54 protein-coding genes (1 of these 54 cut by a window edge) are annotated in these 55,001 nt (G+C 73.3%); 31 read left to right on the top strand and 23 right to left on the bottom strand.

Features of this window, described 5'->3' with window-relative positions; genetic code table 11:
* Positions 1–19: 19 nt before the first annotated feature.
* The 5 genes from ACH4SE_RS27570 (at position 20) to ACH4SE_RS27550 (ending at position 5,822) form a co-directional block, all read left to right on the top strand.
* A complete protein-coding gene (locus ACH4SE_RS27570; protein ID WP_398546176.1) occupies positions 20–1,669 on the top strand; it encodes an ABC transporter substrate-binding protein in 1,650 nt (549 codons plus the stop codon).
* Between the two features lie 115 nt (positions 1,670–1,784).
* A complete protein-coding gene (locus tag ACH4SE_RS27565; RefSeq protein WP_398546175.1) occupies positions 1,785–2,708 on the top strand; it encodes an ABC transporter permease in 924 nt (307 codons plus the stop codon).
* Positions 2,701–3,693 (top strand): ABC transporter permease, encoded by a 993-nt coding sequence (locus tag ACH4SE_RS27560; RefSeq protein ID WP_398546174.1) that lies wholly within the window; start codon positions 2,701–2,703, stop codon positions 3,691–3,693. Before ACH4SE_RS27565 ends, ACH4SE_RS27560 begins: the two co-directional genes overlap by 8 nt.
* Before the next feature lie 19 nt (positions 3,694–3,712).
* Positions 3,713–4,762, top strand: coding sequence for an ABC transporter ATP-binding protein (locus tag ACH4SE_RS27555; protein WP_398546173.1), 1,050 nt, complete (start codon positions 3,713–3,715; stop codon positions 4,760–4,762).
* Complete coding sequence (locus ACH4SE_RS27550) at positions 4,731–5,822, top strand: ABC transporter ATP-binding protein (protein WP_398546172.1); 1,092 nt, start codon at positions 4,731–4,733, stop codon at positions 5,820–5,822. The genes ACH4SE_RS27555 and ACH4SE_RS27550 overlap by 32 nt, the downstream gene beginning before the upstream one ends.
* A gap of 134 nt (positions 5,823–5,956) precedes the next feature.
* Here the strand turns inward: ACH4SE_RS27550 and ACH4SE_RS27545 are convergent, their stop codons facing one another.
* From ACH4SE_RS27545 to ACH4SE_RS27520, 6 genes are all read right to left on the bottom strand, one after another.
* Positions 5,957–7,123 (bottom strand): ABC transporter ATP-binding protein, encoded by a 1,167-nt coding sequence (locus ACH4SE_RS27545; protein ID WP_398546171.1) that lies wholly within the window; start codon positions 7,121–7,123, stop codon positions 5,957–5,959.
* 20 nt (positions 7,124–7,143) lie between these two features.
* Entirely contained in the window at positions 7,144–8,205 is a 1,062-nt protein-coding gene (locus ACH4SE_RS27540) for an ABC transporter ATP-binding protein (protein WP_398546170.1), read from the bottom strand.
* A 10-nt stretch (positions 8,206–8,215) separates the two neighbouring features.
* Positions 8,216–9,193 carry an ABC transporter permease gene (locus ACH4SE_RS27535; protein WP_398546169.1) on the bottom strand — a complete coding sequence of 326 codons (978 nt, stop codon included), beginning with the start codon at positions 9,191–9,193 and terminating at the stop codon, positions 8,216–8,218.
* A 114-nt stretch (positions 9,194–9,307) separates the two neighbouring features.
* A complete protein-coding gene (locus ACH4SE_RS27530) occupies positions 9,308–11,110 on the bottom strand; it encodes an ABC transporter substrate-binding protein (RefSeq protein WP_398546168.1) in 1,803 nt (600 codons plus the stop codon).
* Between the two features lie 95 nt (positions 11,111–11,205).
* Positions 11,206–12,231 carry an ABC transporter permease gene (locus ACH4SE_RS27525; protein WP_398546204.1) on the bottom strand — a complete coding sequence of 342 codons (1,026 nt, stop codon included), beginning with the start codon at positions 12,229–12,231 and terminating at the stop codon, positions 11,206–11,208.
* A gap of 438 nt (positions 12,232–12,669) precedes the next feature.
* Positions 12,670–14,820 (bottom strand): prolyl oligopeptidase family serine peptidase, encoded by a 2,151-nt coding sequence (locus ACH4SE_RS27520; RefSeq protein WP_398546167.1) that lies wholly within the window; start codon positions 14,818–14,820, stop codon positions 12,670–12,672.
* Between the two features lie 263 nt (positions 14,821–15,083).
* Here ACH4SE_RS27520 and ACH4SE_RS27515 point away from each other — a divergent pair, with 263 nt between their 5' ends.
* The 4 genes from ACH4SE_RS27515 to ACH4SE_RS27500 all read left to right on the top strand — a co-directional run bounded on the left by ACH4SE_RS27515 (position 15,084) and on the right by ACH4SE_RS27500 (position 19,115).
* The gene (locus ACH4SE_RS27515; protein ID WP_031521375.1) at positions 15,084–15,278 is read left to right on the top strand and encodes a hypothetical protein; all 195 of its coding nucleotides are present in this window, start codon (positions 15,084–15,086) and stop codon (positions 15,276–15,278) included.
* A gap of 31 nt (positions 15,279–15,309) precedes the next feature.
* Positions 15,310–16,260: an N-acetyl-1-D-myo-inositol-2-amino-2-deoxy-alpha-D-glucopyranoside deacetylase gene (gene mshB / locus ACH4SE_RS27510; RefSeq protein ID WP_398546166.1), complete on the top strand. Its 951-nt coding sequence runs from the start codon at positions 15,310–15,312 to the stop codon at positions 16,258–16,260.
* Entirely contained in the window at positions 16,257–16,625 is a 369-nt protein-coding gene (locus ACH4SE_RS27505; protein ID WP_398546165.1) for a DUF6113 family protein, read from the top strand. Before mshB ends, ACH4SE_RS27505 begins: the two co-directional genes overlap by 4 nt.
* 153 nt (positions 16,626–16,778) lie before the next feature.
* The gene (locus ACH4SE_RS27500; RefSeq protein ID WP_398546164.1) at positions 16,779–19,115 is read left to right on the top strand and encodes a hypothetical protein; all 2,337 of its coding nucleotides are present in this window, start codon (positions 16,779–16,781) and stop codon (positions 19,113–19,115) included.
* Between the two features lie 15 nt (positions 19,116–19,130).
* Here ACH4SE_RS27500 and ACH4SE_RS27495 read toward each other — a convergent pair whose 3' ends face one another.
* The 3 genes from ACH4SE_RS27495 to ACH4SE_RS27485 are packed head-to-tail and all read right to left on the bottom strand — an operon-like array spanning position 19,131 to position 21,194.
* Positions 19,131–19,454, bottom strand: a complete 324-nt coding sequence (locus tag ACH4SE_RS27495; RefSeq protein WP_398546163.1) for a histidine kinase dimerization/phosphoacceptor domain-containing protein — start codon at positions 19,452–19,454, stop codon at positions 19,131–19,133.
* A 7-nt stretch (positions 19,455–19,461) separates the two neighbouring features.
* Positions 19,462–20,202 carry an ABC transporter permease gene (locus ACH4SE_RS27490; protein ID WP_398546162.1) on the bottom strand — a complete coding sequence of 247 codons (741 nt, stop codon included), beginning with the start codon at positions 20,200–20,202 and terminating at the stop codon, positions 19,462–19,464.
* The gene (locus ACH4SE_RS27485) at positions 20,199–21,194 is read right to left on the bottom strand and encodes an ABC transporter ATP-binding protein (RefSeq protein WP_398546161.1); all 996 of its coding nucleotides are present in this window, start codon (positions 21,192–21,194) and stop codon (positions 20,199–20,201) included. The genes ACH4SE_RS27490 and ACH4SE_RS27485 overlap by 4 nt, the downstream gene beginning before the upstream one ends.
* A gap of 502 nt (positions 21,195–21,696) precedes the next feature.
* Between ACH4SE_RS27485 and ACH4SE_RS27480 the strand changes: the two genes are divergently transcribed.
* The 4 genes from ACH4SE_RS27480 (at position 21,697) to ACH4SE_RS27465 (ending at position 26,822) form a co-directional block, all read left to right on the top strand.
* On the top strand, positions 21,697–22,407 hold the full coding sequence (locus ACH4SE_RS27480) for a class I SAM-dependent DNA methyltransferase (RefSeq protein ID WP_398546160.1): 711 nt from the start codon (positions 21,697–21,699) through the stop codon (positions 22,405–22,407).
* Positions 22,408–22,541: 134 nt separating this feature from the next.
* Positions 22,542–25,688, top strand: coding sequence for a SpoIIE family protein phosphatase (locus tag ACH4SE_RS27475; protein WP_398546159.1), 3,147 nt, complete (start codon positions 22,542–22,544; stop codon positions 25,686–25,688).
* 122 nt (positions 25,689–25,810) lie between these two features.
* Positions 25,811–26,137 carry a nuclear transport factor 2 family protein gene (locus tag ACH4SE_RS27470; RefSeq protein ID WP_398546158.1) on the top strand — a complete coding sequence of 109 codons (327 nt, stop codon included), beginning with the start codon at positions 25,811–25,813 and terminating at the stop codon, positions 26,135–26,137.
* A gap of 64 nt (positions 26,138–26,201) precedes the next feature.
* Positions 26,202–26,822: a response regulator gene (locus ACH4SE_RS27465; RefSeq protein WP_398546157.1), complete on the top strand. Its 621-nt coding sequence runs from the start codon at positions 26,202–26,204 to the stop codon at positions 26,820–26,822.
* 190 nt (positions 26,823–27,012) lie between these two features.
* On the opposite strand, the gene ACH4SE_RS27460 is transcribed toward ACH4SE_RS27465, so the two are convergent.
* Together ACH4SE_RS27460 and ACH4SE_RS27455 are read right to left on the bottom strand one after the other, a co-directional pair.
* On the bottom strand, positions 27,013–27,828 hold the full coding sequence (locus ACH4SE_RS27460; RefSeq protein WP_398546156.1) for a transglutaminase family protein: 816 nt from the start codon (positions 27,826–27,828) through the stop codon (positions 27,013–27,015).
* Positions 27,825–28,643, bottom strand: coding sequence for a GNAT family N-acetyltransferase (locus ACH4SE_RS27455; RefSeq protein ID WP_398546155.1), 819 nt, complete (start codon positions 28,641–28,643; stop codon positions 27,825–27,827). The genes ACH4SE_RS27460 and ACH4SE_RS27455 overlap by 4 nt, the downstream gene beginning before the upstream one ends.
* A 266-nt stretch (positions 28,644–28,909) precedes the next feature.
* Here ACH4SE_RS27455 and fdxA point away from each other — a divergent pair, with 266 nt between their 5' ends.
* Together fdxA and dapC are read left to right on the top strand one after the other, a co-directional pair.
* The gene (gene fdxA, locus ACH4SE_RS27450; RefSeq protein ID WP_019058397.1) at positions 28,910–29,230 is read left to right on the top strand and encodes a ferredoxin; all 321 of its coding nucleotides are present in this window, start codon (positions 28,910–28,912) and stop codon (positions 29,228–29,230) included.
* 124 nt (positions 29,231–29,354) lie between these two features.
* Positions 29,355–30,455 carry a succinyldiaminopimelate transaminase gene (gene dapC, locus ACH4SE_RS27445; protein WP_398546154.1) on the top strand — a complete coding sequence of 367 codons (1,101 nt, stop codon included), beginning with the start codon at positions 29,355–29,357 and terminating at the stop codon, positions 30,453–30,455.
* Positions 30,456–30,512: 57 nt separating this feature from the next.
* Here the strand turns inward: dapC and ACH4SE_RS27440 are convergent, their stop codons facing one another.
* Positions 30,513–30,941: an ATP-binding protein gene (locus ACH4SE_RS27440; protein WP_398546153.1), complete on the bottom strand. Its 429-nt coding sequence runs from the start codon at positions 30,939–30,941 to the stop codon at positions 30,513–30,515.
* A gap of 283 nt (positions 30,942–31,224) precedes the next feature.
* Entirely contained in the window at positions 31,225–32,145 is a 921-nt protein-coding gene (locus ACH4SE_RS27435; protein WP_398546152.1) for a hypothetical protein, read from the bottom strand.
* A gap of 354 nt (positions 32,146–32,499) precedes the next feature.
* Here ACH4SE_RS27435 and dapE point away from each other — a divergent pair, with 354 nt between their 5' ends.
* The 3 genes from dapE (at position 32,500) to ACH4SE_RS27420 (ending at position 35,585) form a co-directional block, all read left to right on the top strand.
* Positions 32,500–33,561, top strand: coding sequence for a succinyl-diaminopimelate desuccinylase (gene dapE, locus ACH4SE_RS27430; protein ID WP_398546151.1), 1,062 nt, complete (start codon positions 32,500–32,502; stop codon positions 33,559–33,561).
* Between the two features lie 109 nt (positions 33,562–33,670).
* Positions 33,671–34,750, top strand: coding sequence for an alpha/beta hydrolase (locus ACH4SE_RS27425; RefSeq protein ID WP_398546150.1), 1,080 nt, complete (start codon positions 33,671–33,673; stop codon positions 34,748–34,750).
* A 16-nt stretch (positions 34,751–34,766) separates the two neighbouring features.
* On the top strand, positions 34,767–35,585 hold the full coding sequence (locus tag ACH4SE_RS27420; RefSeq protein ID WP_398546149.1) for a TIGR00730 family Rossman fold protein: 819 nt from the start codon (positions 34,767–34,769) through the stop codon (positions 35,583–35,585).
* 30 nt (positions 35,586–35,615) lie between these two features.
* Here the strand turns inward: ACH4SE_RS27420 and folP are convergent, their stop codons facing one another.
* Positions 35,616–36,428 carry a dihydropteroate synthase gene (gene folP, locus ACH4SE_RS27415; RefSeq protein WP_398546203.1) on the bottom strand — a complete coding sequence of 271 codons (813 nt, stop codon included), beginning with the start codon at positions 36,426–36,428 and terminating at the stop codon, positions 35,616–35,618.
* A gap of 139 nt (positions 36,429–36,567) precedes the next feature.
* Here folP and ACH4SE_RS27410 point away from each other — a divergent pair, with 139 nt between their 5' ends.
* Complete coding sequence (locus ACH4SE_RS27410) at positions 36,568–36,972, top strand: DivIVA domain-containing protein (RefSeq protein ID WP_398546148.1); 405 nt, start codon at positions 36,568–36,570, stop codon at positions 36,970–36,972.
* The gene (locus ACH4SE_RS27405) at positions 36,965–37,549 is read left to right on the top strand and encodes a DNA-3-methyladenine glycosylase I (protein WP_398546147.1); all 585 of its coding nucleotides are present in this window, start codon (positions 36,965–36,967) and stop codon (positions 37,547–37,549) included. The genes ACH4SE_RS27410 and ACH4SE_RS27405 overlap by 8 nt, the downstream gene beginning before the upstream one ends.
* Before the next feature lie 90 nt (positions 37,550–37,639).
* Here ACH4SE_RS27405 and ACH4SE_RS27400 read toward each other — a convergent pair whose 3' ends face one another.
* Positions 37,640–38,422 carry an enoyl-CoA hydratase-related protein gene (locus ACH4SE_RS27400; RefSeq protein ID WP_398546146.1) on the bottom strand — a complete coding sequence of 261 codons (783 nt, stop codon included), beginning with the start codon at positions 38,420–38,422 and terminating at the stop codon, positions 37,640–37,642.
* A gap of 191 nt (positions 38,423–38,613) precedes the next feature.
* Between ACH4SE_RS27400 and ACH4SE_RS27395 the strand changes: the two genes are divergently transcribed.
* The gene (locus ACH4SE_RS27395) at positions 38,614–38,781 is read left to right on the top strand and encodes a DUF3117 domain-containing protein (RefSeq protein WP_073493047.1); all 168 of its coding nucleotides are present in this window, start codon (positions 38,614–38,616) and stop codon (positions 38,779–38,781) included.
* Between the two features lie 84 nt (positions 38,782–38,865).
* Here the strand turns inward: ACH4SE_RS27395 and ACH4SE_RS27390 are convergent, their stop codons facing one another.
* Positions 38,866–39,552 carry an O-methyltransferase gene (locus ACH4SE_RS27390; protein ID WP_398546145.1) on the bottom strand — a complete coding sequence of 229 codons (687 nt, stop codon included), beginning with the start codon at positions 39,550–39,552 and terminating at the stop codon, positions 38,866–38,868.
* A 196-nt stretch (positions 39,553–39,748) separates the two neighbouring features.
* Here ACH4SE_RS27390 and sigE point away from each other — a divergent pair, with 196 nt between their 5' ends.
* The 4 genes from sigE (at position 39,749) to ACH4SE_RS27370 (ending at position 42,876) form a co-directional block, all read left to right on the top strand.
* The gene (sigE, locus tag ACH4SE_RS27385; protein WP_398546144.1) at positions 39,749–40,531 is read left to right on the top strand and encodes an RNA polymerase sigma factor SigE; all 783 of its coding nucleotides are present in this window, start codon (positions 39,749–39,751) and stop codon (positions 40,529–40,531) included.
* A complete protein-coding gene (locus tag ACH4SE_RS27380) occupies positions 40,528–41,475 on the top strand; it encodes an anti-sigma factor family protein (RefSeq protein WP_398546143.1) in 948 nt (315 codons plus the stop codon). Before sigE ends, ACH4SE_RS27380 begins: the two co-directional genes overlap by 4 nt.
* 137 nt (positions 41,476–41,612) lie before the next feature.
* Positions 41,613–42,089, top strand: a complete 477-nt coding sequence (locus ACH4SE_RS27375; protein ID WP_398546142.1) for a sec-independent translocase — start codon at positions 41,613–41,615, stop codon at positions 42,087–42,089.
* A gap of 172 nt (positions 42,090–42,261) precedes the next feature.
* Complete coding sequence (locus ACH4SE_RS27370) at positions 42,262–42,876, top strand: hypothetical protein (protein ID WP_398546141.1); 615 nt, start codon at positions 42,262–42,264, stop codon at positions 42,874–42,876.
* A 77-nt stretch (positions 42,877–42,953) separates the two neighbouring features.
* On the opposite strand, the gene ACH4SE_RS27365 is transcribed toward ACH4SE_RS27370, so the two are convergent.
* From ACH4SE_RS27365 to ACH4SE_RS27355, 3 genes are read right to left on the bottom strand one after another with little or no spacing between them, the layout of a single operon-like run.
* The gene (locus tag ACH4SE_RS27365; protein ID WP_398546140.1) at positions 42,954–44,129 is read right to left on the bottom strand and encodes an Mrp/NBP35 family ATP-binding protein; all 1,176 of its coding nucleotides are present in this window, start codon (positions 44,127–44,129) and stop codon (positions 42,954–42,956) included.
* 32 nt (positions 44,130–44,161) lie between these two features.
* Positions 44,162–44,758: a DUF1003 domain-containing protein gene (locus tag ACH4SE_RS27360; protein WP_398546139.1), complete on the bottom strand. Its 597-nt coding sequence runs from the start codon at positions 44,756–44,758 to the stop codon at positions 44,162–44,164.
* Entirely contained in the window at positions 44,748–46,094 is a 1,347-nt protein-coding gene (locus ACH4SE_RS27355) for a magnesium transporter MgtE N-terminal domain-containing protein (protein WP_398546138.1), read from the bottom strand. Before ACH4SE_RS27355 ends, ACH4SE_RS27360 begins: the two co-directional genes overlap by 11 nt.
* 188 nt (positions 46,095–46,282) lie before the next feature.
* Between ACH4SE_RS27355 and ACH4SE_RS27350 the strand changes: the two genes are divergently transcribed.
* A complete protein-coding gene (locus tag ACH4SE_RS27350) occupies positions 46,283–47,038 on the top strand; it encodes a hypothetical protein (protein WP_398546137.1) in 756 nt (251 codons plus the stop codon).
* 12 nt (positions 47,039–47,050) lie between these two features.
* Here the strand turns inward: ACH4SE_RS27350 and ACH4SE_RS27345 are convergent, their stop codons facing one another.
* Positions 47,051–47,575 carry a hypothetical protein gene (locus ACH4SE_RS27345; RefSeq protein ID WP_398546136.1) on the bottom strand — a complete coding sequence of 175 codons (525 nt, stop codon included), beginning with the start codon at positions 47,573–47,575 and terminating at the stop codon, positions 47,051–47,053.
* Positions 47,576–47,828: 253 nt separating this feature from the next.
* On the opposite strand from ACH4SE_RS27345, the gene ACH4SE_RS27340 reads away from it, so the two are divergent.
* Positions 47,829–48,794, top strand: coding sequence for a DMT family transporter (locus tag ACH4SE_RS27340; RefSeq protein WP_398546135.1), 966 nt, complete (start codon positions 47,829–47,831; stop codon positions 48,792–48,794).
* Between the two features lie 8 nt (positions 48,795–48,802).
* Here ACH4SE_RS27340 and ACH4SE_RS27335 read toward each other — a convergent pair whose 3' ends face one another.
* Complete coding sequence (locus ACH4SE_RS27335) at positions 48,803–49,939, bottom strand: magnesium and cobalt transport protein CorA (RefSeq protein ID WP_398546134.1); 1,137 nt, start codon at positions 49,937–49,939, stop codon at positions 48,803–48,805.
* Positions 49,940–50,328: 389 nt separating this feature from the next.
* On the opposite strand from ACH4SE_RS27335, the gene ACH4SE_RS27330 reads away from it, so the two are divergent.
* Positions 50,329–50,910, top strand: a complete 582-nt coding sequence (locus ACH4SE_RS27330) for a suppressor of fused domain protein (protein ID WP_398546133.1) — start codon at positions 50,329–50,331, stop codon at positions 50,908–50,910.
* Between the two features lie 28 nt (positions 50,911–50,938).
* Here the strand turns inward: ACH4SE_RS27330 and ACH4SE_RS27325 are convergent, their stop codons facing one another.
* Entirely contained in the window at positions 50,939–52,183 is a 1,245-nt protein-coding gene (locus tag ACH4SE_RS27325) for an MFS transporter (protein ID WP_398546132.1), read from the bottom strand.
* A 193-nt stretch (positions 52,184–52,376) separates the two neighbouring features.
* On the opposite strand from ACH4SE_RS27325, the gene ACH4SE_RS27320 reads away from it, so the two are divergent.
* From ACH4SE_RS27320 to ACH4SE_RS27310, 3 genes are all read left to right on the top strand, one after another.
* Positions 52,377–53,015, top strand: coding sequence for a DUF6758 family protein (locus ACH4SE_RS27320; RefSeq protein WP_398546131.1), 639 nt, complete (start codon positions 52,377–52,379; stop codon positions 53,013–53,015).
* 88 nt (positions 53,016–53,103) lie between these two features.
* On the top strand, positions 53,104–53,955 hold the full coding sequence (locus tag ACH4SE_RS27315) for a PHP domain-containing protein (RefSeq protein WP_398546130.1): 852 nt from the start codon (positions 53,104–53,106) through the stop codon (positions 53,953–53,955).
* 288 nt (positions 53,956–54,243) lie between these two features.
* Positions 54,244–54,855, top strand: coding sequence for a MarC family protein (locus tag ACH4SE_RS27310; RefSeq protein ID WP_398546129.1), 612 nt, complete (start codon positions 54,244–54,246; stop codon positions 54,853–54,855).
* Between the two features lie 76 nt (positions 54,856–54,931).
* Here ACH4SE_RS27310 and ACH4SE_RS27305 read toward each other — a convergent pair whose 3' ends face one another.
* On the bottom strand, positions 54,932–55,001 hold the 3' portion of the coding sequence (locus ACH4SE_RS27305; protein ID WP_398183456.1) for a hypothetical protein. Its footprint extends 68 nt past the window's final position; only the last 70 of its 138 coding nucleotides appear in the window; the start codon falls outside the window, past its right edge — the gene reads right to left on this strand; the stop codon is at positions 54,932–54,934.

Raw genomic sequence — 55,001 nt, 5'->3', positions numbered from 1 at the left:
ACCCATGAGGAGGCGCACGATGCGCGGAGCCACGCGCGTGAGGTGGGCCGTCGGGGTGACGGTCGTAGCCCTGACCGCCGCCGCCTGCGGCAGCAGCAGTGACAGTGGTGGCAGCGGCTCGTCGGGGGGCAGCTCCGGCGGCATCGTTCGGGCCTCCTGGGGTGACCCGCAGAACCCGCTGGAGCCGGCCGACACCAACGAGGTGCAGGGCGGCAAGGTGCTCGACATGGTCTTCCGCGGGCTGAAGATCTACAACCCGAAGACCGCCAAGGCCGAGAACATGATCGCGGAGTCGATCACCAGCTCGGACGCGCAGAACTTCGACATCAAGCTCAAGTCCGGCTGGACCTTCAGCAACGGCGAGCCGGTCAACGCCGACTCCTTCATCAACGCCTGGAACTACGACACGCAGCTGAAGAACGCCCAGCTCAACGCCAGCTTCTTCAGCTACATCGACGGCTACGACAAGGTCCACCCGGACACGCCGGGCGCGAAGGCCACCGCGACCACGCTGTCCGGCCTGACGAAGGTGTCCGACACCGAGTTCAAGGTCAGGCTCAACCAGAAGTTCGCGCTCTTCCCGGACACCCTGGGCTACGCCGCCTTCTACCCGCTGCCGAAGGCGTTCTTCGACAACCGGCAGTCCTGGCTGGCCAAGCCGATCGGCAACGGCCCGTACGAGATCTCGTCCTACACCAAGGGCTCCAAGATGGAGCTGAAGAAGTGGGACGGCTACAAGGGACCCGACCCGGCGCAGAACGGCGGGGTGGAGCTGCGGGTCTACACCGACAACAACACCGCCTACACCGACCTCCAGGCCGGCAACCTCGACCTGGTCGACGACGTCCCGGTCTCCCAGCTGCGCAACGTCAAGGCCGACCTCGGCGACCGCTACATCAACCAGCCGGCCGGCATCATCCAGACCATCTCCTTCCCGCTGTACAACCCGCGCTGGTCGTCGCCGAACTCGGCGAAGGTCCGGCAGGGCCTGTCGATGGCGATCAACCGGCCGCAGATCACCAAGACGATCTTCCAGGACACCCGCACCCCGGCCTCCGACTGGACCTCCCCGGTGCTGGGTTCCGCGGGCGGCTTCAAGGAGGGCCTGTGCGGTGACGAGTGCACCTTCAACGCCTCCAAGGCCAAGCAGCTCATCCAGGAGGGCGGCGGTCTGCCCGGTGGCGGCATCACCATCTCGTACAACGCCGACACCGGCTCCCACAAGGAGTGGGTGGACGCGATCTGCAACAGCATCAACAACGCGCTGGGCAACAACAAGGCGTGCGTCGGGGCTCCGGTCGGCACCTTCGCCGACTTCCGCAGCCGGATCACCAACAAGCAGATGAACAACCCCTTCCGGGCCGGCTGGCAGATGGACTACCCGCTGATCCAGGACTTCCTGCAGCCGCAGTACTACACCGGTGCCTCGTCGAACGACTCGCACTACTCCAGCCCGGCCTTCGACAAGCTGGTCAACGAGGCGAACGCCGCCTCGTCCACCTCCGAGTCCGTGTCCAAGTTCCAGGACGCGGAGAAGGAGCTGGTCAAGGACATGCCGGCGATTCCGCTGTGGTACCAGAACGGCAGCGCGGGCTACTCCAGCAACCTCTCGAACGTCGCGCTGAACCCTTTCAGCGTCCCGGTCTACAACGAGATCAAGGTCAAGTGACCCCGCGGCCGGGAGCCGCCGCGCCGGTCACCACGGCAGCGGCGGCCACCGGCCCCCGCCCAGGTCCCCGCCCCGGGGGCCGGCACGCTCGGCGGAACTCCCCGGAAGGCTCCGTATGGGACGCTATGTGATCCGGCGGCTGCTCCAGATGATCCCGGTGTTCATCGGCAGCACGTTCCTGATCTTCTTCATGGTCTACGCGCTCGGCGACCCGGTCGCCGCGCTCTTCGGCGACCGCGCGCCCGACCCGGCCACCGCCGCGCAGATCCGCAACGCCCTGCACCTCAACGACCCGTTGTGGAAGCAGTACCTGCTGTACATGAAGAACATCTTCTCGGGCAACTTCGGCACCGCCTTCAACGGGGAGTCCGTCACGAGCCTGATGGGCAGCGCCTTCCCCGTCACGATCCGGCTGACGATCGTCGCGATCCTCTTCGAGATCGTCATCGGCATCACGCTGGGCGTCATCACCGGTATGCGGCGCGGCAAACCCGTCGACACCGGGGCGCTGCTGCTGACCCTGATCGTCATCTCGGTGCCGACCTTCGTCACCGGCTACGTCCTCCAGTACGTCGTCGGCGTGCAGCTGGGGTGGACCAGCCCGTCGGTGTCGCCGGAGGCGCCCTTCAACGAGCTGATCCTCCCCGGGCTGGTGCTCGCGCTGGTGTCGCTGGCGTACGTCACCCGGCTCACCCGCACCTCGATCGCCGAGAACACCCGGGCGGACTACCTGCGCACCGCGGTCGCCAAGGGCCTGCCGCGGCGCCGCATCATCGTCCGGCACCTGCTGCGCAACTCGCTCATCCCGGTGGTCACCTTCATCGGCACCGACATCGGCTTCCTCATGGGCGGCGCCATCGTCACCGAGCGCATCTTCAACATCCACGGTGTCGGCTACCAGCTCTACCAGGGCATCCTGCGCAACAACGCGCCGACGGTGGTCGGCTTCGTCACCATCCTGGTGCTGGTCTTCCTGCTCGCGAACCTGCTGGTCGACCTGCTCTACGCGGTCCTGGACCCGAGGATCCGTTATGCCTGACAGCAACCCGCTCGACCCCGAGCAAGGCCCCATCGCCCCCGGCGGCGGCTACGGCGGCGGCATGGACCTGGCCGCCTCCGACGCCGAGACGCTGGAGCGCGCCCCCGGCGAGGGCCAGGAACCGGGCGGGCCGGCCGGCAAGCCGCGCAGCCTGTGGTCGGACGCCTGGCGCGACCTGCGGCGCAATCCGATCTTCATCATCTCGGTGCTGATCATCCTCTTCCTGGTCTTCATCTCGCTGTGGCCCGGCACCATCGCCACCCAGGACCCGCTGGCCGCCAACCTCCAGCGCGCCCAGGCGGGTTCGGCCCCCGGCCACCCGTTCGGCTTCGACCAGCAGGGCCGCGACGTCTACACCCGGGTCGTCTACGGGGCGCGCGCCTCGGTCACCGTCGGCGTGTGCGCGACGCTCGGGGTGGTGCTGCTCGGCAGCGTCCTGGGCGGCCTCGCGGGCTTCTTCGGCGGCTGGTGGGACGCGATCCTCTCGCGGATCAGCGACATCTTCTTCGGCATCCCGGTGGTGCTCGGCGGCCTGGTCTTCCTGTCCGTCGTCACCAACAGCACGGTGTGGCCGGTCGTCGGCTTCATGGTGCTGCTGGGCTGGCCGCAGATCGCGCGTATCGCCCGCGGCTCGGTCATCACCGCACGGCAGAACGACTACGTGCAGGCCGCGCGGGCGCTCGGCGCGGGCAACACCCGGATGCTGCTGCGGCACATCGCGCCCAACGCCGTCGCGCCCGTCATCGTCGTCGGCACCATCGCGCTCGGCACGTACATCGCCCTGGAGGCGACGCTGTCCTACCTCGGCGTCGGCCTCAAACCGCCCACCGTCTCCTGGGGGATCGACATCTCCGACGCGTCCAACCAGATCCGCAACGCCCCGCACATGCTGCTGTGGCCCGCCGGTGCACTGAGCCTGACCGTCCTGGCGTTCATCATGCTCGGCGACGCGGTGCGTGACGCCCTCGACCCCAAGCTGCGCTGAGGAGCTGAGCGACAACACCATGGCCACCAGTGTCGAGATGACCACCGAGCCCGGCGGTACCGAGAGCGGCCCGCTGCTGGACGTGCAGAACCTGCACGTGGAGTTCCGTACCCGGGAGGGGATCGCCAGGGCCGTCAACGGCGTGGAGTACTCCGTCGACGCGGGGGAGACGCTCGCGGTACTCGGCGAGTCCGGGTCGGGCAAGTCCGTCACCGCCCAGGCGATCATGGGCATCCTGGACTCCCCGCCGGGCTTCGTCACCCAGGGCAAGATCGTCTTCCGCGGCCAGGACCTGCTCAAGATGGGCGGCGAGGAGCGGCGGAAGGTCCGCGGCGCCCGGATGGCGATGATCTTCCAGGACGCCCTGTCCTCGCTCAACCCGGTGCTCACCGTGGGCGAGCAGCTCGGGGAGATGTTCACCGTCCACCGCGGCATGTCCCGCAAGGACGCCCGGGCCAAGGCCGTCGAGCTGATGGAGCGGGTGCGCATCCCGGCGGCCAAGGAGCGCGTGCGCAGCTACCCCCACCAGTTCTCCGGCGGTATGCGGCAGCGCGTCATGATCGCGATGGCGATGGCGCTGGAGCCCGAGCTGATCATCGCGGACGAGCCGACCACGGCGCTCGACGTGACGGTCCAGGCGCAGGTCATGGACCTGCTCGCGGAACTGCAGCGCGAGTTCAACATGGGCCTGATCCTCATCACCCACGACCTGGGCGTCGTCGCCGACGTCGCCGACAAGATCGCGGTGATGTACGCCGGCCGGATCGTGGAGACCTCGCCGGTCCACGACATCTACCGGGCGCCCGCCCACCCGTACACCAGGGGCCTGCTCGAGTCGATCCCGCGCGTCGACCAGAAGGGCCAGGAGCTGTACGCGATCAAGGGGCTGCCGCCGAACCTGCTGCACATCCCGCCCGGCTGCGCCTTCAACCCGCGCTGCCCGATGGCGCGGGACGTGTGCCGCACCGAGATCCCGCCGCTCTACCGGGTCAGCCAGGACCGGGCCAGCGCCTGCCACTTCTGGAAGGAGTGCATCGGTGACGACAGCACCGAAGCCGACAAGGCCTGAGCCGTCCGCGTCCGGTTCGCCGGGCCGCGAGCCGATCCTCCAGGTACGCGGTCTGGTCAAGCACTTCCCGCTGACGCAGGGGATCGTCTTCAAGAAGCAGGTCGGCGCGGTCCAGGCGGTCGACGGGGTGACCTTCGACCTCTACCCGGGCGAGACGCTCGGCATCGTCGGCGAGTCCGGCTGCGGCAAGTCCACCGTGGCCAAGCTGCTGATGAACCTGGAGGAGCCCACCAGCGGCGAGATCATCTACCGCGGCGAGGACATCAGCAAGCTGTCCGGCCGCGCCCTGAAGTCGGTGCGCCGCAACATCCAGATGGTCTTCCAGGACCCCTACACCTCGCTCAACCCGCGGATGACGGTCGGCGACATCATCGGCGAGCCCTTCGAGATCCACCCCGACGTGGCCCCCAAGGGGCAGCGGCGGGCGCGCGTCCAGGAGCTGCTGGACGTCGTCGGCCTCAACCCGGAGTACATCAACCGCTACCCGCACCAGTTCTCCGGCGGCCAGCGGCAGCGCATCGGCATCGCCCGCGGGCTCGCGCTGCGGCCGGAGATCATCGTGGCCGACGAGCCCGTCTCCGCCCTCGACGTCTCCGTGCAGGCGCAGGTGATCAACCTGATGGAGCGGCTGCAGGACGAGTTCGACCTGTCGTACATGTTCATCGCGCACGACCTGTCGATCGTGCGGCACATCTCCGACCGGGTCGGGGTCATGTACCTCGGCAAGATCGTCGAGCTGGGCGGGGACGCCGAGATCTACGAGCACCCGACCCACCCGTACACCCAGGCGCTGCTGTCGGCGGTGCCGGTGCCCAACCCCGAGGCGCGCGAGCACCGCGAGCGCATCATCCTCACCGGTGACGTGCCCTCCCCGGCCGACCCGCCGTCCGGCTGCCGTTTCCGCACCCGCTGCTGGAAGGCGCAGGAGCGCTGCGTCGTGGAGGAGCCGCTGCTCGCGGTGCCGGAGGTCTTCCGCGGTACGGCGGGCCCGGCCGAGCACCCGTCGGCCTGCCACTTCGCGGAGGAGAAGATCGTCGTCCCGCGGGCGCACGAGGACTGACCCGGCGCGCGGGGACCGACCCGCGACCGGCGCGGGGCGCGGGCGGAGGCGGCCCGTCACGCCGTACGGACCGCGCCGGGCGGCGCCACCCCGCGGGAGGCGGGGGCGTGCCGGGCGGTCCGCACGGCGGTGCGTCAGGGGCGGTCGGACCGGTCCTCCAGCGCGGAGAGGGACGGGTCCAGGACCACGTCCTTCCGGCCGGTCACCGTCGGCTCCTCCGGGTGGTGGCAGGCGGTCAGGTGGCCCTCGGCCGCGCCGTCGAGCCGCACGAGCGGCGGCTCCTCCTCCGCGCACACCTCGGTGGCCTTCCAGCACCGGGTGCGGAAGTGGCACCCGGAGGGCGGGTTGACCGGCGAGGGCACGTCGCCCGCGAGCCGGATCCGCGCCTTGGCCTCGGCACGCGGAGCGGCGCCGTCCGTCTGCCACAGCGGCTCCACCTCGGGCACCGCCGACAGCAGCGCGTGCGTGTACGGGTGCCGGGGCCGTACGTAGATCGACTCGCGGTCGCCGACCTCCACGATCTTGCCGAGGTACATCACCGCGATGCGCTCCGAGAAGTGCCGCACGATCGCCAGGTCGTGCGCGATGAAGACGAAGGCGATGCCCAGGTCGCGCTGCACCTGCTGGAGCAGGTTGACCACCTGCGCCTGGATCGACACGTCCAGCGCCGACACCGGCTCGTCGGCCACGATCAGCCGGGGCTCCAGGGCCAGGGCCCGCGCGACCCCGATGCGCTGCCGCTGGCCGCCGGAGAACTCGTGCGGGAAGCGGTTGTAGTGCTCCGGGTTGAGTCCGACGGTCTCCAGCAGCTCGCGCACCCGCTGGTCCCGTCCGCCGGGCGGGTCGATGCCGTTGATCTCCATCGGGCCGCGGATGATGGTGCCGACGGTCTGCCGCGGGTTCAGCGACGAGTAGGGGTCCTGGAAGATCATCTGGATCTCGGACCTGACCGGCGCCAGCTCCTTGCGGCCGGCGTGCGTGATGTCCTGGCCGCGGTAGGCGATGGTGCCCGCGGTGGGTTCCAGCAGCCGGGTGATGAGCCGCCCGGTCGTCGACTTGCCGCAGCCCGACTCGCCGACCAGGCCGAAGCTCTCGCCGGACCGCACCGACAGGTCGAGGCCGTCGACCGCCTTGACCGCGCCGATCTGCCGCCTGATCGGGAAGCCGCCCATCACCGGGAAGTGCTTGGCCAGCCCGCGGACCTCCAGCAGCGTCTCGCGCGCGGTCGCCCCGGCGTCCTTCCCGGCCTCGGTGTCCTCGGTGTCCCCGGAGTCCTTGGACAGTGAGATGTCGTTGCTCATGTGGATGCCTGCCCTGGTGATCAGCCGAGCCGCGGCTGAATCGTCTCGATGAACACGGACCGCTTCTGCTCGTCCTTCAGATGGCACGCCGAGCCCCGCCCGGCCGGCAGTTCCGGCCGCACCGACGCGCACTGCCCGCCGCCGACCAGGCCGGTGAAGCCGCACCGCGGGTGGAAGGCGCAGCCCGGCGGCGGTGCCAGCAGGCTGGGCGGTGAGCCCGGGATCGGCGTGAGCGGCTCGGAGACGTCCGACATCAGCCGCGGCATGGAGCCCAGCAGCCCCCAGGTGTAGGGGTGCTGCGGCGCCGTCAGCAGCTCACGCACCGAGCCGCGCTCGACGGCCCGGCCCGCGTACATCACCAGCAGGTCGTCGGCGACCTTGGACACCACGCCCAGATCGTGCGTGATCAGGATGATCGCCGAGCCGAACTCCTGCTGGAGGTCCTTGAGCAGGTCCAGGATCTGCGCCTGCACCGTCACGTCCAGGGCCGTCGTCGGCTCGTCGGCGATCAGCAGGTCCGGGTCGCACACCAGCGCCATCGCGATCATCGCGCGCTGCCGCATGCCGCCGGAGAACTGGTGCGGGTAGTCGTCCACGCGCAGCCTGGGCTGCGGGATGCCGACCTTCTCCAGCATCTCGATGGCCCGCTCCCGCCCCTCCCGCTTGCTGGCCCCGCGGTGCTTGACGTACGGCTCGGCGATCTGCCGGCCGATCGTGTAGTACGGAGACAGGGCGGTCAGCGAGTCCTGGAAGATCATCGCCATCTTGTTGCCGCGCAGCTTCTCCAGGGTGCGGTTGGACGCCCCGGTCAGCTCCTGGCCGTCGAGCACGATCTCGCCGGCGACCTCGGTGGTGGAGGGGTTGTGCAGGCCCAGCACGGTCAGGTTGGTCACCGACTTGCCCGAGCCGGACTCGCCGACGATGCCCAGCGTCTGGCCGCGCTCCAGGTCGAACGACAGCCCGTCGACGGCCTTGACGACGCCGTCCTCGGTGGAGAAGCGCACGTGCAGGTCGCGTACCGACAGGAAGGCGTCGGTACCGCTCGCCGGGACGGCGTCCTCCGGTTTGGTCAAGGTGGTCACTGCCGGTCTCCTAGGACAGCCGGATGCGCGGGTCGATGAAGGCGTAGACGGCGTCCACGACGATGTTGAAGAGCACGATCATGAAGGCGCTGAAGAGCATCACGCCCATGAGCATCGGGAGGTCCGTCTGCTGCACCGAGCGCAGCGCCAGCTGGCCCAGCCCGGAGAGCTGGAAGGTGTACTCGGTGATCATCGCGCCGCCCAGCAGCGATCCCAGGTCGATGCCGAGGATCGTCACGATCGGGATGAGCGAGCCGCGCCAGGCGTAGCGGAAGAAGACGTACCCGCTCGACATGCCCTTGGCGCGGGCGGTGCGGACGTGCTCCTCCTGGAGCTGCTCCAGCATCGTCGAGCGCGCCATACGGGTGTAGTTCGCGGTGAACAGGATCGACAGCACGCACCACGGGATCAGCAGGCCGTTGAACCAGGAGACCGGATTCTGCGTGAGCGGCACGTACTTGGGCTGGTCGAAGATCTGGTTGTTGTACACCACGAGCGCGAGCACCAGCGGACCGACGAAGTAGATCTGCATCGAGCTGAGCACGAGCGAGGCGGAGCTGAAGGCCTTGTCGACCAGGGTGCCGCGCTTCCAGGCGGCCAGCATGCCGGTGGCCAGGCCGAAGAGCAGGAAGACCACCATCGCGCCCAGTGCGAGCGACAGCGTCGTGGGCAGCCGGTCCATCAGCGTCGGCCACACCGGCTCGCTGGTGGCGAAGGAGTAGCCGAAGCACGGCGCCGGGCAGTTGCCGGCCGCGAAGTGGTGGCCGGTGAACATCCGCACCATGAACAGGTAGTACTGCACCGGCACCGGGTGGTCGAGACCCAGGTTGTGGTGGATGATCTTCAGGTTGTCCGGCGTGCAGTTCTTGCCGCACGACAGCAGGGCCGGGTCGTGGGGTATCGCGAAGAACAGGAAGAAGGTGAAGGCGCTGATGAACAGCAGGATGACCACAGCGCCGAGCGTCCGGCGGACGAGGAATCGAAGCATGGCGGTCGCAGCTCTCTGAGGACGGGCGGCGGTGGACCGGGAGGCCGTGTGCGCGGGCGCCCCGGTGGGGCCGGACGGCTGCCCGGCCCCACCGCGGCGTTGCGCCGGACGGTGCTACGGCTTGAGGAAGAGCTTCGTGCAGTCGATGCCCGACCACATGTTGTTGTAGACGGCGCCGCCGACCTTGGAGCCGAACAGCTGGAGCTGCTTGTAGTAGACGGTGGGCACGCCCGGGATGACCTTGGTGACGATGTAGGTGTTGAGGTCGAACCACGCCTTCTGCGCGGCCGCCGGGTCCGTCAGCGCCGAGATCCGGTCGATCTCGCTGTTGATGTGCGGGTCGTTGACGTGCGCGTAGTTGGGCGCCTGGTCGGCGATCGTGCGGCCGTCGAAGACCGGCGGGATCACCGTGGAGGCGCTCGGCCAGTCGGCACCCCACGCGGAGGCGTAGATGTCGTACTGGTTGTCGACCTTGCCGATCAGGTCGTAGTACGTGTCGGACGGGAGCTCCTTGCGCTGCACGTTGAAGCCCGCCCGCTTCAGCGCGGCGGCGATGGCCACCGAGTACTGCTGGCCCTGCGTGGTGTTGATGTAGGCGTAGGTGATCTTCGTGTTGAGCTTGCCCGCGTCGGTGAGGATCTTCTTGGCGGCGACCGCGTCACCGTTGGGGTTGGCGATCTTCCCCAGCGGGTCGGCCTTCTGGTAGCCCGCCAGCGCGGGGCTGAGGTAGCCGCCCGCGTACTCCGCGCCGTACTCGGCGCCGAGCGCCTGGTAGACCGGCTTGGTCGGGATCGCCAGCGCGAGCGCCTTGCGGACGTTGAGGTCCGTGATCCGCTTCATGTTGAAGTCGACCTGCCCGGTGAACGGCTGGTAGCCGGCCACCGTGCGCTTGTAGATCGACGGGGTGCCCACCACGGTCGGGGTGTTGTCGGTGTCGACGGCGTTGGAGAAGCTCACCGTCGTCTGGTTCTCACCCGCGTCGGACATCATCCGCTTGGTGGAGTCCTCGTACTGGTGGTTGAACGTGATCGCGAAGGAGTCCACGTACTGGTGCCGCGCCGAGTCGGTGCTGGGGTCCCACGCGGGGTTCTTCACCAGGGTCATCGACTTGCCCTGGTTGAAGTTCTTGATCATGTAGGGACCGGAGGCGACCGGGGCCTTGTCGTACGCCTGCTTGGTGTCCTTCGCGGAGTCCACGGTCGCGTAGCCGGGCAGCGCGAACAGGTAGGGGATGTCGGGCTCGGGCTTGGCGAAGTGGAAGACGACCGTCTTCTCGTCCGGCGTCGACAGCAGCGTGTCCGGCAGGTGCTGGCCGTTGTACGGGCCGGCCGGCAGCAGCTTGCGGTAGTCGGTGCCGCTGGTGTTGGCCAGCCACTGCTGGAGGTAGGCCGGGCCGTTGGTGATGAACGGCGCGAACAGCCGCTCCACCGACCAGCGGATGTCCTTCGACGTGATGGGGGTGTTGTCCTGCCACTTGATGTTGTCCTTCAAGTGGAAGGTCCAGGTCTTGCCGCCGTCCGACTGCTCGCCGCTGTTGGTCGCGAGGTCGCCGACCACGGTGTACTTGCCCGCGTTGTCGAGCTTGTACGTCGTCAGGCCGCGGTGGATCAGCGTCGCGAGCTGGTACTCGTTCTGGACGTAGATCTGGCCCGGGTCGAGGTGGGTGTAGCTGTCGCGCTCCAGCACGTTCATCGTCCCGCCGCTGACCGCTCCCGGTACGGGCTCGGCCGGGCCCTTCGACGCGGCGTCGTCGCCGAAGGTGATGGCGCCGGCCAGCTCCTGGGCGCTCTTGCTCTGCTTGGCCTTGGCGTCCTTGTTCTCGACGGACTTGTGCCCGCCGCCCCCGCCACTGCTGCACGCGGTCAGGACCAGTGCGCCGGCGGCGACCGCCACCAGCGCGGCCCGCGTTCTACGCATGTAGACTCTCATATCGGTTGTGCACCCCTGTCCGTCGTAACGATGAGCTGCAAAGCGGTCCTGTGCGGGGCGACGCCGCCCCCGCAGCGGCGTCCCTAACGTGCGGCCTTCGGGTCGAAGGCGTCACGGACCGAGTCCCCGAGCAGGTTGAAGGCGATGATGAAGATCACCATCGCGACGCCGGGGAAGAACATGTACGTGATGTCGTTCTGGTAGACCTTCGCCCCCTGGGCGAACATCCGTCCCCAGTCCGGCGTCGGCTCCACGAGCCCGACCCCCAGGAACGACAGTCCGGCTTCCGCCGTGACGAAGGTCGGCAGCATCAGCGTGCTCTGGACCAGGATCGGCGTCACCAGGTTCGGCAGCAGCTCACGGCGCACGATGCGCCACGACGAGGCCCCCGTGACCCGGGCCGCCTCGATGAACTCGCGCTCACGCAGACTCAGCACCTGCCCGCGCAGCAGCCGGGCGAGGCCCATCCAGCCGAGGAACCACTGCACCGCGATCAGCGCGACGACCCGCAGGTAGGTCGGCGTCTCGTCGGTCGGGCTCACGAAGATCGCCGTGACCACGGGCATCACGGCGACGAAGAACAGCTGGGCGGGGAAGGCCATCAGCAGGTCGGTGATCCGGCCGATGAAGTAGTCCGTCTTGCCACCGAGGTAGCCGGCCGTCACGCCGAGCAGGATCGAGGTGATCGTCACCGCGATCGTCACCGCCACGGCGATGAACAGCGAGGTGCGGATGCCGTAGAGGAGCTGCGTGAACACGTCCCGGCCGAGGCCCGGCTCGATGCCGAACCAGAAGCGCCCGCTGATGCCGCCGTTGGGGGCGATCGGATACCCGAAGTCGTCCAGCAGGCCGGGCTCGTCCTGACCGTAGAGGCTGTACGGGTTGTTTCCGTACAGCTTGGCTATGACCGGCGCGAGGATTCCTATGAGGAAGAAGAACACCACGACGTAGGCCGAAATCACCCCGGCGCGATCGCGTTTGAAACGGCGCCACATCAGCTGCCCCGGCGAGCGGCCCGCGAGTTCGGGGGCGACCGCGGGCACGGCGTCGGTGACCTCTCCCGGTTCGCCGGGCGGTCCGGAGACGGTGGTCTCGGTGGAACTCGTCATCGCGATGGCCCCCGCTGGTGCTGTCACTGATCGAGCAGATGGCTTGAGACTCCCGCGACGGGTGGACACGTCGTGAGTTGCCGGGACTGTCGCAACGAAAGCAAGTTCCAGTCAAGAGGTCGCGGAGGGAAGAAAGCGTGATCGACTGCTTCTTGAGCGAAGCTTGAGCAGATCGTCTTCCCGGCGTGCTTGACAGCTTCCCACCGGGGGAGACATGTCCGATTTGGCGGGGCGAATCGCGTTTACACGCGTGCAACCTGACGGAGGCTTGACCGATATACGGACCGGGTTTCCTGCTGTGCGTACCCCCGGGGAGGGTCCGGGCAGCCGCGCGCGGGACATCCCGGGGCGGGGAACCGCGACGCGCGCCACCGCGGCGAACCGGCGGACCGCGACGTGGCGGTGGTGGCACCCGCTGCCGCGGGTGACCCCGGTCGCCTACCCGGCGAGGGCGCGGTGGAGGAAGGCGACCTGGAGGCGGAGCAGGTTTTCTGCGACCTCCTCCTGGGGAGTCATGTGCGTGACCCCGCCGGAGAGCGGCAGAACCTCGTGCGGCCGACCCGCGGCCAGAAGAGCGGTGGAGAGCCGCAGCGTATTCGCGACCAGCACATTGTCGTCCGCGAATCCGTGAATGATCATCAGGGGGCGGGCCGGCTCCGCGAGATGGGGAATACCCCCGGCCGTCACGACGGAATTCGCGTCATAGGCGTCCGGCTGCTCCTGCGGGAGACCGAGATAACGCTCGGTGTAATGCGTGTCGTACAGCCGCTGGTCCGTCAGCGGCGCGCCCGCGATGCCGGCGTGGAAGACGTCGGGGCGGCGCAGCACCGCGAGCGAGGCGAGCGTGCCGCCGAAGGACCAGCCGCGGATCGCGACCCGGGAGAGATCCAGCGGGAAGGACCCGGCGAGTGCGTGCAGCGCCTCGATCTGGTCCTCCAGCACCACCTCGGCGAGCCGTCCGCCCCCGATCGCCTTCTCCCAGGCGGGGGAGCGGCCGGGGGTGCCGCGGCCGTCCGCGACGACCACCGCGAAACCCTGGTCGGCGAACCACTGCGAGACCAGGTGCGGGTCGTGGGCGGCCGTCACGCGCTGGCCGTGCGGACCGCCGTAGGGATCCATCAGGACCGGCAGCGGGCCGTCGCTCGCGGAATGCTCCGCGGGCAGCAGCACCGCGCAGGGGATGCGCCGCTCGCCGGCCTCGGTGAGGCGGACGCGCGCCGTGAGCGACGGGGACTGCGCGTGCGAGGCGATCTCGGCGACCTGCGCGCCCGCGCGCAGCACCCGGGTGCGGACACCGGGCCGGCCGGGCAGCGAGGAGGTCAGTACGGTGGTGTCGCCCCCGCGGACCGCGGAGTGCACGCCGGGCTCGCCGGTGACGCGGACCGGCCCCTCGGCCGTCACCCGGTAGACGTGGATCTGGCCCGTCTCCGGCTCCGCCGCCTCCTCGCCCGCCGAGGCGCTGACCAGCACGTCCTCGCCGTCGGCGGCCAGGACGGCCCGCACGTGCAGGGTGCCGTCCGTCCAGGGCCGGCCGTCCGCGGTCAGGACGCGGGCCCCGCCGGTGTCGGTGATCCGCAGCAGCGCCCCGTCCGGGCGCAGGGCCGGCACACCGGGGAAAAGATCAAGCCAATCTGGATCTTCCTCGGCGGCCGCGAGGCTCGTCGCGCCCGATTCCGTGTCCACCGTCAGGTAGTGCTGGGTGCGCTGCCCGCGCGTCTGGACCAGCAGCACGGGCGGCCCGGCCGCCGTCCAGTGCACGGCCGCGAGGTAGGGGAAGCGTTCCCGGTCCCACGTCACCTCCCGGCGTGAGCCGTCCAGGCCGAGCAGCCACAAGGTCACCTCGGCGTTGGGCGTGCCCGCCGCGGGATAGGCCACCTCGACCGGCGCGCGGTCCGGCTGCGCGGGCTCGGACAGCCAGCGCCGGGCCACCCCCGACTCGTCCACCCGCGCGGCCAGCAGCGCCGAGCTGTCCGGCGCCCACCAGAAGCCGCGGTGCCGCCCCATCTCCTCGGCGGCGACGAACTCCGCGAGGCCCCACGTCACGTCGTCCCCGTCCGGCTCGGCCAGCGCGCGCCCGCCCGCACCGTCACCGCCGTCCGCGGCCACGACCCGCAGCGCGCCGCCCGCCGAGAAGGCGACCCAGCGCCCGTCCGGCGAGGGCCGCGGGTCCACCACCGGACCCGGCACGGGCAACTCCCGCGCAGCGCCGCCCTCTTCGGACAGCCCCACCGTGAACAACCGCCCGGACAGCGCGAAGGCGGCCGTCGTCACCCCGGCGTCCACCGCGTAGCCCACGACGCCCGCCGAGGACTGCCGGCTGCGCTCCCTCCGGGCCCGCTCGGCCGCGGGCAGCTCCTCCTCGGAACCGCCCAGCACCGCCACGGGATCGGCCGCCACCCGTTCCCGTACCGCCCCGCCCTCCGCGGCCGGCAGATCCAGCACCCACAGCAGCTGCGCGGAATCCGTGCCCGTGCGCGAGCGCAGGAAGACCACCCGGTTCCCGTCCGGCGCCACGGTGAACGCCCGCGGCACCCCGAGGGTGAACCGCTGTGTCCGCGCGTGCTGCCGGGGGAATGAGAGGTACGTCATATCCGTGACAGTAGGGGGTGGTGCCGACAATCGCCTCCGGATTTCCGTCCGACACCGCCGTACACCACCCGACCTGCGGCGCTACGGGCGGGGCCGGCCGGGGGACGCGGCGGCGCGGTGGCTGGATCTGGTCATGCGCCCCCTAGTGCTTCCGTGCTCCGACCTATGCGGTCGCACGGAAAGTTATGATCCGTTGCCATGGGTGGGTAATAAGCATGTGGCAACTGACATGACCCCTGCGTCGTACCTGGAGGTGAGCCGCTGTGGCACTCTCGATTTCGGCGGTGCTGCTGCTGCTGATCATCGTGGTCCTGCTGATCCGACGGTCCGGGTTGAAGTGGGGCCACGCCGTGGCGTGCACACTGCTGGGCTTCTACCTGGCGAGCTCGTCCTGGGCTCCGCAGATCAACGATCTCACCAACAACGTCGCGGGGATGATCTCGGACATCAAGTTCTGAGGGCCCCGGGCGGGGGTCGTAGGCTTCCGCCATGACCGACCGAACCACCCCGTCCGCGCGTCACGCGCGCCGGTTGCTGCTCGTCCACGCCCACCCGGACGACGAGACGATCAACAACGGCGCCACCATGGCGAAGTACGCGGCCGAAGGGGCCCTCGTCACCCTGGTCACATGCACCCTGGGTGAGGAGGGCGAGGTCATTCCGCCCGAGCTCGCCCACCTGGCGGCCGACCGGGACGACACCCTCGGCGAGTACCGCGTCGGCGAGCTGGCGGCCGCGATGGCCGAACTGGGCGTCACCGACCACCGCTTCCTCGGCGGTCCCGGCCGCTACCGCGACTCCGGCATGATGGGCGTCGCCCAGAACGAGGTGCCCGGCTGCTTCTGGCAGGCCGACCTCGACGAGGCCGCCGGCCACCTGGCCGAGGTCATCATGGACGTACGCCCGCAGGCCCTCGTCACCTACGACGACAACGGCGGCTACGGCCACCCCGACCACATCCAGGCCCACCGGGTCGCGATGCGCGGCTACGAACTGGCCGCGGAGCAGGGCCACCGGGTGGACAGGGTCTTCGAGATCTGCACCCCGCGCTCGGCCGTCGAGGAGGGCTTCGAACGGCTCGCGGCGGTCGGCGAGGACTTCCCCTTCGGCGGTGTCGCGACCCCCGGCGACGTCCCGGGCGTGGTCGACGACGAGTCGGTCAGCGTCGTCATCGACGGCAGCGCGTACGCGGACCGCAAGGCCGCGGCGATGCGCGCGCACGCCACCCAGATCGCCGTGGACGGCCCCTTCTTCGCGCTCTCCAACGACCTGGGCCAGCCCTTCTTCAGCACCGAGTACTACCGCCAGGTGCGCGGCGACGCGCTCCCCGGGGCCGGGCCGGGCGCCCCGGTGACCGACCTCTTCGCCCGGCGGTCCCCTGCCGCCTCCGGTCCGGGCGCAGGCTCCGACGACGACGGCCTCGGCGGAGGTGCCGCGTGACCACCCCCCTCTCCCTGGGCCGGCTGCTCGGCTACCTCGGCCTCGCCGTGCTGGGCGCCCTCGTCGCGCTCGCCGGGGCCCTCGTCCAGGCGGGCCTCTTCCCCGGCGGGCTGCTGCTGAGCCTGGCGGGCTGCGCGGCGCTCTTCTACGGAGGCCTGAAGGCCACCGGCAGCCGCGTCGGGGTCGCGGTGCCCGCGGGTATCTGGCTGATCTCGGTGATCCTGCTGAGCACCACCAGGCCCGAGGGCGACTTCCTCTTCGCGGCCGGCGCCGGCTCGTACCTCTATCTGCTGGGCGGCGCCGTGGCCGCCGTGATCTGCGCCACTTTGCCGCAACTGCTGCCATCTGGGGCGAATAAGGCCTGACTTGGCGGGCAGGGGCGAGGCCGTGGTTGGCTGGCCCCGAGCGTTCCGCCCGACCAGGGCCGCCGCTGGCGGCCGGTCGGTATGGTGGGGCCCGCCGGCGAGCCGCAAGCGGGGAACCATGTCGGGCGGCGAAGCACACCGGGAGAGCCTGCTTTGACTCGTGAAACAGACAGTTCGTCCTCCGGGGCCCAGGGCCGCGGCGGCGCCGCGTACCCGTCCGGGACGCAGCCCTACGGCAGCCGCCCCTTCCCCTCCCTGCACCCGCAGGAGCGGCCCCGGTCCGCGGACGCTGACGACGGCTCCGCCGGCACGGGTGCATCCGGTGCCGGGCAGGAGCAGGGCGCCGAGGAGCCGCCCCTCCCGGACGAGCCCAGGACCGAGACGACGCTGACGACCCGGATCCGCATCAACATCCCCGGCTCGCGGCCGATCCCGCCGGTCGTCGTCCGCCAGCCGGTCGACGAGGCGGCCGCCGCTGCCGCGGCGCCTGCCGCCGAGACGCCCGAGGCCGAGCCGGAGGGCCGCCCCGAGCCGGAGCCCGAGAAGGCCACCAGCGACTGGTTCTCGCCGCGCAAGCCCGTCGCCGCGCCCGAGGCACCGGCCGCGGACGAGCCCGCGGCGCCGCCCGCCGCGAACCCCCCCTACGCCGGTGGCGTGCCCTACCTGCCGCCGCCGGTGGGCGGCGCGCCCGGCGAGGGCGAGGCGGCCCGCGGGCCGCACGACACCCCCGCGGCGGGCTTCCCCGCCCCCTTCGCCGAGCCGGCCCCGCCCTTCGGCTCGCCCTTCGACACCGGTTCCGCGCCGCGCCCGCCCGTGTCCGGGGGGGCCGCGCCCTTCGCGTCCGGCTCGCCCTACGACACCGCGGCGATGCCCGCGGTGGACGAAGGCCGTTCGCCGTACGACACGGGGTCGACGCGGCTGCCGGGCGACGGGTCCTCGCCGTACGACACCGGTTCCACGCGGCTGCCGGGTGAGGGGTCCTCCCCGTACGACACCGGTTCCACGCGGCTGCCGGGTGACGGGTCCTCCCCGTACGACACGGGTGCGACTCCGGTCGTGGGCGACCCGCAGTCCCCGTACGACACCGGGTCGCACTCCCCGTACGACACCGGGTCCCACTCCCCGTACGACACGGGGCCGCAGTCCCCGTACGGCACGGGGTCGCACTCCTCCTCCTACGACACCGGTTCGCAGCCGTTCGGGACCGACGACTTCCCGCCAGGGGTGCCGCGGCCGACGGGCGCCGACCCGGCGAGTCCCAGCTACACCGTGCCGGCCTTCGGCGGGGCGCCCGGCCCGTCGTACGAACCCACCGCGGGTCCGGCGAGCGGGACGATGAACGTGCCGCCGCTCACGCCCGACCCCGCGCCCACGCCGCCCGGCGGCACCGGCCGGGTGTCCGGCGACACGCTCGTGAGCGGCATCCCCGCGGTGCCGCCCGGCGGGCCCCGGCAGGCGCCGCCGCGCAGACCCGGGTCCGAAAGCGGGCCGGAGGCGGCCGCGAGACCGGCCGCGCCCGCGCCCGCCGCGGCCCGGCCGGTGAAGAAGGGCCGCTCCAAGCCCGTGCTGCTGGGCGCGGGCGTCGCCGCCCTGGTCGTCCTCGCGTACGGCGCGGGCCTGGTCATGAACCACGCCGACGTGCCCAAGGGAACCACCGCCTTCGGGGTCGACATCGGCAACCAGAACCGCGCGACCGCGGTCAAGATGCTCGACGACGCGCTCGGCAACCGCCCCACCGCGCCCCTCCAGCTCAGCATCGGCGGCACCAGGACGACCCTCAAGCCGTCCGTGGCGGGCCTGTCCGTCGACACGGACGCGACCGTGCGGGCCGTCGCGCACGCCGACTACAACCCGGTCTCGGTGATCGGCTCGCTCTTCGGCGGCAGCCGCACCGCCGACCCCGTCTTCGTGATGGACGAGGACAAGCTCAAGGCCGCGCTCCAGGCGCTCGCCGGCAAGGGCGAGGGCGGCACCGAGGGCATGGTGCGCTTCGAGGACCACAAGGCCGTCGCGGTCCCCGGCAAGGCCGGACACACCTTCGACGTGGACTCCGCGGTGCAGAAGGTCGAGGCGGCCTACCGCACCCGCGTGGAGACCGCCGCCGACCCGGTCGTGGCGCTGGAGGCCACCACCGTGGCGCCGAAGGTCACCCAGGCCGAACTGGACAGGGCCGTCAACGGCTTCGGCAAGACGGCGATGTCCGGCCGGGTGACGGTGCGGGCGGACGCCGTGCACTCCATCTCGTTCGACAACACGCTGCCGCAGTTCCTGACCATGACGGCCGACGCGGACGGCAGGCTCGCCCCGCACATCGACCTCGCCAAGCTCAAGGAGCTGTACGGCAAGGCCTTCCAGAACGTGAAGCTGGAGCGGGGCGACGGCTCCAGGACCGCCGTCACCCCGCAGGACGTTGCGACCGCCCTCATCCAGGCGCTCAACGCGAAGGACTCCGCCGGGCGCACGGTGACCTTCCCGAACGTCGCCCGGTAGCACGCCCCCGGCGCCTCAGGGCGCCCCGCCCGGCAGGCCCTCGCGGACTTCCGCGAGGGCCTGCCGGCTCACCCGGCGTATGTCGCCGACCTCCTGCGCGGCGCGGGCCGGGGAGGCCGCGAGCACCCGGCCCGCCAGCTCGCTCTTGATCGCGATGAGGGCCAGCGCGTGGCCGAGCCCGTCGTGCAGGACGCGGGCGCGGGCCACCGCCCGCCGGGCCTCTCGCAGTTCGCGCCCCGTACGGGCCAGCCGCAGGCCCGCCAGCGCGCTCCCCAGCAGGACGGCGCAGGCCGCCGCGGCCCGGATCCCGGCCGCGGACGGCGGTGTACCGAGCGTCATGGCGCCGTCATGCCTTCCGGGTGTCCTTGCGGTACAGCCAGGCCGCCGTGCCCGAGAAGAGCAGCAGGTAGACGACCAGGACCGTGACGTCCTTGGCGTGCGGGGCGTCGCCGAACTCGATGGACTGGCCCAGCGCCGCGTACGCCCGGCCCGGAAGGTAGCCGGCGACGGTGCGCAGCCAGTGCGGGAAGGTCGTGAAGGGCACCCACAGGCCGCCCAGCATCGCGAGCGCGAAGTAGCACAGCATCGAGACCGGCCGGGCCACGTCCGTCGTGGCGACGTAGCCGATGGCGACGCCCAGCGCCGCGAAGACCATGCTGCCCGCCCACACGCCGGCCAGGAGCGCCACCCACTGCCACGCGTCCAGCGACACGCCCTTCACGGCCGCGCCCAGCACCAGTACGACCAGGATCGCCGGCAGGCTGACGGTCGCCGCCGAGGCGATCTTCGCGGTGACGTAGCCGCGGCCGGGCAGCGCGGTGAGCCGCAGCTGCCGCACCCAGCCCTTCTCGCGCTCGCGTGCGATGCGCTCGGCGTTGCCCATCAGCACCGCGGTCATCGCGCCGAACGCCGCCATCGCGACCATGTAGTACGCGACCACGGTCAGGTCGGAGCCGTCCAGTTTCTTGTGCGTGTCCGCCCCCGCCGTGATGATCAGGAAGAGGAAGCCGGGGTAGAGCACCGAGAAGAACATGAACTTGCGGTTGCGCAGTGTGCGCAGGATTTCCAGCTTGACCAGGGTCTTCATCGGGCGTCCCCCTCCCCGGCGGGCAGCGCGCCGGCGTCGTTGCGCGCGGCGTCCGCCGCGTCGGTGATGGCCAGGAAGGCCTGCTCCAGACCCAGCCCGGAGACCTCCAGATTGCGCGGGTAGAGGCCGAGGCCGTAGACCGCGTGCACCGTCGCGTCCGCGTCGTCGGAGCGGATGCGGACGGTCGGGCCGGTGATGTCGAGCCCCACCAGATGCGGCAGGGCGCGCAGCGCGGCCTCGTCGACCGCCCCGTCGAGGTCGAAGGTCACCCGGCGGGCGCCGGCCCGTGCCTTGATCTCGGCCGCCGTGCCGTCCGCGATCAGCCGCCCCTGGTGCAGGACCAGGACGCGGTCGGCGATCGCGTCGGCCTCCTCCAGGTAGTGCGTCGCGAAGAGCACCGTGCGGCCCTGCTCGACCTGCCCGCGCATGGTCGCCCAGAAGGCCTGCCGGGCGCCGACGTCCATGCCGACGGTCGGCTCGTCCAGCACGATCAGGTCGTTCGCCCCCGCGGTGGCCATCGCGAAGCGCACCCGCTGCTCCTGGCCGCCGGACAGCTTGTTGACCATGCGGGACGCGATGTCCGTGACGCCCGCCGCGGCCAGCACCCGGTCCACCGGATACGCCTTCGGGTGCAGGTCGCAGGCGAGGCCCACCAGCTCCCGGACGGTCACCTCCTCCATGAGCCCGCCGCTCTGGAGCATGGCCCCGACCCGGCCGGCCCCGATGGCCTGCGCCGGCGTCGTCCCGAAGACCCGCACCTGGCCGCCGTCGGCGTTCTTCAGCCCGAGCAGCAGGTCGAGCGCGGTGGACTTGCCCGCGCCGTTCGGCCCGAGCAGCGCCACCGTCTCACCGGGGTACAGCTCCAGGCTCACGTCCGCCACGGCGCGCACGGCCCCGTAGCTCTTGTCCACCGACACGAACTCCACGGCGGGCCGCCCTGCCTCCCGGGCCTGCGCCGCCGTGCCGTCCGTCGTGGTCGCCGTCGTTCTCATACGCCCAGGCTCGCGCGCGGACCGGGCGGCGCGGCAGTGCCGTGGGTCGTGTCTTCCGCATGACAGATGTCATACGGCGCCGTACGGGGGCGGGCCGGGCGTACGGATCCGGGGGCAGGGGCGGGCGGCGCGTTCCCCGCGTACGGCACGGGCCGGCCCCGCGGCTCGGGGAGCCGCGGGGCCGGCGTCGCGGGCCCGGTCGGGCCCCCTGCGCGGTGCGGGTCAGGCGGACGGGAACCAGCCGGCACGGAGCGTGGCGGGTGCCTCGGCGCTGCCCGGGGCCATGACGTCGGGGGTCTTCATCGTCGGCGTACCTTCCCATGCCTCGTCGTTCCGGCGGGGCGAGCGCCGGACGGCAGCGGCTCGCCCGGGCACATCATAGGTCCGCGAGGCCCCGGCGATCATGGTCGCCCCCGTGCGGCCCCGCGCCTGCCGCCGCGCGGGGCCGCCGGCTTGGCGCGGCCGGACGGGGTGTCAGACCCCGCCGCTACCGTCCTGGGACATGACCGGTACCGCCCGGACACCCGGGATCCACGAGACCTCCGACGAGGTGCGCGAGGCCTACGAGGCCGCCGCGCGCACCTTCTACGACACCGTCGCCGCCGACTACGACGCCCGGTTCGGCGACGGGGCCGCGGCGCTGCCGATGGAGCGCGCGATACTCGGCGTCTTCGCCGAGCAGGTGCGGGCGGACGGCGGCGGGGCCGTCCTGGAGGCCGGTTCGGGACCGGGCCGGGTGACCGCCTACGTGCACGGCCTCGGGCTGGACATCCGCGGGGTGGACCTCTCGCCGGTGATGGTCGCGATGGCCCGGCGCGTCCACCCCGGGCTGCGCTTCGACGTCGGGTCGCTGACCCGGCTCGACGTGCCGGACGGCGGGCTCACGGGCCTCCTGGCCTGGTACTCGCTCATCCACCTGCCCCCCGCCCACGTCCCGGAGGCGCTCGCCGAGTTCCACCGCGCCCTCGCCCCGGGCGGACACCTGCTGCTGGGCTTCCAGGCGGGGGAGGGCGTCAAGCGGCACGAGCAGGCTTTCGGCCACGACGTGGCGCTGGACTTCCACCGGATGTCCCCCGAGGGCACCGCCGCCGCGCTGGAGGCGGCCGGCTTCGACGTCACGGCCACGGTGGTCCGCGCCCCCGCCGGGGACGAGCCGGTGCCGCAGGCCTACCTGCTCGCCCGCCGCCGGGCCGGGGCTCCCGCGGGAGGGTGACGCGGGGACGCCGGGCGGCCGGGTGCGGCGAACGGCGTAAGAATGGTGCCACGGCGAACGAAAGCGGGTGAAGCTGGGCAGATCAGGCAGGACGGGCCAGGAAGTACGGCGGACACGAGGCTGGTGATGCGCTGATGGCTGCGGCACCGGACGCAGGCCCGGGGGGCGGGACCCCGGGGGGCCGGCCCGCCGGGCGCTCCGGCCCCGCCGAGCCCGCTCCGGGCGGTGGCGGGGCGCCGGCCGAGGCGTCCTCCCGCGGCGGGGACGGGCACCCGGCGCCCGGCACCCGCGAGCTCGTGCGGATCCGGCTGGTGGAGGAATTCGACGGCAGCGGCGAGGCCGATCTGCTGCGGCTGGCCCTCCAGCAGGCCGTGGGCGCGCTCGGCGGCTACGGCGGCCTCGCCCATCTCTCCGCGGCCGAGGGGCTGCTGCGGCTCGTCGCCGTCAGCGGGCTGCCCGGCGCGGTCGCCCGCCGCTGGGAGGACCTGTCCCCGGACACGGCCACCGCGCCCGCGCGCGCCGTGACCCGCGGCACGGTGTGCTGGTCGGCCGGGCGCCCACCCGTGGGCGGCACGGCACCGGCCGCCGGGTCCGCGTCCGGAGGACCGCGCGGCCCGGACGGCCGCACCCGCACGGACGGGCGGCCGCGGGCCGCCGAGCCGCCTGCCGGTGAGCTACGGGCGGCCGAGCCGCCCGCCGCCGATCCGCCCGGCGGCGTGGTCGCCGCGCCCGTCGTGGTCGGCGGCATCCCGGTGGGGGCCCTCGCCGTCCTGACCGGCGAGCCGCCGGACGCCGCCGCCGAGGCCTTCCTGGCCCGGCTCGCCCGCACGGTCGGCGAGCGGCTGCCGCACACCCGCCGGCCGTACGGCGGCTCGCACTGGTGGCAGGAGCCCACCGGGGTCCGCGGACAGGTCATGCAGCAGATCAGCGCCGGCACCTGGAGCTGGGACCTGCGCACCGGGGTGCTGGACATCGACGAGACGGCCGAGACGCTGCTCCCCGCGGCCGGGCTGGACCCGGCCACCTGGAACCACCGGATCGAGACGTGGATGTCCCGCGTCCACCCCGACGACCGGCCGAGCGTGGAGGAGTCCGTCACGACAGCGCTGGCCGGCGGCCAGCCGTACGCCGTCGAGTACCGGATCGTCGATGCGGAAGGCGCGGTCAGCTGGGTGGAGCTGCGGGCGGTGTTCGAGCACGACGAGGAGGGCCGAGCGGTCCGGCTGTCCGGCACGGCCTGGAACGTGACGGACCGGCGCAGCAAGCTCACCTGGCTCGCGGGGCTCTTCGAGCGGCACCCCGACCCCATCCACGTGCTGGACGCCGAGGACCGGGTCGAATGGGCCAACCGGGCCGCCCGCGCCCTGGGCCGGGGCGGGGGCGCCGAGGTCCTCGGGCGGATCCCCTGGGAGACCGTGCCCGAGGCCGCCGAGCAGGGCGTCCCGCTGCTGGCCGCGGCCCGCGCCGCCCCCGGCAAGGCCGTCTCCACCGAGCTGACGTACGAGGATCCGGGCGGCGCGCCGGTCTCGTGGCTGGTGCGGGCGGTCGACGTCGGCGGCTTCGTCGCCACCCAGATGGCCGACATCACCGAGCGCAAGGCGGCGGAGACGGCCCGCGCCGAGCGCACCCGCCGGATGATCGACCTGAACGGGGCGCTGATCCGGGCGCTCGACACCCGGGAGGTGATCGACGCGATCACCGCGCACGTCCTGCCGATGGTCGCCGCCGAGGGCCTCATCGTGCACGATCTGACCGGAGGGGGACCGCAGCTGGTGGCCGTGGCGGGCTACACCGCCGACTACCGCGCCGAACTGGAGGCGCCCGGGATGCCGCAGCGGTTCGCCGACGCCGTCGGCAGCGACGGGCCCCGCTTCTACGCCACCCGCGACGAGCTGGAGGCCGCGCTGCCCGGCATCGTCCCCCTCGCCCGGCACGGCGGCAAGCACGCCTGGGCGGCGCTGCCCCTCATCGTCAGCGACCGCCGGGTCGGCTCGTGCGTCATCAGCTGGCCCGCCCCGCACGACTTCTCCGAGCACGAGCGCTCCCTGCTCGGCACGATCGCCGTCATCATCGGCCAGTCCCTCGCCAAGGCCCGGATGTACGAGAACGCCCGGCACCGCGCCGAGCGCCTCCAGCAGGAGCTGCTGCCCGGCGGCCTGCCGCCCACCACCGGGGTGCGCGCCCGGGCCCGCTACCGGCCCGCGGAGGGCGAGGAGGTCGGCGGCGACTGGTACGACACGATCGCGCTGCCCGGCGCCCGCAGCCTCGCCGTCATCGGCGACGTCCGCGGGCACGGCCTCGAACAGGCCATCGCCATGGGCATCATCCGGCACGCCGCCCTCACCGTCGCCTCCCTCGACCTGCCCGTCGACGAGGTCATGGCGCACCTCAACGACGCCGCCGCCCGCCTCGGCCCGCTCACCGCCACCTGCATGCTCGTGCTCTACGACGCCACCACCGGCGCCTGCCGCTTCGCCTCCGCGGGCCACCCGCCCCCCGTCCTGCTCACCCCCGGCGGCGAGGCCCACGAGATGGAGCTGCCCTGCGGCCAGCCGCTCGGCCAGGCCTCGGTGCCCGCGCCCGTCAGCCACACCCCGCTGCCCGAGGGCAGCGTCCTGGTCCTCTACAGCGACGGGCTGCTGGACGGCGACACGCGCGACGTCCGGCCGCTCACCGGCCTCGTCACCCGCTACGCCGCCGCGGCCCCGCTGCCGCGGCGCGAGGAGCGCCGCGACGCGTGGCTCGACACGCTGTGCGACACCATCGGTGTCCACCTGCCCGCCGCTCCGCACCGCGAGGACGACGCGGCGCTCATGACCCTCGCGCTCGGCCGCGTCCCCGCCGAGCGGATCGCCGTCTGGGACCTGCCGTTCGCGCCCGAGACCGCCGGGCGCGGCCGCGCGCTGGCATCCGAGCGGATCGCCGCGTGGGGGCTCGGCGACCTCACCGACACCGCCCTGCTCGTGGTGAGCGAGCTCATCGGCAACGCCGTACGGCACGCCGTCGGCATCGGGGCGGACGTCGCCGACCACGCGGCCGGCCACCTGCGGCTGCGGCTGCTGCGCCTCCCCGGCGACGAGGGCAAGGGCGACGAGATCACCTGCGAGGTCTACGACGGCTCGCAGGCCACCCCGCGGGTGCGGCACCCCCTGCTCGACGACGAGTTCGGCCGCGGGCTGCAACTCGTCGCCGTCACCGCCCGGCGGTGGGGGACGCGCTACACCGAGGGCGGCAAGTGCATCTGGGCGACGGTGGCGGGAGCCCCCGGGGGAACGGCATGAGCGGGGCCCACCGGGCGGGCGGGGCGGGCCGGGGAGGCCGGCCGGGGCGGGCGGCACGCTTGCGGCCGCGGGCCCACCTGATCGGCGGGAAGCGGACCGGGCCCGCCGTTCGTTGGCAGGACATGACCCACGCACCCCTCCCCGTCCCCGTCGCCGCCGCCCTGGAGGCCGCCAACGCCGGTGCCGTCGAAGACTTCCTGGCCGCCTTCGCCGAGGACGGCGCCGTCGACGACTGGGGCCGCGAATTCCGCGGCCACGACGCGATCCGCGCCTGGAGCGACGCCGAGTTCATCGGCAAGCAGGTCCGCCTCGACGTCACCGCCTGCCGTACGGACGGCGCCACCACCACCGTCAGCGCCCAGGTCGGCGGCAACGGCTACAACGGGCCCTCCGACTTCGCCTTCACGGTCGACGGCGACCACGTCAGCCTCATGAAGATCACCGGCTGAGCCGGCCCCCGGCGGCGAGGGGCGCCGCGTCCTGCCGCCGGCGCAGCTCACTAGGCTGGCCGCCATGACCGACGCGCGGCCCGTACGGGTGCTCCTCGCCGACGACCAGTCCATGGTCCGGGAGGCGCTGGCGACGCTCCTGGGGCTGGAGGACGACATCGAGGTCGTCGCCCAGGCGGCCCGCGGGGACCAGGTGCTCGCCGCGGCGAGGGCGGCGGCGCCGGACGTCGCCCTGCTCGACATCGAGATGCCCGGCATGACCGGCATCGAGGCGGCCGCGCAGCTCCGTGCGGAGTGCCCGGGGGTGAAGGTCGTGATCGTCACGACCTTCGGCCGCCCCGGCTACCTGCGGCGTGCGATGGAATCCGGCGCGGACGCCTTCCTCGTCAAGGACGCCCCCGCCTCGGAACTGGCCGACGCCGTCCGGCGGGTGCTGCGGGGGGAGCGGGTCATCGACCCCGCGCTCGCCGCGGCGGCCCTCGCGGAGGGCGCGGATCCGCTGACGCCGCGGGAGCGCGACGTCCTGTCCGCGGCGGCGGACGGCGCGGTCAACACGGACGTCGCGCGGCGGCTGGGGCTGTCGGAGGGGACGGTGCGGAACTATCTCTCGACGGCGATCCAGAAGACGGGGGCGAGGAATCGGGCCGAGGCGGTGCGGATCGCCCGCGAGAAGGGGTGGTTGTGACGCGGCCCGCGGCCCGTGGGGGTCCGCGCTCCTCTGAGGGGGCGTCGCTTGGGGTGGCCGTTCGCCGTTCCGCCGGTGGGGGTTGCTCGCCCCTTTCCTCGCGCCGCCGGGGGTTGTCCGGCGGGGCATCGCGCACTCGGGTGCCACTCCGGGGTGCGGGGGGAAGCCGCCGTCCGTCGCGGACGGGTGGTCAGTTGAGGTGGGCGCGGGCGGCGCGGGCCTGGTGGTGGAGGGACTCCGCCGTTTCGGGGTCGAAGGCGCCGATGACCTCGGCGTAGGCGTCGAGTTCGGCGGCACCGCCGAGGAAGTCCCCCATGGTCACGAGGAGCTTGGCCCGCTCGTAGCGGAGCTTGGCGGGGTGGCGGGGGAGGAGGAGGGTGAGGTCGAGGGCCCAGAGCTGGACGGTGCGGCGTTCGGGGCGGGGCGCAGCCCATACGCGGATGTTGCCGAGGATGCGCTGGACGATGTCCAGCGGGTCGGCGGGGCCGTACGCGTCGGTGCCGCCGCCGGCGAGGGCGTCCGCGGCGAGGGGGCGGCCGAAGTCGAAGGGGTTGACGACGACGTGCTCGCCGTCGGGGTCGCCGATGCCGACGACGAAGTGGCCGGGGAGGGCGATCCCGTAGACGGGCGCGCCGGCGCGGCGGGCGACCTCGATCCAGACGACCGACAGGAGGATCGGCAGGCCGCGGCGGCGGCGCAGCACCTCCTGGAGGAGGGAGGACTCCAGCCGCCGGTAGTCGGCGGGGGTGCCGTGGAAGCCGTGGCCGCGGCCGAGGACGCGGTGCAGGGCCTGGGCCCAGCCGTGGGGGGTGTGCGTCCCGGCGGGGAGCAGGCCGGCGAGCCGGTCGAGTTCGATCTGGGCGAGGTCGGCGGCGGTGCCGTCGAGGGCGGGGTCGGCGCGGGCGCCGATGAGCAGGCACAGGTCGGCGAGGTCGGGCCGTTCGTCCCTGGCCGCGGCGGCGAAGCGGTCGGCGGGGGGCTCGGTCCGGGGCTGGTCCGGGGTCATGCGGCGGGCCGCCGGTAGTGGTAGCCGTGGTGGTCGGTGAAGCCGAGCCCGTCGTAGAGGCGGCGGGCGGCGTCGTTGTCGGCCTCGACCTGGAGGTAGGCGGCGGTGGCGCCCTCCTCGGCGGCGCGCCGGGCGAGGGCGCCCATGACGGCGGTGGCGAGGCCCTGGCGGCGCCGTTCCGGTATGACCTCGACCGCCCCGAAGAGAACCCAGCGGCCGTCGACGACGGCGCGCCCGATCGCGCCCGGGGTGCTCGCGAACCACACGGACGGCCCACCGGAGACGACCCGGAGGGCGGCTTCGGCGAGGTCGCCGGTGCGGTGGTAGGCCGCGAGCCAGCCGGCGTCAGGGGTGCGGGACAGGGCGACCTCGGCGGCGGTGCGCGGCAGCCGGGTGAGGGGCGCGAGGGGTGCGGTCCTGACGAGGGTGTCGGCCTCGCGCACCCAGCCGCGGGCGTCGAGTCCGGCGGCGAAGGGCGAGGAGTCGGGCAGCTGGACGTACGGGGTCGTGCCCCGTTCGCCGTACCAGCGCACGACCGCGGCGAGGGCGTCGTCCAGCGGCATGCCCGGATCGCCGTTCGCGAGGGCGGAGTTGGCGCGCCGGGTGAAGCCGCCCGCGGCCCGCAGCGTCCAGCCGCCGAGCGCGGCGGTCTCGGTGGCGGGCCAGGCCCGGGAGGCGACGGCTTCGAGGTCGCCGTCGCTCACGGCGGGCACCCCGGCGGCGCGGCGCGGGGGCGCGGGCGGTACGACCTTGCCCGCGACGAGCGCCGATTCGGCGATCGGCACCGTCATGCCGTCCCTGCGCGTGATGTTCACCACCCCCTCATTCCAGGATGCGAGAACACCGACCGTATCGGTGAACGTAGGATGCCCGTCGACGATCTCCGTCAACTGCCGCACCGAAACACGTTTTCCCACGTCAGCGGGGGTGATCCGGACTGCGAGTCGCGCTCCGGCCGAGAAATCCGCTGGCATGCGTGCCCCTCCTGTTCGGTTCGTGCTCCGGAACGGAGATACTAGGTGCGGGCATCGACGACGCCGCGCTCCCGCGCGAGACAGCCCTACCGAGGAGGAACGAAAGCGTGACCTACGTCATCGCGCAGCCTTGTGTCGACGTCAAGGACAAGGCGTGCATCGAAGAGTGCCCGGTCGACTGCATCTACGAGGGCTCCCGCTCCTTGTACATCCACCCGGACGAGTGTGTGGACTGCGGCGCGTGCGAGCCGGTCTGCCCCGTGGAGGCGATCTTCTACGAGGACGACACTCCTGAGGAGTGGAAGGACTACTACAAGGCGAACGTGGAGTTCTTCGACGAGCTGGGCTCGCCCGGCGGCGCGTCGAAGCTCGGCCTCATCGAGCGCGACCACCCGTTCGTCGCTGCGCTCCCGCCGCAGAACCAGTAGCACCGGCGGCGCCTGACGCGCCGCCGAGCCGCCGCCCGTCGGCGTGTTCCACCGCGGCCCCGTACGCCCTTGTGCCGTACGGGGCCGCGGCGTACAGACCGGCCGAGAGAGTTGTGAGCAGCACGTGAGTATTTCCGCCCGCCTGCCGGTCTTCCCCTGGGACCGGCTGGAGCCGTACAAGGCGGCCGCGGCCGCGCACCCCGACGGCGCCGTCGACCTGTCGGTGGGCACCCCGGTCGACCCGGTGCCCGACGTCATCCGGCAGGCGCTGATTGCCGCCGCCGACAGCCCCGGCTACCCGCTCACCTACGGCACCGCCGAACTGCGCGCCGCCGCCGCGGACTACCTGCGCGACCGGCACGGCGTCACGGGCGCCGACCCGCGGGCCGTGCTGCCGCTCATCGGCTCCAAGGAACTCGTCGGCTGGCTCCCGACGCTGCTCGACCTGCGCGAGGGCGACACCGTCGCCTACCCGCAGCTGGCCTACCCGACGTACGAGATCGGCGCGCTGCTGGCGCGGGCCGCGGCCGTCACCTACGACGACCCGGTGACCGACCTGGACCCGGCCGGGCTGCGGCTGCTGTGGCTCAACAGCCCCTCCAACCCCACCGGGCGGGTGCTGGGCGCCGCCGAGCTGCGCCGCGTCGTCGACTGGGCGCGCGGGCACGGGGTGCTCGTGGTGTCCGACGAGTGCTACATCGAGCTGGGCTGGGAGGGTGAACCGCCGGTCTCGGTGCTGCACCCGGATGTGTGCGGGGACAGCCACGACGGGCTGGTCGCCGTCCACTCGCTGTCCAAGCGCTCCAACTTCGCGGGCTACCGCGGGGCCTTCCTGGCCGGTGACGCGGCCGTGGTCGCCGAGCTGCTCGCCGTGCGCAAGCACGCCGGGATGATCGTGCCCCAGCCCGTGCAGGCCGCGATGATCGCCGCGCTCGGCGACCGCGCGCACGCCGCCGAGCAGAAGGAGCGCTACGCCCGCCGCCGTACCGCGCTGCGCGCCGCCCTGGAGTCCGCGGGCTTCCGCATCGAGCACAGCGAGGCCAGCCTCTACCTGTGGGCGACCCGCGGGGAGAACTGCTGGGACACGGTCGCCGGTCTGGCCGAGCACGGGATCCTCGTGGCCCCCGGTGAGTTCTACGGCCCCGCGGGCGCGGAGTTCGTCCGCGTCGCCCTGACGGCCACCGACGAGCGCGTGGCCGCCGCCGTCGCGCGGCTCGCGGGCTGACACGCCGCAACGCACGAGGGGCCCGGGAGCGTGTGCTCCCGGGCCCCTCGGCGCGTCCTAGCCCAGCGGGAGGGCCCTGAGCGGGAGTTCGTCGGCGGGCAGGGTGCCGGCGTCCGGGAGGGCGCCCGCGACCGGCAGCGACTCGGCGGTCGCGCCGACGACCCGGCCCGCCGCGTCGGTGGCCTGCGCGGCGCCCTGGTGGGCGACCGGGGCCGCGGTCGTGCCCGCGGTGCCGACGAGGCGGGCGGCCCCCGGGAGGGCGGTCTGCACGGCCTGGCCTCCGCCGTGGGCGGCCAGGCCGGTGGCGGACTGCGAGGCGTGGTCGACCGTCGAGCCCAGCTCCGTGCCGTCCACGGCGGTCAGGCCGCCCATCCCGGCCTGCTGGGGGGCGGCGGCGTGCGCGGCGCCCGCACCGACCAGGGGTGCGGCGGCGGCGCCGAGCAGCAGTGCGGCCTGGGCGATCCGGCGCGTCAGGGGGAGGGACATGGTGCTCCTTGCGGGTGGGGTCCGACGGTGGGTCGGAAACGACGCCGTGCCTATCGGCGTGCGGGCCCGCGAGGTTGCGGCTTTCGTGGGTAAAGAATGCGTAATGCGTCGGATAATAGGTGCGTGCCCGGCTCCCTCGGACGGCCCATTGGTATGACCGGTCCCCGCCCCGAAGAAACGTCCCGAGCGCGGGTTTTCGCCGGGCTTCCCCGTGGTGCGCGCGGCCCCCTCCGGCCGCGTCGGCGCGTATCCGCGGAAGGGCCCGCCGGGGTGACGGCCCGTACTACTGCGCGACGGTGATCCGCACCAGGCGGCTGTCCGTGCTCCCGGCCTTCTCCGCGTCCTCCACGGAGGCCTTCCGCCAGCCCTCCTCCGAATGCGCCGCCCGCCACCGCATGCCGTCGAACCACACCTCGGCCACCCGCAGGTCCGGCGCGTGCGCCACCGACCACTGCGCCAGCTGCCACCCGCGCGCCACGGCGCCGGCCGCCGCTCCCGTGGGGACGGTCACCGACACCGCGGGGGTCCCCGCCGCAGCGGGCCGCACCTGGGCGCCGAACTCGCGCGTCAGCTTCGCCGTCACCGCCGCCGTGCTGCCCGGCGCGCCGCCCGCGCTGTCCTCGCGGTCCGCGCCCGTCGTGCAGCTCAGCGCGCCGCCCTTGCCGCCCACCAGCGCCGCCGCGAGCAGCGTCGCGTCCTCCTCGTGCTGGGCGTACGCCTCCGGGTAGCCGCTGCGCTGCACCTTCTGCGCCGCTACGGTCAGCGGGAGGTCCTGGTAACCGTGGATCTTGACCAGGCTCTTGTAGAAGGCCGTCGAGGAGTACACCGGGTCGAGGATCTGCGCGGCCGTGCCCCAGCCCTGCGACGGGCGCTGCTGGAACAGGCCCAGCGAGTCCCGGTCGCCGTGGTCCAGGTTGTCCAGCCGGGACTCCTGCATGGCCGTCGCGAGGGCCACGGCCACCGCCCGCTCCGGCAGCCTGCGGGCCGCCGCGACCGCGGCGATCGTCGCGGCGTTCGCCGCCTGCGCCTGCGACAGCACGAGGGTGCTGTCGTCCACCAGGACCGTGCAGCCTGCTGCTGCCGGGTGTTTGCCGCGTCCGTGGAGGACCACGTACGCGGCTGCCGCCAGCACCAGCAGCACGGCGAGGGTGCTCAGGACGCGGCGGCGCGTTCGGCGGCCCGGGCGGGTTTCTGACGTGCTCACGCGGCGGAGCCTACCGGCTCCGCCGGGTCCCCTCCGGTCCCCGCGTGCCGCCCCGCCGCCGTGGCCCCTCAGGCCCCGGGCGCCCCCCGTGCGGCGGGCGCCGCGGCCCTCCGCCGGCGGGTGGCCGCGCGCGCCCCGGGGCGTCCCCCGCACGGCGTGCGCAGGGCGCGGGACGCCCCGGGGCGTCCCCCGCACGGCGTGCGCAGGGCGCGGGCGGGGCCGGTCCCGCGGGCGGCGGAGGGTGTTCCCGGCGGTGCGGGGGACCGCGTGACCGGCCACGACGGGAGGGAGGGCCCCGCGGCGGCGGGACGGGGCAGCCCGTGGGGGCAGGGCCGGCCCCGTTAGGGTCGGCGCATGGGACTTGACCTCGCGGCGGACGTCGCCGCGCTGACCGCCGCGCTCGTGGACGTACCCTCCGTGAGCCGCGAGGAGAAACCGCTCGCCGACCTCGTGGAGAGCGCCCTGCGGGCGTACCCGCACCTGACCGTCGACCGGGACGGCGACGCCGTGGTCGCCCGGACGAACCTCGGCAGGGCCGAGCGCGTCGTGCTGGCCGGGCACCTCGACACCGTGCCCGTCGCGGACAACCTCCCCTCCCGCCTGGACGCCGACGGCGTGCTGTGGGGGTGCGGCACCTCCGACATGAAGGCGGGCGTCGCGGTCCAGCTCAGGCTCGCGGCGCAGCTCACCGCGCCGAACCGCGACCTGACGTTCGTGTTCTACGACGCCGAGGAGATCGCCGCCGAGTTCAACGGGCTGAAGCGGCTGGTGGAACGGCACCCGGAGTGGCTCGCGGGCGACTTCGCCGTGCTGATGGAGCCGACCGCCGGGCGGGTGGACGGCGGCTGCCAGGGCACCTTGCGGGTGCGGGTGGAGACCACCGGCCGCCGGGCGCACTCGGCGCGCAGCTGGCTGGGGGAGAACGCGATCCACAAGGCCGCCCCGATCCTCGCCCGGCTCGCCGCCTACGAGCCGCGCCGGGTGGAGATCGACGGGCTGGTCTACCCGGAGGGGCTGAACGCCGTCATGATCGAGGGCGGCCACGCGGGCAATGTGATTCCCGACACCTGTGCCGTCACCGTCAACTACCGCTTCTCGCCGGACCAGAGCGAAGCGGAGGCGCTGGAACGGGTGCGCGCCGTCTTCGAGGGCTTCGACGTGGTGCTCACCGACACCGCGCCGGGCGCGCTGCCGGGCCTGTCGCACCCGGCGGCGGCGGCCTTCGTGGCGGCCATCGGCACGCCCCCGGCGGCCAAGGAGGCCTGGACGGACGTGGCGCGGTTCGCCGCGCTCGGCATCCCGGCGGTCAACTACGGGCCCGGCGACCCGACCCTCGCGCACACCCGCGACGAGCACGTCGACACCGCCGCGATCCGCGAGGCGGAACGCCGGCTCACCCAGTGGCTCACGGCTTGAGGTAGATCACCCGTTCGGCACTCAACCGAACCCGGGTGCGTGCCGGTCCTTCCCCCCGGCAAGGTGGACAGGTGTCCGCCACGGGCCAGGGGGAGGGGGCAGCCGCGCCATGGGACTGACCAGCGGGTGGTTCGCCGTGCTGCTCGTCGCCGCCGCGGTGGCGGCGGTGGCGGGGGCGCTGGTGCTGTGGCCGAGGGTGCGCGGGCCGCGCCCGGTCCGGCTCGGCGCCCGGGTGGGACTGATCGCGCTGTGCCAGCTCACCGCGATCCTCGTGGTGATGGTGACGGTCAACAACCAGTACGGCTTCTACGCCTCGTGGGACGACCTGCTGGGCCGCGCCAACTCCGGCGGCGGCAGGCCCGCCGCGGGCCCCGGTGCGTCGCCGGCGCCCGAGGTGCCCGACTACGCCGTGACGTTCACCGCCTATGCGCAGGGCTTCCGGCGGGCCACCGTCCGCGGCTGGGCGAGCGGCACCGAGGGCGACGTGATCGTGTGGCTGCCGCCGCAGTACGGCAGGAAGGAGTTCGCGCACACCCGCTTCCCGGTGATCGAGGTGCTGCACGGCATACCGGGCACCCCGCACAGCTTCCTGCGCGGCATGCGGCTGGGCCAGGTCATGCAGGCGCAGATAGCCGCGGGGCGCGCAGAACCGGCGATCCTGGTGCTGCCCACGATCACCCCCGACCGTGTCGACACCGGCTGCGCCGACGTCGCGGGCAGGAGCCGGGTGGCGACATGGCTGACCGACGACGTGGTCAAGACGGTCTCCCGCAACTTCCGCACGCTGCCCGCGCCGCGCGGCTGGGCGGTCATGGGCGTGTCCACCGGCGGCTACTGCGCCGCCCGGCTCGTCCTGGAACACCCCGACGTCTTCGCCGCCGGCGCCGCGCTGGCGCCCGACGACCCGTCGCAGGGGGTGCGCTCGCCGGTGTGGCTGGCCAGGACCGTGCACCCCAGGGCGCAACTGCTGGTCGCGTCCAGCAGGCAGGACCCGGAGAGCCCGCCGCGCTTCGCGGACGCCGTCACCGCGGCCGCCGCTCCGCCGACGCGGGTGAGCACCCTCCGGCTGAGCAGCGGCGGGCACAACTGGAACACCTGGAGCCGGATGTTCCCCGACGCCTTCACCTGGGTAAGCGCCCGGCTCGAAGCTCCCCGGGCGGTCCCGCTGGACCCGTCGGCGGCACCGTGATGCGTAGGCTGCCGACATGACAGAACGAGAGACCCAGGGCGTCGGGGACGACGCACAGCAGGCCGCGGCGGAGGCCGCCGCGGAGGCGGAGCAGCTCCCGTACGGCAAGAGCTGGCCCGAGCGGCACACCGGTCCGGTGGTGCGGCGGCGCGGGCAGGTGCAGACCGGCACGACCGACCAGCGGCTGCTGGACAGCCACGGCCCGTCGGACTGGGTGCACGGCGACCCGTGGCGGGTCATGCGCATCCAGTCGGAGTTCGTCGAGGGCTTCGGTGCGCTCGCCGAACTGGGCCCGGCGGTGAGCGTCTTCGGCTCGGCCCGCACCCCCGTGGACTCCCGGGAGTACGAGGCGGCCGTGCGGATCGGCCGCGCGCTGACCGAGGCCGGCTTCGCGGTGATCACCGGCGGCGGCCCCGGCGCTATGGAGGCCGCCAACAAGGGCGCCCTGGAGGCCGGCGGCGTCTCGGTCGGCCTCGGCATCGAGCTGCCCTTCGAGCAGGGCCTCAACCCCTACGTCGACATCGGCGTGAACTTCCGCTACTTCTTCGTCCGCAAGACGATGTTCGTCAAGTACGCCCGCGGCTTCGTCGTGCTGCCCGGCGGCTTCGGCACGCTCGACGAGCTCTTCGAGGCGCTGACGCTCGTGCAGACGAAGAAGGTCACCCGCTTCCCGATCGTGCTGTTCGGCAGCGACTACTGGGGCGGCCTGGTGCAGTGGATCCGCGGCAGCCTGGTCGCCGAGGGCAAGGCGTCGGCGGCCGACCTGGAACTCTTCCACGTCACCGACGACGTGGACGACGCGGTGGAGCGGGTCACCAAGGAGAGCGCGGCCTGAGCCGCGCCCGCGTCACCGTCCCGCGCGGCCTCACGCCAGCCCGCGGCGGGCGACCGCGGGCGGGCGGTGGCCGGCGATGGAGGCGACCATGTCGAGCACCTGCCGGGTCTCCGCGACCTCGTGCACCCGGTAGACCTGCGCGCCCAGCCACGCCGACACCGCGGTCGTCGCCAGCGTGCCGATCAGCCGCTCCTTGACCGGGCGGTCCAGCGTCTCGCCGACGAAGTCCTTGTTGGACAGCGACACCAGCACCGGCCAGCCCGCCGCCGTCATCTCCGGCAGCCGCCGGGTCGCCTCCAGCGAGTGCCGGGTGTTCTTGCCGAAGTCGTGCCCCGGGTCGATCAGGATGCCGTCCCGCCGCACCCCCAGCGCCGCCGCCCGCTCGGCGAGCCCGCACGTCACCCGCAGGATGTCGGCCATCACGTCGTCGTAGCCGACGCGGTGCGGCCTCGTGCGCGGCTGCGCGCCGCCGGCGTGCGTGCACACCAGGCCGGCGCCGTGCCGGGCGGCGACCTCCGCGAGGCCCGGGTCGACCCCGCCCCACGCGTCGTTGAGCAGGTCCGCGCCCGCCGCGCACACCGCCTCGCCGACCTCGGCCCGCCAGGTGTCGACGCTGATCACCACGTCCGGGTGCCGCCGCCGCACCTCGGCGACGAAGGACACCGTGCGGCGGATCTCCTCGGCCGCCGTCACCTCGTCCCCCGGCCCCGCCTTGACCCCGCCGATGTCGATGATCGCCGCGCCGTCGGCGACCGCCGCGGCCACCCGCTCCAGCGCGGGCTCGTCGGTGAAGGTGGCCCCCTGGTCGTAGAACGAATCGGGCGTACGGTTCACGATCGCCATGATCACCGGCTCCCGCTCGCCGAATTCCCGGGTTCCCAGCCGAAGTGCCACTGCCGCTCCTCATCTCAGACTCATGCGATCGTGGCACGATCGTGCCTGACACGACGGCAGGCCCTGAGGCCGGACTCCGGGAGACGACTTGTTCTGGTTCATGCTCATCGCGCTCGTCGCGGTGGTCGCCGCGGTGGCACTGGCCGTGCTCGGCGACGGCGGAGCGCTGCGGGACGCCGGCACCGACCGGCTGGCCGACCGGCTGCCGGCCGACCGGCCGCTGGTCCGCTCCGACATCGACGCGGTACGTCTGCCGACCGCGGTCCGCGGCTACCGCATGCTCGACGTCGACGAGGTCCTCGACCGGCTCGGCGCGGAGCTCGCCGAGCGCGACGCGTACATCGCCGAGCTGGAGTCGGAGGTGAACGGCCCGCGCCCGGACCGGCTGCGCGCGGCCGTCAGCGGCGGCGAGCCCGGCGTGACATCCCTCACCAAGGACGAGCCGCACCCCGGCGAGCCCGGCCACGGCCACGGCGGCGTCGCGGGTGAGTGAGCCCGGCGGTGTGGTGACGGGCGAGGACGGGGTCCCGCGCTGCCCGTGGGGCCTGTCCACGCCCGACTACGCCGACTACCACGACCACGAGTGGGGCGTTCCCGTGCACGGGGACGACGCGCTCTTCGAGCGGGTGTGCCTGGAGGCCTTCCAGTCGGGGCTGTCCTGGATCACGATCCTGCGCCGCCGGGAGGGCTTCCGGGCGGCCTTCAAGGGCTTCGCGATCGACACGGTCGCGGAGTTCGGCCCCGCCGACCGGGAGCGGCTGCTCGCCGACCCCGGGATCATCCGCAACCGCGCGAAGATCGACGCGGCCGTCGCGAACGCCGCCGCCGCCCGCGCCCTGCGCGAGGACGGCGGCCTGGACGCGCTGGTCTGGTCCTTCGCCCCCGACCCGGCCACCCGCCCGGCCCCCCGCACGACCGCCGACGTCCCCGCGGTCACCCCGGAGTCCACGGCGCTGGCCAAGGCCCTCAAGGCCCGCGGCTTCCGCTTCGTGGGCCCGACCACGGCCTACGCCCTGATGCAGGCCTGCGGCCTGGTCAACGACCACCTGGCGGCCTGCGCCTCCCGCTGAGCGGGCACCGCGGGGCCGCGGGCGGGCGCGCGGCACGCCACCCGCGGGCGCGACGGTCCCGGGAGCACCGCGCACCGCCTCCGCGGCACGTCAGAGACCGGAGAAGCGCGGCTCCCGCTTGGCGACGAACGCCGACACCGCCTCGCGGTGGTCCGACGTCGCCCCCGCCTCGCCCTGGAGCTCCGCTTCGAGGGCGAGCGCCTCGGGCAGGGAGTGCCCCGCGGCGAAGGCCAGCGCCCGCTTCATCGAGGCGTACGCCCGTGTCGGGCCCGCGGCCAGCCGCCGGGCGACGGCGAGCGCCTCCACCGGGAGGTCCACGGCGGGCACGACGCGGTTGGCCAGGCCGATCGCCGCGGCCTCCACGGCGGGCACGGGCCGGGGGAAGAGCAGCAGGTCGGCGGCCCGGGCGTGGCCCACCAGGCGCGGCAGCGTCCAGGACATCCCGGAGTCCGTGGAGAGGGCCACGCCCGCGAAGGCGGTGGTGAAGGACGCGGTGTCCGCGACGACGCGGTAGTCCGCGGCGAAGGCGAAGCCCGCACCCGCCCCGGCCGCGACCCCGTTCACCCCGGCGACCACCGGCTTGGGCATGGTCGCGATCGCGAGCGTGATGGGGTTGTAGTGCTCGGCGACGGTGCTCATCCCGCCACCCGCCTCCAGCGTCGCGACGTGCTCCTTCAGGTCCTGGCCGACGCAGAAGGCCTTGCCGTTCGCGGTGAGCAGCACCGCGCGTACGGCCTGGTCGGCGGCGGCCTCCCGGAGGGCGTCCCGCAGGGCGGTCTTGGTGGCGGTGTCGAGCGCGTTCATCGCCTCCGGGCGGTTCAGCGTGACGGTCGCGAGCCCGTCGGAGACCTCGTACAGCACGCGGCCGGCCATGGCATCAACCCCTTCGTCGCGGCAACGGTCCAGGCCAGAATGCCGGACCGGGTGACCGAAATGCGGGTGTACGCGGGTGTCGATTGTGGAACGGAGTGCCACCGCTGTTGGTCATCGGGCTGGTGGATGCGGGATAATGGCCGAGAACCAATGTGTTCGAGTCCGAGCTGGTTTCAGGAAGGGGAACGAGCATGGCGGCCATGAAGCCGCGGACGGGTGACGGCCCGCTCGAGGTGACCAAGGAGGGGCGGAGCATCATCATGCGCGTTCCGCTCGAGGGCGGCGGGCGGCTTGTCGTCGAGCTGACCCCGGACGAGGCGGATGCCCTCGGTGATGCGCTGAAGAAGGCCATCGTCTGAGACCAGCGGTCCCCTGCCTTCGCGGCCGCGTACCGGGAGTTTCCCGAGTACGCGGCCGCTGGTCTTTCTCCGGGCGGCGGTCCGCTACCGCGCCACCGCGCACAGCAGCCCGTCGTCGGTCGGCAGCAGGACCGGGGACAGCCGGGCGTGGTCGCGCACCGCGCGCATCAGCTCGCGCAGCCGCATCGACTCCATGTCGTGGTGCGCGGCGTCCAGGGCGCGGCCCTGCCCGAAGGCGCCCTCGAAGCACAGCACGCCGCCGGGGCGCAGCAGCCGCAGCGACTCGTCCAGGTAGTCCAGGTACTCCAGTCGGTCGGCGTCGCAGAACACCAGGTCGTAGGCCCCGTCGGTGAGGCGCGGCAGCACGTCGAGGGCGGCGCCCGGGATGACGCGCGAGCGGTTCGCGGCGAAGCCCGCCTCGCGGTAGGCCTCGCGGGCCAGCTGCTGGCGGTCCGGTTCGGTGTCGACGGTGGTCAGGACCCCGTCCGGGCGCATGCCGTGCAGCAGGTGGATGCCGGAGACGCCGGCGCCGGTGCCGATCTCGACGACGTGTTTCGCGCCGCAGGCCGCGGCCAGCAGCCGCAGGGCCGCGCCCGTGCCGGGGGAGACGGGCCGCAGCCCGGACGCGTGCGAGCGGGCCCTGGCGCGTATGAGGGCGTCGTCCTCGGCGACGAACGCGTCGGCGAACGCCCAGCTCGCCTGCCGGTTGCCGGTAATGGCCCTCTCCTCGTAGCCGACTGTTCCCGTCTGCCCTGCGCTGACTGTGCTCACCGTGCCGACCGTGCGTGGCCGTGCGTGGCCGTACGGGGACCGTCCGGGCGACTGTATCCGTTGGGGTGGGGAACCCGCTGATGGGACCGCGCGTTAAGCACTCAGAAGGCACAAGGGCGGGAGTCCGCGGCAGCGGAGCGGGCCCCCCGCCCGGAGGCAGCAGTGCACTTATCCGGAGCTAACGGGCGAGGTGGCTATGGTAGAGGCTCTACTGGACACCACCAGAGCCGACAGGGGAGGTGCGGCTGCGGCCGGTGACCGGAAGGTGCTCGCGCGCTTTCGCAGGTCGGCCGGACAGCCGAAATCCGTGACCAACACTGCTGACGACCGTTCACGCGACAACGACTCCCCGACCGCGACCTTCGCCGCCGACGGAGACCCCCAGGCGTGGACGCCTCCTTCGTGGGAGGAGATCGTCAGCACGCACAGTGCCCGGGTCTACCGGCTGGCCTACCGCCTGACCGGCAACCAGCACGACGCGGAAGATCTCACCCAGGAGGTCTTCGTGCGGGTCTTCCGCTCCCTGTCCACCTACACGCCCGGCACGTTCGAGGGCTGGCTGCACCGCATCACCACCAACCTGTTCCTGGACATGGTGCGGCGCCGCCAGCGCATCCGCTTCGACGCCCTCGGCGACGACGCGGCGGAGCGGCTGCCCAGCCGCGAGCCGTCCCCCGCGCAGCACTTCAACGACACCCACTTCGACGCCGACGTCCAGCAGGCGCTGGACACGCTGGCGCCGGAGTTCCGGGCAGCCGTGGTGCTCTGCGACATCGAGGGGCTGTCGTACGAGGAGATCGCGGCGACGCTCGGCGTGAAGCTCGGGACGGTGCGGAGCCGGATCCACCGGGGACGCTCCCACCTGCGCAAGGCTCTGGAACACCGGGCGCCCGGCGCCCGGCCCGCCGGCTCCCCGGCCGACGTTCCCGCGCTCGCTGCCGTCGCACCGCAACCTGGCCAGGAGGGCGGCAGAGCGTGAGCAGCAGCGGTTCCGGCGACCCGCGCGGCAAGCGCGCCGCCGCCGCGGAGCAGCACCTGGGCGACCGGCTCGCCGCGTTCGTCGACGGCGAGCTGGCGGACGACGCGCGCGAGCGCGTCCAGGCCCATCTGGCGACCTGTCCCCAGTGCAAGGCGGCCGCCACCGAGCAGCGCCGTCTCAAGAGCGTCGTGGCGGCCTCCGAGCTGCCCGCGATCCCGTCCGGACTGCTGGCCAGGCTCCAGGGCCTCGCGGCCTACGGTCCCGACGGCCCCGGCGGCGACTCCAAGGGCGGCCCCCCCGGCCTCGCGGACCTGCGCGCGCTGCCCGGGCCCGGCGACGGGCCCGGGCCTTTCGACGGCGGCCTGCTCGGCTCCGACGTCTTCGGCGGCGGCACCCGCCGCCGCCCCTCCTACCTCAGCCCCGCCCACGACCTCGTCGCACCCGGCGAGGGCAAGGGTGCCCGCGGCTTCCGCATCCACGAGACGGCCCGCGGCCTCACCGGCGGTGCGGACCGCGCCCCGCTCGACACCCCTGTGCGCCCCCAGGCCGCGCCCCGCGGCGGCGCCGCGGCGGCCGCGGCCCACGCGTCGTTCAGCCGGCGCTTCGCCTTCGCGGCGGCCGGCGCCTTCTCGATGGCCGCCATCGCACTCGGCGGCGCCCTCCCGATGGAGGCCGGCGTCGACAACGGCGCCCACCCCGACGACGGGCCCGCGGTCACCCCCTTCAGCGCGAACTCGGTCACCGACACCCACGGCACCACCCCCCGGGACCTGCTGGACGCGCGTGAGCAGCGGATGATGCGCCAGGCCCGGGTGGCGCCGTCGCCCTCGGCCGTCGCGACACCCGTCTCCGTGCCGTCCGTCACGTCGGTGGCGCTGCACGCCTCCTCCGTGCTCTCCGCCACCCCGGCGACGGCCGCCGGCGGACCTGTCGCGGGGCGCTGAGCAGCATGCTTCACGTGGTGGTCGGCTCATTTCCACGTAGGGTTGACCGCAGCCACTCCCGCGTCGCCCACGTGGGCAGGTAACGTAAGTGCGCCGGACACAGCCCCCCGGCTGCGGACGTCCCAAGGAGCTGCACGGTGTTCTTCGACATAGGCCCGCTCGAGCTGGTCGCGATCGTCGTCCTCGCCGTGCTCGTCTTCGGCCCCGACAAGCTGCCGAAGGTCATCCAGGACGCGATGGCGTTCATCCGCAAGGTGCGGGAGTTCTCCGACAGCGCGAAAGAGGACATTCGGCGCGAGCTGGGGCCGGAGTTCAAGGACTTCGAGTTCGAGGACCTGAATCCGAAGACGTTCATCCGCAAGAACCTGATGAGCGACGACGACGAGTACGGCCTCAAGGAGCTCCAGGACATCGGCAGGAGCCTGGACCTGCGCAAGGAGATGGCCGAGGTCACGGACGCGGTCAACGGTACGGACACCGGTGCCCCGGCCGCGCGCTCGTCCTCCGCGGGCTCCGGCTCCTCCGGTGCGGGCGGGGGCACCCCCGACCGGCTGCGCAAGCGCGAGAAGCCGGCCGAGGACGAGACGCCGCCGTACGACTCCGACGCGACCTGAGGGGCGCCCCACGGGGCGCCGCAGGCGTCAATGCGATCGAGTGATTTCACCCTATCGAGTGGTCATTGTCCGTGTGTTCGCCGTCACCCCACGCCGTTTCGGCCCCCGAACCCACCCAGGGTCGGGCAAGATGGCGTCGCCCAGAAGGGCACTTCGAGGAGGCGCGACCCACATGGAGACCAGGACCGGCACGGCGCAGGGCGCGGTCGACGGCTACTTGATGGCCGACTTCCCCTGGTACGGACTGGACGAGGCGTTCACCGGGCGCCGCTGGCTGCACACGGTCGGGACGAGCAGTGACGGCACGGTCGAGTACGGCTCGACGGGACACGGCGACGAGCCCACGCTCAAGGTCGACCCCGCCGACGAGAGCCAGCGCTTCGCCGTGGTCGTGACGGTCGCCCAGCGGCCCCGCAGACGCACGCCGGACGGCACCGGGCTGCTGGAGGCCACCTCCGTCTCCTCGGCCGCCTGGCTGGCCGGCTCGGGCCTTCTCGCCTGCACCTGGCCCACGACGATGGAACGCTCCCTGCGGCAGGACTGGCTCGACCAGCAGACCGCCACCGCCTGGGAGCTCGCCGACGACCTCGACGGCTCCGGCTGGGCCGCGCTCACCCTTCCGGTGGACGGCGAGCCCACGCCCTTCCACTACCGCGAGTCGGAGTACGGCTGGGTCCTCGCGGGCTCGGCCGCCGGGGTCCACCTCGGCGCCTTCGGGCGCGGCATGAGCGCCTACGGGCTGGCCCTGGCGGCCGTCCCCGACATCCGCTCGTACGAGGCCCGGTAGCGCCCCGGCCCGGGCTCCCGGCCGCCCCGGGACGCCGCGAGCGGTGTCCCGGAGGGCCGGACGCGGGCCCGGCGGGGTCAGAACTTGTTGCGCGGGGTGATCCCCAGGGAGAGGCCCGACAGGCCGCGCTGCCGCGCGGAGAGCTGCGAGGCGATGCCGCGCAGGGCGGCGCCCGCGGGGGAGTCGGGGTGCGCGACAGCCACGGGGCGGCCGTCGTCGCCGCCCTCCCGGAGGCGGACGTCGATGGGGATGCGCCCGAGGACCGGCACGGTGGCCCCCGTCGTACGGGTGAGGCCCTCGGCGACCCGGTCGCCGCCCCCGGTGCCGAAGACCTCGACGATCTCGTCGCAGTGCGGGCACGGCATGCCCGCCATGTTCTCGACCACACCCACGATCTTCTGGTGCGTCTGCACCGCGATCGCGCCCGCGCGCTCGGCGACCTCCGCGGCGGCCTGCTGCGGGGTCGTCACGACGATGATCTCCGCGTTCGGCATGAGCTGGGCGACGGAGATCGCGATGTCGCCCGTGCCGGGCGGCAGGTCGAGGAGCAGCACGTCGAGATCGCCCCAGTAGACGTCCGCGAGGAACTGCTGGAGGGCGCGGTGCAGCATGGGCCCGCGCCAGACGACCGGCTCGTTGCCGGGGGTGAACATGCCGATCGAGATGACCTTCACCCCGTTGGCCGAGGGCGGCATGATCATGTTCTCGACCTGCGTGGGCCGCCCGTCCGCGCCGAGCATGCGCGGCACGCTGTGCCCGTAGATGTCCGCGTCCACGACGCCGACCTTGAGGCCGTCCGCGGCCATCGCGGCGGCGAGGTTGACCGTCACCGAGGACTTCCCGACGCCGCCCTTGCCGGAGGCCACCGCGTAGACCCGGGTCAGCGAGCCCGGCTTGGCGAAGGGGATCTCCCGCTCGGCCTGGCCGCCGCGCAGCGTCTCGGCGAGCCCGCGGCGCTGCTCGTCGCTCATCACGTCCAGCTTGACCCGCACCGAGGTGACACCGGGGACGGCGGCGACGGCCGCCGTGACGCGCTCGGTGATCGTGTCCCGCATCGGGCAGCCGGACACCGTCAGGTAGACGGCGACGGCGACGGCGCCGTCCGCGGCGATGTCCACGGACTTGACCATGCCGAGGTCGGTGATCGGCTTGTGGATCTCCGGGTCGTTCACCGTGGCCAGTGCGGCGCGCACGGCCTCGTCGGTCGGTGTGGCGGCCGGCGCGGTGCCCGAGCCGTACGTGGTGGTAGCCATAGGTTGATGGTACGGCGGCCGCGGAGGGCGGATCAGCGGCCCCGGCCGTCCGCTTCGTCACCCGGCGGGACGTGCGTGCGCTCCCGGTCCCGTGGGTGCGGGCGGCGCTCCTCGATCTCCTTGAGCAGGTCCTGGAGCTCGGACCGGATCCAGTCGCGGGTGGCGACCTCGCCGAGGCCCGCCCGCAGCGCGGCGACCTCGCGCGTGAGGTACTCGGTGTCGGCGATGCTGCGCTCGTTCTGCCGGCGGTCCTGCTCCAGGTTGACCCGGTCCCGGTCGTCCTGCCGGTTCTGCGCCAGCAGGATCAGCGGGGCCGCGTAGGAGGCCTGGAGGGACAGCATCAGCGTCAGGAAGATGAACGGGTAGCCGTCGAAGCGCAGCCCGCGCGGTCCGAAGGCGTTCCACAGCACCCAGACGACGATGACGACCGTCATCCAGACGATGAAGCGGCCCGTGCCGAGGAAGCGCGCGATGCGCTCGGAGAAGTTGCCGAAGGCCTCCGGGTCGTAGGCGGGCAGCCAGCGGCGCCGGGTCTCGCGCGGCTGGTCCAGCCGCACCCGGCCGCGGGGCGGGGCGGTGGCGCCCGCCGGGTGCCGCCCTGCGGTGCGGTCGCGGTCGTCAGCGGCCATCGTCCACCTCCGCCGTGGTGTCGGCGGCGGGTCCGGCGCCGTGCAGTTCGGTCTCCCGCCAGTCCTCGGGCAGCAGGTGGTCCAGGACGTCGTCGACGGTCACCGCGCCGAGCAGCGCCCCGCTCTCGTCCACCACGGGCGCCGAGATCATGTTGTACGTGGCCAGGAAGCTGGTCACCGACGGCAGCGCGGTGTCCGGGGTGAGCGGCCGCAGGTCGGTGTCGACGATCGCCCCGAGCAGCGTGAACGGGGGGTCGCGCAGCAGCCGCTGGAAGTGCACCAGGCCCAGGTACTTGCCGGTGGGCGTCTGGTCGGGCGGCCGGCACACGTAGATCTGCGCGGCGAGCGCCGGCGACAGGTCGGGGTTGCGGATCCGCGCCAGGGCGTCCGCGACGGTGGCGTCCGGGCGCAGCACGATCGGCTCGGTCGTCATGAGCCCGCCCGCGGTGCGCTCCTCGTACGACAGCAGCCGCCGCACGCCCGCCGCGTCCTGCGGGCGCATCAGGGCGAGCAGCCGCTCCTGGTCGTGGTCGGGCAGCTCGGCGAGCAGGTCGGCGGCGTCGTCGGGGTCCATCGCCTCCAGGACGTCCGCGGCGCGCTCCTCCTGGAGCTTGCCGAGGATCTCGACCTGGTCGTCGTCCGGCAGTTCCTCCAGGACGTCCGCGAGCCGGTCGTCGTCGAGGGCAGCGGCGACCTCGCCGCGGCGCTTGGGCGACAGGTGGTGCAGGACGTTCGCGAGGTCGGCGGGGCGCAGCTGCTCGAAGGTCGCGACCAGGTTCTCCGCGCCCTGCTCGCCCTCGGGGAGCCGGAAGCCGCTGACCGACGACCAGTCGACGGTGAGCGTCTCGCCCTTGCGGCGCAGGGCGCCGGACTTGCCGCGCCGGATGAAGACCTTGTCGATCTCCCAGTCCCGACGGGCCGGCAGCTGCGCCATGGACACGTCCAGGACGGTGACCTCCTCGCCGGCGTCCTCGCCCGTCGCCGCGCCCTCCACGGCACCCCCGGCGGCCCCGCCGTCGGGGATCCAGCGCACCCGGCGGTCCAGCAGTTCGCCGAGCACCAGCGTCTCGGTCGGGCGCTGCTCGAAGCGCCGCACGTTCAGCACGCCCGTGGTGATGACCTGGCCCGCCTCCACACCCGTCACCCGGGTCATCGGCAGGAAGATCCGGCGCCGCCCGACCACCTCGACGACCAGGCCCAGCACGCGCGGCGGACGCCCGCCGACGCGCAGCATCACCACGACGTCGCGGACCCGGCCCACCTCGTCGCCGTTGGGGTCGAAGGCCGCGACGCCCGACAGGTGCGACACGAAGACGCGCGGGGTGCCTGCGACCATCAGGCCTCCTCACCGGGTACGCCGCCACTCCCCGCCAGGCTAACCTGTGCCGATCTTGCCTGCCGGGCGAGGCCCCCGGAAGGACTCCCCGCGAGCGGCCGCGCACCGGAGGGCGGATGCTGCGGCGGGGTACGGTGCGGTAGCTTCAGCCACGCCCGCCGCCGCCGTCACGAGGGGTCGAAGTCCACGTGTTTCCCGCTCGCAGGACCGCCGCCGTCCTCGCCGGTCTCGTCTCGGCACCGCTGCTCGGCGGGTGCCTCGGACTGGGCGGCGACCCGGACGCCGGCACCAACGGCGTCGGCAAGCTGCCCGCGAAGACCATCGAGCAGAGGGCGAGCGACGCGGCCGCGAGCGCCGACGCCGTGCGGCTGACGGGCACGGTCGTCAGCGGCGGGCAGACCTACCGGCTCGACATGCGGCTGCGCGCGGAGGGCGGCGTCGGCGAGGTCACGACCAGGGGCGACACCTTCCAGCTGCTGCGGGTCGGCGACGACCTCTACCTCAAGGCCGGCGCCGACTTCTACGGCGACGGCGGCGACGACAAGGACAGCCGGGCCGCGGCCGCCAAGCTCAACGGCAAGTACGTCAAGGTGCCGCCGGGCGACCCGGCCTACCGGCAGTTCAGCGGCTTCACCGACAAGAAGGTGCTGCTCTCCGACCTCTTCGTGGTGGACGGCACGCTCGGCGTCGGCGACCACCGCAAGGTCGGCGACACCAGGACCATCGAGCTGACCGGCTCCGAGGGCGGCAGCCTCGACGTCTCCCTCAAGGGCACCCCCTACCCGCTGCGCTACCAGCGCGCGGGCGGCGCGGGCACCCTCACCCTCTCCGACTGGGGCGAGGACTTCACCCTCGCGGCGCCGGACAGGTCGCAGGTCGTCGACTACGGCAGGACGGTCGGCACGACGGCGACGCCCAGGCCCTCCGCCTCCGCGGGGAAGTAGCGGGGAAGCAGCTCAGCCGCGCGGCCTGCGCCGGGCCAGCAGGCGCGGCAGGCCCGCCGGGACGGGCTCACGGGTGGTCGCCGGCGTCGGCCGCGGGGGAGCGGCGCCCGACCCGTCCGGCACGGCACCGGGACCCTCCACGGGAGAGCCCTCGGGGGTGAGCCGGAAGAGCGTGCACTCGCGGGCCCACCGCTCGTCCACGGTGTCCGCGTCCGCCGCGTTCAACCGCTTGCCGCGCAACTCCCCGACCGCCGCCCGCCACGCCTCGGAGCGCGCCGGTACGACCGAGGCCCGGGCCCGCCAGCGGACCAGCCGCCCGCCCTTGTCCTTGCTCCGTACCGTCACGTCGACGACCGCCCCTTCCACCAGGCCGTCCGGCACCGGCTGCTCGACGGGCCCGCCGCACAGCACGTACGCCCCGCCGTCCTCCCACACCTGCCACACGGCCCGCCCGTTCACCCAGACCAGCCCGGACTTCCTGACCCCCTCCTCCACGAGGGCGGCGAGCAGTTCTTCGGCGGAGGGCGTCGACGTCATGCGGCCAGGGTAAGGGGCGGTCTGCCGCGGGCGGCCCGCGGCCGGTGCCCCGGGCGGGGCGTTGCCGGCCCGGGGCAGGCCGTCAGGGGAACGGGGCAACCGCGCGGCCGCACGTGCACCGCCCCTGCGCCCCCGGGGCACCCTCTTCCGCCACCGCCTGCCGGGGGTGGCGAAAAGACAGGTGCTCGGCCAGGGAACGGGCCTTACCCTGGTGGCGGCCCCGCCGACCTCGCGACCCCCACCCAGGAGCCCCGTGACCGCCCCGCAGAGCACGCCGACCGCACCCGCGGGCACAGGCACAGGCACCGCAGCCCCCGGCGGGGAGGGCGCGGCCCCCGCTGCGGCACCCTCCCGCGGAGCGGATCTCACCCTCCTCGCGGTCGCGATCGCCGGCGTCTCCATGTCCGCCCCGCTCATCGCCGCGACCGCCGCCCCCGCCCTGGCCATCGCCTTCTGGCGGAACGCCATGGCGGTCGGGGTCCTCACCCCCGTCGCGATGTGGCGGCACCGCGGCGAGCTGCGCCGCATGGGCCGGCGCGCGCTCACCCTCTCCGGCGCCGCCGGCGTCGTGCTGGCGCTGCACTTCGGGCTGTGGCTGCCGAGCCTGACGATGACCTCGGTGGCGACCTCGACCGCGCTGGTCACCACCACCCCGATCTGGACCACGCTGATCCTGCGGCTGCGCGGCCACCGCCCGCCCGCGCTGGTGTGGGCGGGCACCGCGCTCGCCGTCGTGGGCGTGCTGATCCTCACCGGTATCGACATGTCGACCGACACCCGCGCCCTCGCCGGTGACGCGCTCGCGCTCGCCGCGGGCCTGGCGGCGGCCGTGTACATGCTGCTGGGCTCGGAGGTCCGGCGGACGGCGACGACGACCGCGTACACCTACGTCTGCTACTCGACGACCGCGGGCGCCCTGCTCCTCGCCTGCCTGGTGTCGGGCTCGGCGCTCGGCGGCTACGACGGGCGCAGCTGGCTGAAGATCGCCGCGCTGACGGTCGTGGCGCAGCTGCTCGGGCACTCGCTGCTCAACCGCGTCGTGCGCGGCCTGGGACCGTCGACCACCTCCACGGCGATCCTGCTGGAGACCCCGGGCGCGGCACTGATCGCGGCGCTGTGGCTGGGCCAGACACCGCCCGCGGCCGCGTACCCGGCGCTGGTGGTGATCCTCGCGGGCCTGGCCCTCGTGGTGCTCGCGGACGTCCGCCGCGGGCAGTAGGGCCCCGGCTACAGCCAGCCGTTGCGGCGGAAGCCGCGGTGGATGGCGTAGCAGATGGCCAGGATCACGGCCAGCACCATCGGGTAGCCGAACTTCCAGCGCAGCTCGGGCATGGTGTCGAAGTTCATGCCGTAGACGCCGGTGATCATCGTGGGGACGGCCAGGATGGCGGCCCACGCGGTGATCTTGCGCATGTCCTCGTTCTGCACGACGGTGGCCTGTGCGAGGTTGGCCTGGAGGATCGAGTTGAGCAGGTCGTCGTAGCCGGTGACCTGCTCGTGGACGCGGGCGACGTGGTCGGCGACGTCCCGGAAGTACTTCTGGATCTCCGGGTCGACCAGCCGCATCGGCCGCTCGCCGAGCATCTGCATCGGCCGCAGCAGCGGTGACACGGCCCGCTTGAACTCCAGCACCTCGCGCTTGAGCTGGTAGATCCGGCCCGCGTCGCCACCGCGTGAGGACTTGCCGGGCTCGGCGGAGAAGACGTCGATCTCGACCTCGTCGATGTCGTCCTGCACCGCGTCCGACACGGCCAGGTAGTCGTCGACGACCTGGTCGGCGATGGCGTGCAGCACGGCCGAGGGCCCCTTGGCCAGCAGCTCCGGATCGTCCTCCAGCCGGTGCCTGAGCGCCCGCAGCGAGCCGTGGCCGCCGTGCCGCACGGTGATGACGAAGTACCGGCCGGTGAAGACCATGACCTCGCCGGATTCCACGACCTCACTGGTGGCGGTGAGTTCGGCGTGCTCGACGTAGCGGATCGTCTTGAAGACGGTGAACAGCGAGTTGTCGTAGCGCTCCAGCTTGGGCCGCTGGTGGGCGTGCACCGCGTCCTCGACGGCCAGCGGGTGCAGGCCGAACTCCTCGGCGATCCCCGCGAACTCCTGCTCGGTCGGCTCGTGCAGGCCGATCCACACGAAGCCGTCACTGCCGTCGCACTGGTCGGACGAGCGGTCGGCCCGCACCGAGGCGAGGGCGTCACGCAGCCCCACGACGTCCGGACAGCGCACCCCGTCACGGTAGACGGCGCAGTCCACGACGGCGCTGGTGGCCGTCGCGGTGTCACGTGTCGGGCCGTAGTCGTGGTTCGCCGGGGACTTGCGCAGCGCGGGGCGTACGACTGCGCGCAGGTCTCGGATCATCGACATGGCAAGCTCCTTCACGGACTGGCCGACGGCGTCACGCCGCACTGAACTGAAAAGCTGCTGATGTGGATCAGAACCGGGTGATCACAGGCAGTTCAGGGCGCGCTCTCCCGAAGCGGAACGCTCCGCGGGCGGAGGACAGGCCGTGGCGATCCGCGTTTCACGGCACTCGGGCCGGGGAAGGAACGCGGGAGGCTCAGCGGGTCACACTGCGTGCGGGGCGGCAAGGGAAGAGCGGCCGGTACTGCACGGTCGACTAGGATCCATGTCAGTCCCCACCTCCTCCGGCCGGTCCCCGCTGAGGGAAGACTCCGTGAACGCCACACTTTAGCAAGCTGAGGGTACGCCCACCGCGCCCTCCGTGCGATCCGAACGCGTTCTATGCTCCCCGCATGGGTGACATTCTGGACATGGTGGAGGAACGCCTCCGCTCCGCCTTCGGCGAACCCGACGCCCGCGCGTCGGTGACCTTCCTCGGGGCCGAGCGCATCGAGGTACTGCGGTTCACGCAGGGGGAGCTGCGCCGGTACGCGACCCTCGGCATGTCCGCCCAGCCCATGGCCGACCCCCTCGCGCCGGCCGCCGACCCGCTGCGCGGACCGCGCGCGGAGGTGCACCTGACCGTGCGGGCCGGACGCGCGGACACCTCGCCGGTGCTCAGGTCCCTCGCGATGGCCGCGGCGTCCCCGCAGGTGGAGGGGCTGGTCCTGGCGGACGGCAACACGCTGGAGTTCGGTGAACCGCTGTGGCCGGGGGCGCCCTTCACGGCGTTCCTCGCCGCCGCGCCGGACGAAGTCGTCCCCGCCCTGCCCCTTCCCGCCCCCCGCGACCCCGTCCGCTTCTTCCCCCTCGTCCCCCTCACCCCGGCGGAGGCGGCCTACAAGCGCGCCCGCGGCGTGGAGGCGCTGCGCGCGCACTGGGCCGGGCACGGTACGGATCTCACCGATCCCGTCCGCCGGGCGAGCGTGTTCTAGGGGCGGCCCGGCCCGGCGGGCGCGGGCCCTACCGGGTCGGGGCCAGGGCCGGGGCGGGCACCGGCTCCGGGTGGTGCGGCGCGGCCACGAGGTGGCGGCGCCGGACGGCGACGATCCCCGCGCCGCACAGCGCGGCGAGCGCGGCCACCACGAAGGGGATGTGGACGTCCGACCACTCCTCGATCTTGGGCGCGAGGTACGGCGCCGCCGCGGCCGCGAACCACCGGACGAAGTTGTAGCCCGCGCTGGCCACGGGACGCGGCGCGTCCGAGACCCCGAGCGCCAGTTCGGTGTACACCGTGTTGTTGACGCCGATGAACGCCCCGGACAGCACCGTGCAGACGATCGCCGCGGTGTGCGACCCGTACCCGAGCACGACGAGGTCCGCCGCGAGCAGCACGAGCGAGGCGCCCACCACCGGCAGGGACCCGAAGCGGGCCTGGAGCCGCGGGGCGATCAGCACCGAGAAGACGGCCAGCAGCACGCCCCAGCCGAAGAAGACGGCGCCGGAGCGGTAGGGGGACATGTCGAGGACGAAGGGCGTGAAGGCCAGCACGGTGAAGAAGGCGTAGTTGTAGAAGAACGCCGACGCGGCGGCGGAGGCGAGCCCGCGGTGGCCGAGCGCCCTGACCGGGTCCAGCAGCGAGGTGCGCCGGGCGGGCCTGGGCTGCTCCTTCAGGAAGAGCGAGATCGCCACGAAGCCGATGGCCATGAGGGCGGCGGTACCGAAGAAGGGGTAGCGCCACTTCATGTCGCCGAGCACCGCGCCGAGCAGCGGCCCGCAGGCCATGCCGAGGCCGAGCGCCGACTCGTACAGCAGGATCGCCGAGGCGGCGCCGCCGGTGGCCGCGCCGACGATGACGGCGAGGGAGGTCGACACGAAGAGCGCGTTGCCCAGGCCCCAGCCCGCCCGGAAGCCGACGAGCTGGCCGACGCTGCCGGAGGTGCCGGCCAGCGCGGCGAAGACGACGACGAGCGCGAGCCCGCTGAGCAGCGTCTTGCGGCCGCCGATGCGGCTGGAGACGAAGCCGGTGACGAGCATCGCGAACGCGGTGATCAGGAAGTAGCTGGTGAAGAGCAGGGAGACCTGGCTGGGTGAGGCGTCCAGGCCCTTGGCGATGGACGGCAGGATCGGGTCGACGAGCCCGATGCCCATGAAGGCGACGACGGCGGCGCCGGCCGTGGCCCACACGGCGGTGGGCTGGCGCAGCAGGCTCACCTTCTCGTGCGCCATGTCCTCGATGCCCTCGGTGGTGTCGGTGCCTGGCTGCATGGCCCGCGTTCCCCTCTGGCCGGCGCCCGGCCGGGACGGTCGAAATAGGTGCTGTGTACATACACATTAGGTTGGCTATAGCAACTAATGCAACCGGTGGACACCGCCCGGCCGGGGCCCGCGGCGCGGCCCCGCACTCCGGACGGGTGATCGTCCTTGACGCGAGCACGCGGCTGGAGGAACGTGGGGATTTATGAGGGGCGAACCCAGTTGCCCGAAGTGCGGTGGCAGGGTCAGGGCGCCCGGCCTCTTCGCCGACTCCTGGCAGTGCGACGTGCACGGCACCGTGTATCCCCTGCAGCCGGTCGTCCCGCCGAGCGTCGAAGGCCTCGGCGTGGTCGTGCACCGGTCGCAGGTGCCGGTGTGGATGCCGTGGCCGCTCCCCGTCGGCTGGCTCTTCTCGGGCGTCGCCTCCGCCGGTGACGACCGCAGCGGCGGCCGTGCGTCCGCCGTCGCCTGCTCCGGTCCCGGGCCCTTCGGCGGTCCCGGCGAGCTCATGCTCGTCGCCGAGGAGCTGGGCGTCGGCCTGGGCGCGCGCTACGCCGGGATCGACGGCCCCGACCCCGGGCCGGGCATGTGCGTCGACAAGCCCCCGCACGCCAAGGTCCTGGCCGCCGGGCGCCCCACCGCGCTGTGGCACGTCAGCGGCACTCCCGACGACCGCGTCGTCTTCGCCGGCGAGGCCCGCGGACTGTGGCTGTGGGCCATCGTCTGGCCCGAGGAGACCGGCCTGCTGATGTACGACGAGCTGGTCCTCACCGACCTGCGGGACGCCGGCGCGGAGGTCGACCTCCTCCCGTGCGGCGCCCTCACCCCCAGGCTGCTGGCCTGAGGCGTACGGCACCTGCGAATCGCAGGCCCGGGCGGGCGCTATCCTTGGCTTCGTCCGTTGTCCGCGCCGTCTTCCGGGAGCCCGTGCCGTGCGCATCGACCTGCACACCCACTCCACGGCCTCCGACGGCACCGACAGCCCCGCCGAGCTGGTCCGGAACGCCGTCGCGGCCGGGCTGGACGTCCTCGCCCTCACCGACCACGACACCGTCGCCGGCCACGCCGAGGCCGCGGCCGCGCTCGCCGGCACCCGCCTCACCCTCGTCACCGGCGCGGAGCTGTCCTGCCGGATCGGCGGCATCAGCATGCACATGCTGGCCTACCTCTTCGACCCCGCGGAACCGCGGCTGCACGAGGCGCGCGAGCTGGTCCGCGACGACCGCGTGCCGCGTGCCCGCGGCATGGTCGCCAAGCTCCGGGAGCTCGGCGTCCCCGTCACCTGGGAGCAGGTCGCCCGGATCGCCGGCGACGGCTCGGTCGGCCGCCCGCACATCGCGACCGCCCTGGTGGAACTGGGCGTCGTCCCCACCGTCTCCGACGCCTTCACCTCCGAGTGGCTGGCCAACGACGGGCGCGTCTACGTCGAGAAGGCCGAGTTCGACCCCTTCGAGGCGGTGCGGCTCGTCAAGGCGGCCGGCGGCGTCACCGTCTTCGCCCACCCGGGCGCGCACAAGCGCGGCGAGACGGTGCCGGACGAGGTCGTCGCGGAGCTCGCCGCCGCCGGGCTCGACGGCCTGGAGGTCGACCACGTCGACCACGAGCCGGCGACACGCGAGCGGTTGCGCGGGCTCGCGCGCGAACTCCGTCTCCTGACGACGGGCTCGTCCGACTACCACGGGTCGCGCAAGACCGTGGCCCTCGGGGCCTGCACGACTCCTCCGGAGGTGCTGGCCGACATCGCCGACCGCGCGACGGGGGCCGAGCCCATCTCCGCGGTCTAGCCCCCGCGGGGCCTGCATGGGCCCTGCCGGGCGAGCCAGGGCCCGCGGAACCGCGCGCCCGGCCCACCACAGGCCGGTGGCCCGGGGCGAACCGGACTGCCCCTTCGGGCCGGCGGCGGCGTGCGGCGCCGTCCCGGCCGGCGCGCAGTTCCCCGCGCCCCCGAAAACGCACCCCGCGCCCGGAAGGCGCACGCCCGCCTGCGCGGAGCGGCGACCGCCAGGGGTGCGGGGAACCGCGCGACCCGCCGCACACCACCTTCAGCTCACGACGAAAGCCCAGTCACACCCATGGTCGACCTCACCCTCTTCGGGTCCGTGTTCTTCACCCTCTTCGTGATCATGGACCCGCCCGGCATCACGCCGATCTTCCTCGCCCTCACCTCGGGGCGGGCGGCCAAGGTCCAGCGGCGGATGGCGGCGCAGGCCGCGGGCGTCGCGTTCGGGGTGATCGTGGTGTTCGGGCTGTGCGGGCAGCAGATCCTGGACTACCTGCACGTGTCCGTACCCGCGCTGCGGATCGCCGGCGGGCTGCTGCTCCTGCTCATCGCACTGGACCTGCTGACGGGCAAGGCGGACGAGCCGACGCAGACGCGGGACGTCAACGTGGCGCTGGTGCCGCTGGGGATGCCGCTGCTCGCGGGGCCGGGGGCCATCGTCACGGTGATCCTGGCCGTGCAGAAGGCGGACGGCTTCGCGCAGCAGACCTCGGTGTGGCTGGCGATCCTGGCGATGCACGCCGTGCTGTGGCTGACGATGCGCTACTCGCTGGCGATCATCCGGGTCATCAAGGAGGGCGGCGTGGTGCTGGTGACCCGGCTGTCCGGCATGCTGCTGTCCGCGATCGCCGTGCAGTCCGTGGCCAACGGCGTCCTGGGCTTCGTGCACGGCCAGGGCGGCTGAGCGGCCCCGGACATGCGAAAGCGCCCCGTACGGACCTGATGTACGGGGCGCCGGTGCATGCGGCGGTCGGCCGGCGTCAGTCCGCGAGACCCTCGGCGGGGCGGATGTAGATGCGCTGACCGAGGGCGGCAGCCTGCTGCACGATC

It is taken from the genome of Streptomyces sp. NPDC020983, from assembly GCF_044333485.1.
GTDB lineage: Bacteria > Actinomycetota > Actinomycetes > Streptomycetales > Streptomycetaceae > Actinacidiphila.
The sequence above is the reverse complement of the archived record's forward strand: the minus strand, read 5'-3'. Positions and strand labels throughout refer to the sequence as shown.

What these genes read in the sequence shown, in the direction of transcription:
- ACH4SE_RS27570 (WP_398546176.1), top strand. Translation starts at nt 20, where the DNA reads ATGCGCGGAGCCACGCGCGTGAGGTGGGCCGTCGGGGTGACGGTCGTA.
- ACH4SE_RS27565 (WP_398546175.1), top strand. Translation starts at nt 1,785, where the DNA reads ATGGGACGCTATGTGATCCGGCGGCTGCTCCAGATGATCCCGGTGTTC.
- ACH4SE_RS27560 (WP_398546174.1), top strand. Translation starts at nt 2,701, where the DNA reads ATGCCTGACAGCAACCCGCTCGACCCCGAGCAAGGCCCCATCGCCCCC.
- ACH4SE_RS27555 (WP_398546173.1), top strand. Translation starts at nt 3,713, where the DNA reads ATGGCCACCAGTGTCGAGATGACCACCGAGCCCGGCGGTACCGAGAGC.
- ACH4SE_RS27545 (WP_398546171.1), bottom strand. Translation starts at nt 7,123, where the DNA reads ATGAGCAACGACATCTCACTGTCCAAGGACTCCGGGGACACCGAGGAC.
- ACH4SE_RS27535 (WP_398546169.1), bottom strand. Translation starts at nt 9,193, where the DNA reads ATGCTTCGATTCCTCGTCCGCCGGACGCTCGGCGCTGTGGTCATCCTG.
- ACH4SE_RS27530 (WP_398546168.1), bottom strand. Translation starts at nt 11,110, where the DNA reads ATGCGTAGAACGCGGGCCGCGCTGGTGGCGGTCGCCGCCGGCGCACTG.
- ACH4SE_RS27525 (WP_398546204.1), bottom strand. Translation starts at nt 12,231, where the DNA reads ATGACGAGTTCCACCGAGACCACCGTCTCCGGACCGCCCGGCGAACCG.
- ACH4SE_RS27520 (WP_398546167.1), bottom strand. Translation starts at nt 14,820, where the DNA reads ATGACGTACCTCTCATTCCCCCGGCAGCACGCGCGGACACAGCGGTTC.
- mshB (WP_398546166.1), top strand. Translation starts at nt 15,310, where the DNA reads ATGACCGACCGAACCACCCCGTCCGCGCGTCACGCGCGCCGGTTGCTG.
- ACH4SE_RS27495 (WP_398546163.1), bottom strand. Translation starts at nt 19,454, where the DNA reads ATGACGCTCGGTACACCGCCGTCCGCGGCCGGGATCCGGGCCGCGGCG.
- ACH4SE_RS27490 (WP_398546162.1), bottom strand. Translation starts at nt 20,202, where the DNA reads ATGAAGACCCTGGTCAAGCTGGAAATCCTGCGCACACTGCGCAACCGC.
- ACH4SE_RS27485 (WP_398546161.1), bottom strand. Translation starts at nt 21,194, where the DNA reads ATGAGAACGACGGCGACCACGACGGACGGCACGGCGGCGCAGGCCCGG.
- ACH4SE_RS27480 (WP_398546160.1), top strand. Translation starts at nt 21,697, where the DNA reads ATGACCGGTACCGCCCGGACACCCGGGATCCACGAGACCTCCGACGAG.
- ACH4SE_RS27475 (WP_398546159.1), top strand. Translation starts at nt 22,542, where the DNA reads ATGGCTGCGGCACCGGACGCAGGCCCGGGGGGCGGGACCCCGGGGGGC.
- ACH4SE_RS27470 (WP_398546158.1), top strand. Translation starts at nt 25,811, where the DNA reads ATGACCCACGCACCCCTCCCCGTCCCCGTCGCCGCCGCCCTGGAGGCC.
- ACH4SE_RS27465 (WP_398546157.1), top strand. Translation starts at nt 26,202, where the DNA reads ATGACCGACGCGCGGCCCGTACGGGTGCTCCTCGCCGACGACCAGTCC.
- ACH4SE_RS27460 (WP_398546156.1), bottom strand. Translation starts at nt 27,828, where the DNA reads ATGACCCCGGACCAGCCCCGGACCGAGCCCCCCGCCGACCGCTTCGCC.
- ACH4SE_RS27440 (WP_398546153.1), bottom strand. Translation starts at nt 30,941, where the DNA reads ATGTCCCTCCCCCTGACGCGCCGGATCGCCCAGGCCGCACTGCTGCTC.
- dapE (WP_398546151.1), top strand. Translation starts at nt 32,500, where the DNA reads ATGGGACTTGACCTCGCGGCGGACGTCGCCGCGCTGACCGCCGCGCTC.
- ACH4SE_RS27425 (WP_398546150.1), top strand. Translation starts at nt 33,671, where the DNA reads ATGGGACTGACCAGCGGGTGGTTCGCCGTGCTGCTCGTCGCCGCCGCG.
- ACH4SE_RS27420 (WP_398546149.1), top strand. Translation starts at nt 34,767, where the DNA reads ATGACAGAACGAGAGACCCAGGGCGTCGGGGACGACGCACAGCAGGCC.
- folP (WP_398546203.1), bottom strand. Translation starts at nt 36,428, where the DNA reads ATGGCGATCGTGAACCGTACGCCCGATTCGTTCTACGACCAGGGGGCC.
- ACH4SE_RS27400 (WP_398546146.1), bottom strand. Translation starts at nt 38,422, where the DNA reads ATGGCCGGCCGCGTGCTGTACGAGGTCTCCGACGGGCTCGCGACCGTC.
- ACH4SE_RS27395 (WP_073493047.1), top strand. Translation starts at nt 38,614, where the DNA reads ATGGCGGCCATGAAGCCGCGGACGGGTGACGGCCCGCTCGAGGTGACC.
- sigE (WP_398546144.1), top strand. Translation starts at nt 39,749, where the DNA reads ATGGTAGAGGCTCTACTGGACACCACCAGAGCCGACAGGGGAGGTGCG.
- ACH4SE_RS27370 (WP_398546141.1), top strand. Translation starts at nt 42,262, where the DNA reads ATGGAGACCAGGACCGGCACGGCGCAGGGCGCGGTCGACGGCTACTTG.
- ACH4SE_RS27365 (WP_398546140.1), bottom strand. Translation starts at nt 44,129, where the DNA reads ATGGCTACCACCACGTACGGCTCGGGCACCGCGCCGGCCGCCACACCG.
- ACH4SE_RS27360 (WP_398546139.1), bottom strand. Translation starts at nt 44,758, where the DNA reads ATGGCCGCTGACGACCGCGACCGCACCGCAGGGCGGCACCCGGCGGGC.
- ACH4SE_RS27355 (WP_398546138.1), bottom strand. Translation starts at nt 46,094, where the DNA reads ATGGTCGCAGGCACCCCGCGCGTCTTCGTGTCGCACCTGTCGGGCGTC.
- ACH4SE_RS27345 (WP_398546136.1), bottom strand. Translation starts at nt 47,575, where the DNA reads ATGACGTCGACGCCCTCCGCCGAAGAACTGCTCGCCGCCCTCGTGGAG.
- ACH4SE_RS27335 (WP_398546134.1), bottom strand. Translation starts at nt 49,939, where the DNA reads ATGTCGATGATCCGAGACCTGCGCGCAGTCGTACGCCCCGCGCTGCGC.
- ACH4SE_RS27330 (WP_398546133.1), top strand. Translation starts at nt 50,329, where the DNA reads ATGGGTGACATTCTGGACATGGTGGAGGAACGCCTCCGCTCCGCCTTC.
- ACH4SE_RS27325 (WP_398546132.1), bottom strand. Translation starts at nt 52,183, where the DNA reads ATGCAGCCAGGCACCGACACCACCGAGGGCATCGAGGACATGGCGCAC.
- ACH4SE_RS27320 (WP_398546131.1), top strand. Translation starts at nt 52,377, where the DNA reads ATGAGGGGCGAACCCAGTTGCCCGAAGTGCGGTGGCAGGGTCAGGGCG.
- ACH4SE_RS27310 (WP_398546129.1), top strand. Translation starts at nt 54,244, where the DNA reads ATGGTCGACCTCACCCTCTTCGGGTCCGTGTTCTTCACCCTCTTCGTG.